The 55533-nt window shown below is 63.5% G+C and carries 57 protein-coding genes, 1 tRNA gene and 1 pseudogene (2 of these 59 cut by a window edge); 37 read left to right on the top strand and 22 right to left on the bottom strand.

Features of this window, described 5'->3' with window-relative positions:
- The 3 genes from HBF25_RS17300 to HBF25_RS17290 all read left to right on the top strand — a co-directional run.
- Positions 1 to 2211, top strand: partial view of an NADP-dependent malic enzyme gene (locus tag HBF25_RS17300; RefSeq protein ID WP_166950599.1) — the 3' portion only. Its footprint begins 81 nt before the window's first position; 2211 of the gene's 2292 nt are visible here — the last part of the coding sequence; its start codon lies beyond the left edge, outside the window; it ends in the stop codon at positions 2209 to 2211.
- A 234-nt stretch (positions 2212 to 2445) separates the two neighbouring features.
- Entirely contained in the window at positions 2446 to 5139 is a 2694-nt protein-coding gene (gene aceE, locus HBF25_RS17295) for a pyruvate dehydrogenase (acetyl-transferring), homodimeric type (RefSeq protein WP_166950597.1), read from the top strand.
- Positions 5140 to 5362: 223 nt separating this feature from the next.
- Complete coding sequence (locus HBF25_RS17290) at positions 5363 to 5710, top strand: DUF4377 domain-containing protein (RefSeq protein WP_166950595.1); 348 nt, start codon at positions 5363 to 5365, stop codon at positions 5708 to 5710.
- 70 nt (positions 5711 to 5780) lie between these two features.
- Here the strand turns inward: HBF25_RS17290 and HBF25_RS17285 are convergent, their stop codons facing one another.
- Both HBF25_RS17285 and HBF25_RS17280 read right to left on the bottom strand, forming a co-directional pair.
- Positions 5781 to 6110, bottom strand: coding sequence for a hypothetical protein (locus HBF25_RS17285; protein ID WP_166950593.1), 330 nt, complete (start codon positions 6108 to 6110; stop codon positions 5781 to 5783).
- Between the two features lie 99 nt (positions 6111 to 6209).
- Entirely contained in the window at positions 6210 to 6893 is a 684-nt protein-coding gene (locus HBF25_RS17280; RefSeq protein ID WP_166950591.1) for a glutathione S-transferase, read from the bottom strand.
- Between the two features lie 109 nt (positions 6894 to 7002).
- On the opposite strand from HBF25_RS17280, the gene HBF25_RS17275 reads away from it, so the two are divergent.
- Positions 7003 to 7311 carry a DUF3247 family protein gene (locus tag HBF25_RS17275; RefSeq protein ID WP_166950589.1) on the top strand — a complete coding sequence of 103 codons (309 nt, stop codon included), beginning with the start codon at positions 7003 to 7005 and terminating at the stop codon, positions 7309 to 7311.
- Between the two features lie 161 nt (positions 7312 to 7472).
- Here the strand turns inward: HBF25_RS17275 and HBF25_RS17270 are convergent, their stop codons facing one another.
- Entirely contained in the window at positions 7473 to 8771 is a 1299-nt protein-coding gene (locus tag HBF25_RS17270; RefSeq protein WP_166950587.1) for a thioredoxin family protein, read from the bottom strand.
- An 80-nt stretch (positions 8772 to 8851) separates the two neighbouring features.
- A complete protein-coding gene (locus HBF25_RS17265; protein WP_166950585.1) occupies positions 8852 to 10111 on the bottom strand; it encodes an MFS transporter in 1260 nt (419 codons plus the stop codon).
- 99 nt (positions 10112 to 10210) lie between these two features.
- Between HBF25_RS17265 and HBF25_RS17260 the strand changes: the two genes are divergently transcribed.
- Positions 10211 to 10921: a YdgH/BhsA/McbA family protein gene (locus HBF25_RS17260; protein ID WP_166950583.1), complete on the top strand. Its 711-nt coding sequence runs from the start codon at positions 10211 to 10213 to the stop codon at positions 10919 to 10921.
- Positions 10922 to 11608: 687 nt separating this feature from the next.
- On the opposite strand, the gene HBF25_RS17255 is transcribed toward HBF25_RS17260, so the two are convergent.
- Entirely contained in the window at positions 11609 to 12430 is an 822-nt protein-coding gene (locus HBF25_RS17255) for a ferritin-like domain-containing protein (protein WP_166950581.1), read from the bottom strand.
- Positions 12431 to 12535: 105 nt separating this feature from the next.
- The gene (locus HBF25_RS17250) at positions 12536 to 12949 is read right to left on the bottom strand and encodes a universal stress protein (protein WP_166950579.1); all 414 of its coding nucleotides are present in this window, start codon (positions 12947 to 12949) and stop codon (positions 12536 to 12538) included.
- Between the two features lie 207 nt (positions 12950 to 13156).
- On the opposite strand from HBF25_RS17250, the gene HBF25_RS17245 reads away from it, so the two are divergent.
- The 5 genes from HBF25_RS17245 to HBF25_RS17225 all read left to right on the top strand — a co-directional run bounded on the left by HBF25_RS17245 (position 13157) and on the right by HBF25_RS17225 (position 16130).
- Positions 13157 to 13609, top strand: coding sequence for a hypothetical protein (locus HBF25_RS17245; RefSeq protein WP_166950577.1), 453 nt, complete (start codon positions 13157 to 13159; stop codon positions 13607 to 13609).
- Between the two features lie 126 nt (positions 13610 to 13735).
- A complete protein-coding gene (locus HBF25_RS17240; protein WP_166950575.1) occupies positions 13736 to 14263 on the top strand; it encodes a peroxiredoxin in 528 nt (175 codons plus the stop codon).
- 2 nt (positions 14264 to 14265) lie between these two features.
- Positions 14266 to 14811 (top strand): hypothetical protein, encoded by a 546-nt coding sequence (locus HBF25_RS17235; protein WP_166950573.1) that lies wholly within the window; start codon positions 14266 to 14268, stop codon positions 14809 to 14811.
- Positions 14812 to 14872: 61 nt separating this feature from the next.
- Entirely contained in the window at positions 14873 to 15628 is a 756-nt protein-coding gene (locus HBF25_RS17230) for a DUF2884 family protein (protein WP_166950571.1), read from the top strand.
- Positions 15629 to 15695: 67 nt separating this feature from the next.
- Positions 15696 to 16130, top strand: coding sequence for a DUF2383 domain-containing protein (locus HBF25_RS17225; protein WP_166950569.1), 435 nt, complete (start codon positions 15696 to 15698; stop codon positions 16128 to 16130).
- 6 nt (positions 16131 to 16136) lie between these two features.
- Here the strand turns inward: HBF25_RS17225 and HBF25_RS17220 are convergent, their stop codons facing one another.
- Together HBF25_RS17220 and HBF25_RS17215 are read right to left on the bottom strand one after the other, a co-directional pair.
- A complete protein-coding gene (locus HBF25_RS17220; RefSeq protein ID WP_166950567.1) occupies positions 16137 to 16358 on the bottom strand; it encodes a hypothetical protein in 222 nt (73 codons plus the stop codon).
- 108 nt (positions 16359 to 16466) lie between these two features.
- Positions 16467 to 19991, bottom strand: a complete 3525-nt coding sequence (locus HBF25_RS17215) for a transporter substrate-binding domain-containing protein (RefSeq protein WP_166950565.1) — start codon at positions 19989 to 19991, stop codon at positions 16467 to 16469.
- A 110-nt stretch (positions 19992 to 20101) separates the two neighbouring features.
- On the opposite strand from HBF25_RS17215, the gene HBF25_RS17210 reads away from it, so the two are divergent.
- Together HBF25_RS17210 and HBF25_RS17205 are read left to right on the top strand one after the other, a co-directional pair.
- The gene (locus HBF25_RS17210) at positions 20102 to 20737 is read left to right on the top strand and encodes a response regulator (RefSeq protein ID WP_166950563.1); all 636 of its coding nucleotides are present in this window, start codon (positions 20102 to 20104) and stop codon (positions 20735 to 20737) included.
- 119 nt (positions 20738 to 20856) lie between these two features.
- Complete coding sequence (locus HBF25_RS17205) at positions 20857 to 21717, top strand: DUF2884 family protein (RefSeq protein ID WP_166950562.1); 861 nt, start codon at positions 20857 to 20859, stop codon at positions 21715 to 21717.
- Positions 21718 to 21720: 3 nt separating this feature from the next.
- Here the strand turns inward: HBF25_RS17205 and HBF25_RS17200 are convergent, their stop codons facing one another.
- Positions 21721 to 22107 carry a VOC family protein gene (locus HBF25_RS17200; RefSeq protein WP_166950560.1) on the bottom strand — a complete coding sequence of 129 codons (387 nt, stop codon included), beginning with the start codon at positions 22105 to 22107 and terminating at the stop codon, positions 21721 to 21723.
- 53 nt (positions 22108 to 22160) lie between these two features.
- On the bottom strand, positions 22161 to 23714 hold the full coding sequence (locus HBF25_RS17195; RefSeq protein ID WP_166950559.1) for a glycoside hydrolase family 30 protein: 1554 nt from the start codon (positions 23712 to 23714) through the stop codon (positions 22161 to 22163).
- A 198-nt stretch (positions 23715 to 23912) separates the two neighbouring features.
- On the opposite strand from HBF25_RS17195, the gene HBF25_RS17190 reads away from it, so the two are divergent.
- From HBF25_RS17190 to HBF25_RS17180, 3 genes are read left to right on the top strand one after another with little or no spacing between them, the layout of a single operon-like run.
- Complete coding sequence (locus tag HBF25_RS17190) at positions 23913 to 24362, top strand: MarR family winged helix-turn-helix transcriptional regulator (protein WP_166950557.1); 450 nt, start codon at positions 23913 to 23915, stop codon at positions 24360 to 24362.
- Positions 24359 to 25786, top strand: a complete 1428-nt coding sequence (locus tag HBF25_RS17185; RefSeq protein WP_166950556.1) for an MFS transporter — start codon at positions 24359 to 24361, stop codon at positions 25784 to 25786. The genes HBF25_RS17190 and HBF25_RS17185 overlap by 4 nt, the downstream gene beginning before the upstream one ends.
- Positions 25776 to 26327, top strand: a complete 552-nt coding sequence (locus HBF25_RS17180) for a cysteine hydrolase family protein (RefSeq protein ID WP_166950554.1) — start codon at positions 25776 to 25778, stop codon at positions 26325 to 26327. The genes HBF25_RS17185 and HBF25_RS17180 overlap by 11 nt, the downstream gene beginning before the upstream one ends.
- A gap of 42 nt (positions 26328 to 26369) precedes the next feature.
- Here HBF25_RS17180 and HBF25_RS17175 read toward each other — a convergent pair whose 3' ends face one another.
- Positions 26370 to 27266, bottom strand: coding sequence for a LysR substrate-binding domain-containing protein (locus tag HBF25_RS17175; RefSeq protein WP_166950553.1), 897 nt, complete (start codon positions 27264 to 27266; stop codon positions 26370 to 26372).
- Between HBF25_RS17175 and HBF25_RS22590 the strand changes: the two genes are divergently transcribed.
- The 7 genes from HBF25_RS22590 (at position 27265) to HBF25_RS17140 (ending at position 32440) form a co-directional block, all read left to right on the top strand.
- Complete coding sequence (locus tag HBF25_RS22590) at positions 27265 to 27681, top strand: carboxymuconolactone decarboxylase family protein (protein WP_243853292.1); 417 nt, start codon at positions 27265 to 27267, stop codon at positions 27679 to 27681. The two genes, HBF25_RS17175 and HBF25_RS22590, sit on opposite strands and share 2 nt — an antisense overlap.
- Before the next feature lie 2 nt (positions 27682 to 27683).
- Positions 27684 to 28262, top strand: coding sequence for a DUF4865 family protein (locus HBF25_RS17165; RefSeq protein ID WP_166950551.1), 579 nt, complete (start codon positions 27684 to 27686; stop codon positions 28260 to 28262).
- 15 nt (positions 28263 to 28277) lie between these two features.
- Complete coding sequence (locus HBF25_RS17160) at positions 28278 to 28661, top strand: tautomerase family protein (RefSeq protein ID WP_166950550.1); 384 nt, start codon at positions 28278 to 28280, stop codon at positions 28659 to 28661.
- 513 nt (positions 28662 to 29174) lie between these two features.
- On the top strand, positions 29175 to 29771 hold the full coding sequence (locus tag HBF25_RS17155; protein WP_166950548.1) for an anthranilate synthase component II: 597 nt from the start codon (positions 29175 to 29177) through the stop codon (positions 29769 to 29771).
- Between the two features lie 21 nt (positions 29772 to 29792).
- The gene (gene trpD / locus HBF25_RS17150) at positions 29793 to 30824 is read left to right on the top strand and encodes an anthranilate phosphoribosyltransferase (RefSeq protein ID WP_166950547.1); all 1032 of its coding nucleotides are present in this window, start codon (positions 29793 to 29795) and stop codon (positions 30822 to 30824) included.
- Between the two features lie 50 nt (positions 30825 to 30874).
- Positions 30875 to 31723, top strand: a complete 849-nt coding sequence (gene trpC / locus HBF25_RS17145; RefSeq protein ID WP_166950546.1) for an indole-3-glycerol phosphate synthase TrpC — start codon at positions 30875 to 30877, stop codon at positions 31721 to 31723.
- A gap of 9 nt (positions 31724 to 31732) precedes the next feature.
- Entirely contained in the window at positions 31733 to 32440 is a 708-nt protein-coding gene (locus tag HBF25_RS17140) for a haloacid dehalogenase-like hydrolase (protein ID WP_166950544.1), read from the top strand.
- 12 nt (positions 32441 to 32452) lie between these two features.
- On the opposite strand, the gene HBF25_RS17135 is transcribed toward HBF25_RS17140, so the two are convergent.
- Positions 32453 to 33199, bottom strand: a complete 747-nt coding sequence (locus HBF25_RS17135) for a sulfite exporter TauE/SafE family protein (protein ID WP_166950543.1) — start codon at positions 33197 to 33199, stop codon at positions 32453 to 32455.
- 142 nt (positions 33200 to 33341) lie between these two features.
- On the opposite strand from HBF25_RS17135, the gene HBF25_RS17130 reads away from it, so the two are divergent.
- A complete protein-coding gene (locus HBF25_RS17130) occupies positions 33342 to 34292 on the top strand; it encodes a bifunctional helix-turn-helix transcriptional regulator/GNAT family N-acetyltransferase (RefSeq protein ID WP_166950541.1) in 951 nt (316 codons plus the stop codon).
- Positions 34293 to 34298: 6 nt separating this feature from the next.
- Here HBF25_RS17130 and crp read toward each other — a convergent pair whose 3' ends face one another.
- Positions 34299 to 34994, bottom strand: coding sequence for a cAMP-activated global transcriptional regulator CRP (gene crp, locus HBF25_RS17125; protein ID WP_166950540.1), 696 nt, complete (start codon positions 34992 to 34994; stop codon positions 34299 to 34301).
- 353 nt (positions 34995 to 35347) lie between these two features.
- Here crp and speD point away from each other — a divergent pair, with 353 nt between their 5' ends.
- Positions 35348 to 36133, top strand: a complete 786-nt coding sequence (gene speD, locus HBF25_RS17120; protein WP_036109987.1) for an adenosylmethionine decarboxylase — start codon at positions 35348 to 35350, stop codon at positions 36131 to 36133.
- Between the two features lie 66 nt (positions 36134 to 36199).
- On the opposite strand, the gene HBF25_RS17115 is transcribed toward speD, so the two are convergent.
- Complete coding sequence (locus tag HBF25_RS17115) at positions 36200 to 37108, bottom strand: halovibrin HvnA (RefSeq protein WP_166950538.1); 909 nt, start codon at positions 37106 to 37108, stop codon at positions 36200 to 36202.
- A 160-nt stretch (positions 37109 to 37268) separates the two neighbouring features.
- Complete coding sequence (gene coq7 / locus HBF25_RS17110; RefSeq protein WP_166950537.1) at positions 37269 to 37910, bottom strand: 2-polyprenyl-3-methyl-6-methoxy-1,4-benzoquinone monooxygenase; 642 nt, start codon at positions 37908 to 37910, stop codon at positions 37269 to 37271.
- Positions 37911 to 38179: 269 nt separating this feature from the next.
- On the opposite strand from coq7, the gene rplM reads away from it, so the two are divergent.
- From rplM to HBF25_RS17090, 5 genes and pseudogenes are all read left to right on the top strand, one after another.
- The gene (gene rplM, locus HBF25_RS17105) at positions 38180 to 38608 is read left to right on the top strand and encodes a 50S ribosomal protein L13 (RefSeq protein ID WP_144916172.1); all 429 of its coding nucleotides are present in this window, start codon (positions 38180 to 38182) and stop codon (positions 38606 to 38608) included.
- A 9-nt stretch (positions 38609 to 38617) separates the two neighbouring features.
- Positions 38618 to 39010 (top strand): 30S ribosomal protein S9, encoded by a 393-nt coding sequence (gene rpsI / locus HBF25_RS17100; protein WP_166950536.1) that lies wholly within the window; start codon positions 38618 to 38620, stop codon positions 39008 to 39010.
- Between the two features lie 54 nt (positions 39011 to 39064).
- A tRNA-Gln gene (locus HBF25_RS17095) sits at positions 39065 to 39138 on the top strand.
- Positions 39139 to 39228: 90 nt separating this feature from the next.
- Positions 39229 to 39492, top strand: coding sequence for a DUF6538 domain-containing protein (locus HBF25_RS22695; RefSeq protein ID WP_425483504.1), 264 nt, complete (start codon positions 39229 to 39231; stop codon positions 39490 to 39492).
- Between the two features lie 28 nt (positions 39493 to 39520).
- A pseudogene (locus tag HBF25_RS17090) lies at positions 39521 to 40172 on the top strand (IS3 family transposase); the annotation flags it as partial.
- Between the two features lie 84 nt (positions 40173 to 40256).
- On the opposite strand, the gene HBF25_RS17085 reads toward HBF25_RS17090, so the two are convergent.
- The 3 genes from HBF25_RS17085 to HBF25_RS17075 all read right to left on the bottom strand — a co-directional run bounded on the left by HBF25_RS17085 (position 40257) and on the right by HBF25_RS17075 (position 42188).
- Entirely contained in the window at positions 40257 to 40904 is a 648-nt protein-coding gene (locus HBF25_RS17085; RefSeq protein WP_166950534.1) for a hypothetical protein, read from the bottom strand.
- Between the two features lie 509 nt (positions 40905 to 41413).
- On the bottom strand, positions 41414 to 41812 hold the full coding sequence (locus tag HBF25_RS17080; RefSeq protein ID WP_166950532.1) for a lysozyme inhibitor LprI family protein: 399 nt from the start codon (positions 41810 to 41812) through the stop codon (positions 41414 to 41416).
- Positions 41813 to 41921: 109 nt separating this feature from the next.
- Positions 41922 to 42188 carry a hypothetical protein gene (locus HBF25_RS17075; RefSeq protein WP_166950530.1) on the bottom strand — a complete coding sequence of 89 codons (267 nt, stop codon included), beginning with the start codon at positions 42186 to 42188 and terminating at the stop codon, positions 41922 to 41924.
- Between the two features lie 83 nt (positions 42189 to 42271).
- On the opposite strand from HBF25_RS17075, the gene HBF25_RS17070 reads away from it, so the two are divergent.
- The gene (locus HBF25_RS17070; RefSeq protein WP_166950528.1) at positions 42272 to 42712 is read left to right on the top strand and encodes a hypothetical protein; all 441 of its coding nucleotides are present in this window, start codon (positions 42272 to 42274) and stop codon (positions 42710 to 42712) included.
- 20 nt (positions 42713 to 42732) lie between these two features.
- On the opposite strand, the gene HBF25_RS17065 is transcribed toward HBF25_RS17070, so the two are convergent.
- On the bottom strand, positions 42733 to 43608 hold the full coding sequence (locus HBF25_RS17065; RefSeq protein ID WP_166950526.1) for an MASE1 domain-containing protein: 876 nt from the start codon (positions 43606 to 43608) through the stop codon (positions 42733 to 42735).
- A 630-nt stretch (positions 43609 to 44238) separates the two neighbouring features.
- Between HBF25_RS17065 and HBF25_RS17060 the strand changes: the two genes are divergently transcribed.
- Positions 44239 to 44742, top strand: coding sequence for a hypothetical protein (locus tag HBF25_RS17060; protein ID WP_166950524.1), 504 nt, complete (start codon positions 44239 to 44241; stop codon positions 44740 to 44742).
- Between the two features lie 130 nt (positions 44743 to 44872).
- Here HBF25_RS17060 and HBF25_RS17055 read toward each other — a convergent pair whose 3' ends face one another.
- Positions 44873 to 46255 (bottom strand): serine hydrolase domain-containing protein, encoded by a 1383-nt coding sequence (locus HBF25_RS17055; protein ID WP_166950522.1) that lies wholly within the window; start codon positions 46253 to 46255, stop codon positions 44873 to 44875.
- Between HBF25_RS17055 and HBF25_RS17050 the strand changes: the two genes are divergently transcribed.
- From HBF25_RS17050 to HBF25_RS17025, 6 genes are all read left to right on the top strand, one after another.
- Positions 46254 to 46667, top strand: coding sequence for a hypothetical protein (locus HBF25_RS17050; RefSeq protein WP_166950520.1), 414 nt, complete (start codon positions 46254 to 46256; stop codon positions 46665 to 46667). The two genes, HBF25_RS17055 and HBF25_RS17050, sit on opposite strands and share 2 nt — an antisense overlap.
- A gap of 57 nt (positions 46668 to 46724) precedes the next feature.
- The gene (locus HBF25_RS17045) at positions 46725 to 47222 is read left to right on the top strand and encodes an RNA polymerase sigma factor (RefSeq protein ID WP_166950518.1); all 498 of its coding nucleotides are present in this window, start codon (positions 46725 to 46727) and stop codon (positions 47220 to 47222) included.
- Positions 47223 to 47307: 85 nt separating this feature from the next.
- Positions 47308 to 48276, top strand: a complete 969-nt coding sequence (locus HBF25_RS17040; RefSeq protein ID WP_166950516.1) for a FecR family protein — start codon at positions 47308 to 47310, stop codon at positions 48274 to 48276.
- Between the two features lie 127 nt (positions 48277 to 48403).
- A complete protein-coding gene (locus tag HBF25_RS17035) occupies positions 48404 to 51307 on the top strand; it encodes a TonB-dependent receptor (RefSeq protein ID WP_166950514.1) in 2904 nt (967 codons plus the stop codon).
- A gap of 127 nt (positions 51308 to 51434) precedes the next feature.
- Positions 51435 to 52244, top strand: coding sequence for a helix-turn-helix transcriptional regulator (locus HBF25_RS17030; protein WP_166950512.1), 810 nt, complete (start codon positions 51435 to 51437; stop codon positions 52242 to 52244).
- Positions 52245 to 52304: 60 nt separating this feature from the next.
- Positions 52305 to 52859 (top strand): YbhB/YbcL family Raf kinase inhibitor-like protein, encoded by a 555-nt coding sequence (locus HBF25_RS17025; RefSeq protein ID WP_166950510.1) that lies wholly within the window; start codon positions 52305 to 52307, stop codon positions 52857 to 52859.
- Between the two features lie 82 nt (positions 52860 to 52941).
- Here the strand turns inward: HBF25_RS17025 and HBF25_RS17020 are convergent, their stop codons facing one another.
- A complete protein-coding gene (locus HBF25_RS17020) occupies positions 52942 to 53325 on the bottom strand; it encodes a hypothetical protein (protein ID WP_166950508.1) in 384 nt (127 codons plus the stop codon).
- Positions 53322 to 55533 carry the 3' portion of an nSTAND1 domain-containing NTPase gene (locus HBF25_RS17015; RefSeq protein WP_166950506.1) on the bottom strand. It continues 1067 nt past the right edge of the window, so 2212 of the gene's 3279 nt are visible here — the last part of the coding sequence; its start codon lies beyond the right edge, outside the window; it ends in the stop codon at positions 53322 to 53324. The genes HBF25_RS17020 and HBF25_RS17015 overlap by 4 nt, the downstream gene beginning before the upstream one ends.

The raw sequence follows: 55533 nt of genomic DNA, 5'->3' as shown, positions 1-55533 counted from the left end.
ACCACGTCGCTGCTGACCCAGCGCGATCTGTCGCTTGCGTATTCGCCGGGCGTTGCCGCCGCGTGCGATGCGATCGTCGCCGATCCGCAGACCGCCGCCGAACTCACCGCGCGTTCCAATCTCGTCGCCGTGATTTCCAACGGCACCGCCGTGCTCGGCCTGGGCAACATCGGTGCGCTCGCCAGCAAGCCGGTGATGGAAGGCAAGGGCGTGCTGTTCCAGAAGTTCGCCGGCATCGATGTGTTCGACATCGAGATCAACGAAACCGATCCGGACAAGCTGGTGGAGATCATCGCCAGCCTCGAACCCACCTTCGGCGGCATCAACCTCGAAGACATCAAGGCACCGGAGTGCTTCGTCGTGGAGCGCAAGCTGCGCGAGCGGATGAAGATCCCCGTCTTCCACGACGACCAGCACGGCACGGCGATCATCGTCGGTGCGGCCGTCATCAATGCGCTGCTGGTCACCGGCAAGAAGATCGAAGACGTCAAGCTCGCCACCACCGGCATGGGCGCGGCAGGCATTTCCTGCGTGGACATGCTCGTGACCCTGGGCATGAAGAAGGAAAACATCCTCGCCTTCGACCGCGACGGTGTGCTGCATTCCGGTCGCACCGATCTCGATCCCGACAAGCAACGTTACGCACGCGATACCGACAAGCGCACGCTGGCCGAGATCGTCGAAGGCGCCGATATCTTCCTGGGCCTGTCCGCCGGCGGCATCCTGAAGCCTGAGATGGTGGCCACCATGGCCGACCGTCCGATCATCTTCGCGCTGGCCAATCCCAACCCGGAAATCCTGCCGGAAGACGCCAAGGCCGTGCGCCCGGACTGCATCATGGCGACGGGCCGCTCGGATTACCCGAACCAGGTCAACAACGCCCTGTGCTTCCCGTACCTGTTCCGCGGTGCGCTGGATGTCGGCGCGTCGGTGATCAACGAGGCCATGAAGGTGGCCTGCGTGAAGGCCATCGCCGAGCTGGCCCGCCGCGAAGCGTCCGACGTGAGCGCGCGTGCCTACGGTGGCAAGCCGCCGAGCTTCGGTCCGGAGTACCTCATTCCGCAGCCGTTCGACCCGCGCCTGGTGATCCAGTTGCCGCCGGCCATTGCCCGCGCGGCGATGGATTCGGGCGTGGCTGCCCGTCCCATCGAGGATTTCCCGGCTTACGTCGAAGAGCTCACGGGCTTCGTGTTCCGCACGGGCCTGCTCATGAAGCCGGTGTTCGACCGCGCCAAGGCCGACCCCAAGCGGGTGGTTTACGCCGAGGGCGAGGAAGACACCGTGCTGCGCGCCGTGCAGACCGTGGTGGACGAAGGCCTGGCCCGGCCGATCCTGGTGGGCCGCCCGGATGTCATCGAGAAGCGCATCACCCGCGCCGGCCTGCGCCTGAAGGCCGGTGTCGATTTCGAGCTGTGCAACATCCACTCCGACCCTCGTTTCGAAGACTACTGGCGCCTGTACCACTCCATCATGGAGCGCCGTGGCGTCACGCCGGCCTCGGCCAAGGCCGTGGTGCGCTCGCGTCCGTCGGTGATCGCCGCCCTCATGGTCCAGCGCGGCGAAGCCGACGCGATGATCTGCGGCCTGGTGGGCACCTACCACAGCAAGCTGGAATACATCCGCGACATCATCGGCCTGGACGACGGCGTGGCCGAGGCTTCCGCCATGGCGGCGGTGTCCACGGAAAAGGGCACGTTCTTCTTCCTCGACACCTATGTGCAGGACGACCCCACGGCCGAGCAGATCGCCGAGGCCACGCTGCAGGCCTCCATCCGCCTGAAGCTGTTCGGCGTGCAGCCGAAGATCGCTCTGCTGTCGAACTCGAATTTCGGCGGCCGTGAGACGCCCAGCTCGCGGAAGATGCGCGAGGCGCTGAAGCTCATCCGCCAGAAGGTGCCCAAGCTGGAAGTGGAGGGCGAGATGCAGGCCGACGTGGCCCTCACCCCGGAACTGCGCGAGCGGATCTTCCCGAACTCGCGCCTGGAGGGCGAGGCCAACGTCTTCGTGTTCCCGAACCTGGACGCGGCCAACACGGCCTACAACATGATCCGCGTGCTCTGCGACGGCGTGGTCATCGGTCCGATCCTCATGGGCGTGGCCAAGCCGGCCCACATCCTCACCCCGCAGGCCACGGTCCGCCGGGTGGTGAACATGACCTCGGTTGCCTGTGTCGAGGCCCAGATCCGCGCGGGTTCCAAGCCAAGGTCCTGAAGCCAGGGCTCTTTCTGTAGGAGCGCGCCTTGCGCGCGACCGGGCATGAGGTAACCATCCACGGTTGCCGCACCCCCGGTCGCGCGCAAGGCGCGCTCCTACAGTTAAATCGATACAAATGGGCCGTACGGCCGCGTATGCCGAAAGCTTGGAGTATCATCAGCAGGTTTCCCGCCACCCCAAGCGGGCTCCTCCAGTCACCATGAGCGCGCGTCATGCGCGAGCGGAGCATCCATGGACCAGATCGACGATATCCTCAACCAGGACCTCGACCCCACCGAGACCCGTGAATGGGTCGAGTCGCTCAACGCCGTCATCAATCACGATGGCACCGAGCGCGCTCACTACCTGCTTGAGCGCATGGTCGACTCCACCCGTCGTGCCGGCGGCTACCTGCCGTTTGCCCCGACCACGGAGTACGTCAACACCATCCCGCCGCACATGGAAGCGCGCAGCCCGGGTGATGCGGCCATCGAATGGCGCATCCGCTCGCTGATCCGCTGGAATGCCCTGGCCACCGTCGTGCGCGCCAACCGCAAGCCCGGCGACCTCGGCGGCCACATTTCCAGCTTCGCCTCGTCGGCCACCCTGTACGACGTGGGCTTCAACCATTTCTGGCGCGCTCCCAGCGCCGAGCACCCGGGCGACCTGGTGTTCCACCAGGGCCATTCGGCGCCGGGCGTCTACGCCCGCTCGTTCCTGGAAGGCCGCATCGGCGAAGACCAGCTCGACCTCTTCCGCATGGAAGTGGAAGGCAAGGGCCGTGGCCTGTCCTCGTACCCGCATCCCTGGCTCATGCCGGACTACTGGCAGGTGCCCACCGTCTCGATGGGCCTCGGCCCCATCCAGGCGATCTACCAGGCCCAGTTCTGGAAGTACCTCGAACACCGCGGCCTGATGCCGAAGACCGATCGCAAGATCTGGTGCTTCATGGGCGACGGCGAGTCGGACGAGCCGGAATCGCTGGGTGCGATCTCCCTGGCCGGCCGCGAAGGCCTCGACAACCTCATCTTCGTCATCAATTGCAACCTGCAGCGCCTCGACGGCCCGGTGCGTGGCAACGGCAAGATCATCCAGGAACTGGAAGGCGTGTTCCGTGGCGCCGGCTGGAATGCCATCAAGGTCGCCTGGGGCAGCTACTGGGATCCGCTCCTGGCCCGCGACACCACGGGCAAACTGCGCCAGCTCATGATGGAAACCGTGGACGGCGAATACCAGGCGTGCAAGGCCTTCGGCGGCGCGTACACGCGCGAGAAGTTCTTCGGCAAGTACCCGGAAACCGCCGCGCTGGTCGCCAACATGTCCGACGACGACATCTGGCGCCTCAACCGCGGTGGCCACGATCCGCACAAGGTCTACGCGGCCTACCACGCGGCCGTGAACACCAAGGGCATGCCCACCGTGATCCTCGCCAAGACGGTGAAGGGCTACGGCATGGGCGCCGCCGGTGAATCGCAGAACCCGGCGCACAACCAGAAGAAGATGGACACCGACGCGATCCGCGCCTTCCGCGACCGCTTCAACATCCCGGTGCCCGACGACAAGCTCGACGAAGTGCCGTACTACCACCCGGGCAAGGACTCCGAGGAAGTGCAGTACATGCTCGAGCGCCGTCGCGCGCTCGGCGGTTCGCTGCCGCAGCGTCGTCGCAAGTCCGACACGTCGTTCCAGGCCCCCTCGCTCGAAGCCTTCGAGCAGATCACCAAGGGCACGGGCGATCGCGAAATCTCCACCACCATGGCCCTGGTCCGTGGCATGAACCTCATGCTGCGCGACAAGGAGCTCGGCCCCCGCATCGTGCCCATCGTGGCCGACGAGGCCCGCACCTTCGGCATGGAAGGCATGTTCCGTCAGATCGGCATCTACGCGCCGTTTGGCCAGAAGTACCGCCCGCAGGACGCCGACCAGCTGCTTTACTACCGTGAAGACCAGAAGGGCCAGGTGCTGCAGGAAGGCATCAGCGAAGCCGGCGGCATGAGCGCCTGGCTGGCGGCTGCCACCAGCTACAGCATCAGCAACACCCCGATGCTGCCGTTCTTCATCTACTACTCGATGTTCGGCTTCCAGCGCATCGGCGACCTCTGCTGGGCTGCCGGCGACATGCGCGCGCGCGGCTTCCTCATCGGCGGCACCTCGGGTCGCACCACGCTCAACGGTGAAGGCCTGCAGCACGAAGACGGTCACTCGCACCTGCTCTCCGGCGCGATCCCGAACGTGGTGTCGTACGACCCCACCTTCTCCTACGAGCTGGCCGTCATCCTGCAGGATGGCACCCGCCGCATGATGCAGGAGCAGGAAGACGTCTACTACTACATCACGGTCATGAACGAGAACTATGCCCACCCCGACCTGCCGAAGGGCAGCGAGGAAGGCATCGTCAAGGGCATGTACCTGTTCAAGGACGCCGGCAAGCCGAAGAAGAACGAGCCGCGCGTGCAGCTGATGGGTGCGGGCACGATCCTGCGCGAAGTCATCGCCGCTGCCGAGCTGCTTGAGAAGGATTTCGGCGTCTCCGCCGACATCTGGTCGGTGCCGAGCTTCTCCGAAGTACGTCGCGAAGGCTTCGATGCCGAGCGCTGGAACCGTCTGCATCCGGAATCGCCGCAGCGCGTGCCGTACATCACCGGCCTGCTCGCCGATCGCCAGGGCCCGGCCATCGCCGCCACCGACTACGTGCGCGAGCTGGCCGACCAGGTGCGTGCGTTCATGCCGGACGGCATGCGCTACACCGTGCTGGGCACCGACGGCTACGGCCGCAGCGACACCCGCGCCAACCTGCGCTCGCACTTCGAGGTCGATCGTTACTGGATCGCCCACGCTGCCCTGGCTGCCCTCGCGAAGGACGGCAAGGTCAACGCGAAGGACGTCAGCCGCGCGATCAAGGAATACAAGCTCGACATGGACAAGCCCAACCCGATGACGGTCTGATCCGTCGGAAGGTGAGGAACGAAAAGGCCGGGGGAAACCCCGGCCTTCTTCGTTCCGCCTTTTGTAGGAGCGCGCCTTGCGCGCGACCGGTTGTCGCGAAAATCTTGAACTCATCGCCTTGAATGGTCGCGCGCAAGGCGCGCTCCTACAAAAGAAGCCGGCGTTGGCGGGCGCGTCACCTGGGTTGTGTTATGAATCGGCGCAACACTCCAGGAATTCCGTCATGCGCCTTGCCTTCGTCACTGCCGCTGCTCTCTCACTGGCCGCCTGTGCCACCACCTCCGGCGAGCACGGCTCACGCTCGCGCCTGATCTACGTGGCGGCCCAGAAAGCCCCGTGTTCCACGGGTGTGATGAAGACCGAATGCCTTCAGTACCGCGAACAGCCGAACGAACCCTGGCAGCTCAACTACGCTCCCATCGACAACTTCCAGTGGCAGGCGGGTCATGAGTATCTGCTCAAGATCACCGAAGTCGTCGTGAAGAATCCGCCCGCCGACGCCTCGGCCATTCGCTGGCGCGTCGACAAGATTGTCGAACAGCACGCCGTGGATAAGCCGCCTGTCCCTTAAGCATTCGGACTAAACACAAAAAAGGCCGGGAAACCTCCCGGCCTTTTCCATTGCACGCTATGGTCGACGATCAATCGTCGTCGCGCAGCACATGGCGAATCAGCAGAAAGCTGCCAATGGCCGCGGCGGCAATGCCGAGCGTCAGCCCCGGGTTGCGGCGAACCTGCTTACGCAGCCTGCGGTACTGATACGTGGCTTCATCGGCAAAATCCTCGGCCATATAACGCAGGCGCTGCGCATTGCCGTTGTTGCGACGGGCGAACTTGCTGGTCACCCGACGGGTGCGGTCGAGCAGGTCGTGGCCCGTGTCAGCCGCTTCGTCGGCGTAGTGGCGGACACGGCCCGAAACGCCGTTGACGGCACTCTCGACCTGACGGGCGAACTCGCGGTTTCTGCTCATGGGGCGCTCCCTATTGCAAGACGTTACGGACGAGCATCGACTTTGCGATGCCGCCCGTGAGGGCGGTGTAAACAGGCAAGTGCGCGATTGAACAGGGATTCAGCGAGGGCGGCTGGGTGCCAGGTCGTAGTCACCGCCGCGTTCCAGTGCCGCCTGGTAGGCGGGACGGTCGTGAATCCTGTCGAGAAAGGCCATGAGATTTGGCCGGGACGCGCCCAGGGCACCACGGCTCGCCGCCGCTTCCAGCGGGAAGCTCATCTGGATATCGGCCGCCGAGAAAGCGTCTCCGGCGAACCAGCCTGTCTTGCCGATTTCGTTTTCGAGGTAATCCAGGTGAAGGGTGAGCTGCGGATCGACGAAGGCCTTTTGCGCGCCGCGCGCCAGCATGCGTGCGACGGGCTTCGCGAAGAACGGTACGGGTGCCGATTCCATGCGGATGAAGATCAGCTTCAGCAGCAGGGGCGGCATCGCGGAACCTTCCGCGTAATGCAGGAAATAGGTGTAGCGCAGGGCATCCGGCGTGCCTTCGGCGGGCTTCAGGCGGCCCTGGCCATAACGCGATACCAGGTATTCCACGACGGCGCCGGATTCGGCCACCGTCACGTCGCCATCGACCACGATGGGCGATTTGCCCAGCGGATGGATGGCCCGCATTTCCTTCGGTGCCAGCATGGTTTTCGGATCGCGCTGGTAGCGCACGATCTCGTAGGGCAGGCCAAGTTCCTCCAGCAGCCAGAGCACGCGCTGCGAGCGCGAATTGTTGAGGTGGTGAACGACGATCATGGCAGCGGCCCGGCGTGTAGGAGATGGCAGGGTATCAGTGCGCTTCGTCTACATGCCATCGACGGCAGGGGAGTAGGGTCGTGGTTAGCGTCATAACGAGGGTATCGCCATGAGCCGAGAGGCCGACACCGTTCATACCGACCAGGGTTCCATCCAGCGGCTCGAAGCGCTGATCAGGGATATTCGCGACAACGCAAAGGTGAGGCTGCATCTGAAGGACGGCAGTGCCATCGAGGGCATCGTTGCCGTGGTGCCGACCGTGCAGAACTTCGTGGACGCGGAGGGGGTAGAGGGCGTCAATGGCTCCGTGAAGCTCATCGATAACGGGCGGCCTGCGTGGAGCGCCATGGTACGGCTGGATACGATTGCCCGCGTAGAGCACCTGGATTCGGTCGCTTATGGGACATCGCAGAGCTGACCGGTGCCGGCTTCGTATCGACTGCCACCGAAACGCCGGTCAACCTTTTCCACCTGCCACCGCTTCCCTGTAGGAGCGTGCCTTGCGCGCGACCGGTAAAACGAAACGATGCGTGTTTTCGCGATAACCGGTCGCGCGCAAGGCGCGCTCCTACATGAAGGTTATGAGTTCAGGCTGTCTTGCAGTTTCTTTGTCTGTTCGGGGAAGGCCTTGCCCTGTGCGGCGACGGTCTGCGCCACGAGCTTCCTGGCTTCTGCGCCACGATTCAGCGACTTCAATGCCTTTACCCGCACCGACGCCACCGTGATCGCATTGGCACCATAGGCCTTCTTCGCCGCAGCATCGAGATAAGGCAGACCCTCGGCCGCCTTGCCGTTATCCACGAGGCGACGTCCATAACGGTAGTTGTAGACGTAGTCGTCTGGATACGCAGCAATCAGCTGTTTTTCCAGCGTATCCAGCTCATCGGTGGCCTTCGCGCGAACAAGGTAGACGCGCAGGTTGTCGGCCAGATTACGATCGCTCTTCAGGTCGCCATGCAGCTTCTCACGGCTCAGGGCGATACCCTTGCGCAGCACGGCCTGCTCGGCATCGTGATCGCCCAGTGCTTCGTCGAGATCGGCAGCGGTGAGCACGGCGCTGCGCTGGTCGGCGCAGGCCGGCGAAGCGGTGAAGACCTGTGAGGCGAGGTACTGCTCGTAAGGCGCCTTCTGCGGCGACAGCGTGGTGCGACGTGCATCGGCCTGCTGCGATTCGGTGGCGCCGATCAGATCGTCCAGCACATAAGGGCGTTCACAACCGATGTCGGCAGCCAGCACCTTCGTGGCGGCACCGGCGATCGCCGCGTTGTCCTTGTGGTCCTTGGCCTGGAGCAGCAACAGGCGCTGCTTCGCCAGCGCGACGCGCTTATCCTTGTCGGACACGTTGCGCACCATCGGCGGCAACGTATCGAACCAGGCCATGCCTTCGGTGCCCTGGTAGCGCTGCTGGTAGGTATCGAGCACGTCGGCCACCGAGGCCAGCGAGCCCTTGGCGGCCTCGGCCTTCTGCTTCGACAGGCGCGCATCGCCGGAGAGCAGGTTGGCCACCTCGGGATAGAACTTCTCGCGCGGGCGCTCGGCCAGGATGCGGCCCAGTTCCTCGCCGTCGGGACCGATGGCGACATACGTGGGCAGGAAATGCACGTTGTGCTGTTTCATCCAGGCCTGGTCGGCTGGCTTGTCGGCATCGGCTTCATAGAACACGACCTTGCTGTTGAGGTCGGTCCACTCCTTGCCGTTCAGCACGTGGCTGGCCATGTAGTAACAGGAGTAACACCACACGGCCTGGAAATCGATCAGCACCGGCTTGTTCTCGCGCTTGGCCTGGGCCAGGGCGGCATCGATGCTGGGCGGGCCCTCGTGCGCGGCGAAAGCCGGCAGGGCGAGGGCGACGAGGCTGGCGACGAGCAGTCGCTTCATGGTGGACTCCCCCTTTGGTGGTATGGAAGTCCACTCCTATAACAATTCCGGCATCCATTGCCAAATAATGATTTGTTATATTATACCGTGCCGCTGGCGCCCTCCACGGGCTCGGGGTCGGACATCAGCCCCTGGCGTTTCCTCAGCGAAGGGAACCACCACATCCACAGGCCCACCACCACCAGCGTGCCGATGCCCCCGATCAAAGTGGCGTTCACCGCGCCCAGGGCGGCGGCGAGGATGCCCGACTCGAACTCGCCGAGCTGGTTCGAGGTATTGATGAAGATGGCATTGACCGCGCTCACCCGGCCCCGCATGTCGTCGGGCGTCTCCAGCTGGACCAGCGAACCCCGGATCACGACGCTCACCGTATCGAAGGCGCCCAGGGCGAACAGGGCGACCAGGGACAGCGGCAGGGAGGTTGATATCGCGAACACCAGCGTCGCTACGCCGAAGCCGGCCACGGCCGCGAACATGGTCATGCCCACGTTCCGGCGCAGGCTGTGGTGGGCGAGCCACGCGGACATCAGCAGGGCGCCCACGGCCGGTGCCGATCGCAGCAGGCCGAGTCCCCAGGGGCCGGTGTGCAGGATGTCCCGGGCGAAGATCGGCAGCAGCGCCGTGGCCCCGCCCAGCAGCACCGCGAACAGATCGAGCGAGATCACACCGAACACGGCCGGCCGGTGGCGGATGAAGTGCACACCGGCGAACAGGGTCTTCAGGGTAGCGGGCTCGCGTCGTGGCGGCTGGTGGTCGTAGGTGAGCCGGCTCATGAGCACCAGGGCGGTGAGGTAGAGCAGGGCGGAGACCGTATAGACCACGCCCGCTCCGGCGACATAGAGCAGGCCGCCCAGCGCGGGGCCGACGATCATCGCCGCCTGGCCTGCCGCCGAGCTGGACGCCATGGCGCGGGGAAGGATCGCCGCGGGTACCAGGGCCGGCAGCATCGACTGCATGGCGGGGAATTCGATGGCCTTGGCCACGCCCACCACGAACACCAGGGCGAGGATGCCGGCTTCGTCCAGGTGCTTCGTGAAGCTCAGCGTGGCCAGCACCGCGATGGCAACCCACTCCACCATCTGGCAGAGGGTGACGATGCGGCGACGGTCGAACTGGTCGGCGAGGTGTCCGGCGGGCAGGGCGAGAACAACGGAGGGGACGAATTGCACCAGGCCGATCAGGCCGAGGTCGAGGGCGCGTCCGGTGATGGCGTAGATCTGCCAGCCGACGGCGACGGACATCATCTGGAAGCCGAAGCTGGAGGCGTTCTTGGCGAACCAGTACTGCAGGAAGGCGCGATGATGGAGCAGCGATGCCGCTCCAGGGTCTGAGGGAGGCATGATCGATCCTTGGGGGACGCGGCGATTCTACGCCTGCCTTGCCAGGTGCGCCGCCCCGGGGCGAAGCTTAGGGACACGTTTCCCAGGGATTGCCTCCTCATGCGCCGTATCGCTCCGCTCTTCGCCGTTCTCGCCCTCGCAGCCTGTTCGTCCTCGCAGGATCAGCCGGCCGTCCAGCAGGCTCCGGCCGTGAACACCCAGGCCGACGAGGCGGCGAAGAAGCTGGAGACCTACCAGCAGCTGCTGAAGCTGCATAACGATGGTCCGGCCGTGCAGCTGGGGCATGAAATCGTCGACCGCTACCCGGATACCCCGGCAGCCACCGAGGTGAAGAAGACCCTTGATGCGCTGGAGAAAAACTACAAGGAAACCACCGAGAAGAACCGGTTGGCGGCGTTGTGGCTTTATCAGGTGTCGCCAATGCAGGGTGGCACGCAGAGCACGGCCACGATCCAGTCGTCACGGCCGTCCGGCGAGGAAACCGTGCGGCTCATCCTGCGCAGGCATACCGACTGGGGCCAGAGCGTGTTCCTGTATGCCGTAGCGGGCAAGGGCTTCGTCTGCAAGGGTGATTGCTCGCTGAAGGCCAGCTTCGACGGCAAGGAGAAAACCATCAAGGCCTTCCGTCCGCCCACCGGCGAGCCAGCGCTGCTCTTTCGAAACGACGCGCAGTTCCTGAAAGACCTGGCGAAGACGAAGCGGCTGACCATCGACGTGGTGACCATCAGCCGTGGCGAGACCACGCTCACCTTCGAAACGGGCGGCTTCGATGATGCGAAGTGGCAGGCGTTGCCGAAGAAGAAAAAATGACGCGCTGAAAGCCGGTGTGGCGCCCCGTGTTGCTGGTGAACCGGGGCGCTGGGTTCCTGTTTTCACAGGAACGACGAGCCAAGGGTTGCCGTCACCCCGCCTAACCGTCGTTCCAGCGAAAGCTGGAACCCAGAGCGGTGTAGCCGGTTGTCGCGATGAGGTCTCCTACGCCAGAGCCGATGCAGCACTCTCGTCATGCTGGCAAACCGGGGCGCTGGGTTCCTGTTTTCACAGGAACGACGAGCCAAGGGTTGCTGTCACCCCGCCTAACCGTCGTTTCAGCGAAAGCTGGAACCCAGAGCGGTGTAGCCGGTTGTCGCGATGATGTCTCCTACGCCAGAGCCGATGCAGCACCCTCGTCATGCTGGCAAACCGGCGCGCTGGGTTCCTGTTTTCACAGGAACGACGAGCCAAGGGTTGCCGTCACCCCACCTAACCGTCGTTCCAGCGAAAGCTGGAACCCAGCGCGGTGCAGTCGGTTGTCGCGATGAAGCCCCTACGCCAGAGCCGATGCAGCACCCTCGTCATGCTGGCAAACCGGGGCGCTGGGTTCCTGTTTTCACAGGTACGACGGGCGGCCTTCCCCACGCCACTCACGTCATTCCTGCGCACGCAGGAATCCAGTGCAGTGCACAGGGTTTTCGCGAATACGACCCCTACACAAAAGCCCGCAGACAACCCTAACCGTCAGTGCAGGAACAACCGCTCGGTAATCTTCGTTAGCGGCTTTTCAAGGAAGTGATTGAGCTTTGCCGGCAGATCCAGCGGACGCAGCAACATCTTCACCGTCATCTCGGCGGGAATGTGTTTCTTCAACATGCCCTCGGCCCGCGAGGTGACACGACGGAACTCGACGTCGTCCTGGGCCTTCTCCGGATAGCGCGTGTTGAACACGTGGCGCAGCGCGATGTCGCTGTCCTCGTTCTTGATCTCGCTCAGGCGCTTGACCAGCGTCCGCAACGTGCTGAAACGGCCGATGCGATCGCGCTCGCGATACACGCGAAACGCCTGGTAGAAGTGCTTGTAATGACGTACTTCGTCGCTCTTGATGAGGTTGGTCAGCTCGCGCAGCACCGGCTCGTCGGTGACATCGTTGAGCGCGCGATAAAGACTGGCGGTGCCGGTTTCCACGACGCAACGCGCCGCCAGTTCAAGGCCGCGATTGGGTTCGAGTTCCTCCGCCGTGCAGACCGAGCCGTAATGCGCGAAGAAGCTCTTGAAGCCCGTGTCCCAGTCGAACTCCGGCCACACGTGTTTCACATAGGCAGCCAGGGCGCGGCCATGCTGCAGCTCCTCGTGCTCCCAGTGGTCGCGCAGCCAGCCCTGCAGTTCATCATCGCCCGCGAAGTGATCGACCAGGTTGTGCGTATAAAGATCAGAACCGCTCTCCACGAACGAAGAGCTGCAAAGCAGGAAGAACAGGTCTTCGTTATCCCTGACCTTGGCGACCTCGATACGAGACAGATCGAGCTTTTCAAGCGTCCATGGCAGGCTGGCGGCGTAACTCACTGCAGGTGTTCCTCGGCACGAAGGTGATACCGCCCCCTTGGGCGTCTGACCGAATTGTGACAAATGCCGGGCGGATATGGCTACGGACCGCCCGGCAGGGGGGCGTCAACGGACCACGGTGACCGGGACGTGGGCCTTGGCCAGGACGTCGACCGAGGTCGAGCCCAGCAGCCAGCGGGCCAGGGCGCCGCGCTCGGTATGGCCGATCACGATGTGGTCGGCGCCGTGCTGGGAGACGTACTTCAGCAGGGCGTCGCCGGGGCTGCCGGGCACCAGCTTCACGCTCACGGCCGCCTGGGAGGCGGGCGCCAGCTGGCGCACCTCCTCGCGCAGCCCCTTTTCCCGCTCGGTAAGCGAGTCGGCGATCATGGCCGCGGCCATGTCGGTGCCGTTCTCGGTCTGCCAGACCGAGACCACCGAGACGGTGGCCTTCGAGCAGTCGGCCAGTTCCAGCGCGAACAGGTACGCCCGTCGGGCGGTCTCCGAGCCGTCATAGCCGACGAGGATGTGCTTGGGCATGGGGATTCTCCCTGTGGTTGAGATGACCCATGGTAGGCCTGACGTTTGTTAGCGGGGAGTCGTTTCACGGGACCTCAACGATGCCGGGCCTTTCCTGAACGAGCCTGGCGCCGCTTTGGGTTTCTTCACATTGGTGAGTGGAGAATCCTGCGACCGGACAATGTTGTCCGCAGGTTCCTGCCACCTTCCTGCATGGAGATAACGAACATGATCAAGCGTATTACTGGTATGGCTGTCCTGGCTCTGGCAACGGCAGGAGCGTTCGCAGCGCAGCCGGCCCACGCGGCCGAAGCTGCCACCAAGTGCCACATGACCTTCAACACCACCGGCTGGGCCGTCATCTACAAGAAGGCCGATGGCCGCGGTACCGTTCGCTGTGACAACGGCCAGACCGCCAACGTGATCATCCACGTGCGTGGCGGCGGCCTCACCGCCGGCAAGTACAGCATCGAGAACGGCAAGGGTGAGTTCACCAACGTCAAGGGCATCCACGAGATCTACGGCGACTATGCCAATGCGGGCGCCAACGCAGGCGTCGTGAAGAGCGCCGACGCCGCCGCCATGACCAAGGGCGAGGTGTCCCTCGCCATCTCGGGTACGGGCCGTGGCTTCAACCTCGGCGTGGACCTCAGCAAGTTCGAGATCGAACAGGTCAAGTAATCGGCCGTTCCTTGCGCGATCAAGGAAAAGGGCGCCCTCCGGCGCCCTTTTCCGTTTCCGGATGAGGCATCCGCGCGCCTGCCGCGAGTACACTGCTGCGATTCCCTTTCCCCGGAGGTCGTACCCATGCGTCGTTTCCTCATCCTCATCGCCCTGTGCCTCGTGACCGCAACCGCCTGGGCGGCCGGCCCCAACGTAGGCGACCAGGCTCCCGACTTCCACCTTCAGGACCAGAAGGGCGACTGGCACACCCTCGAAACGCACAAGGGCCAGTGGCTGGTGCTGTACTTCTACCCGAAGGATTTCACCGCCGGCTGCACCACCGAGGTCTGCACCTACCGCGACGACACGGCCAAGCTGCACAAGGCAGGCGCCGTCGTGCTCGGTGTGAGCCTGGACGACGTCAAGTCGCACAAGGAGTTTGCCGAGAAGTACCACGTGCCGTTCCCGCTGCTGTCCGATGCCGACAGCGCCGTCGCCACGAAGTACGACGTGCTCACCTCCACGCCCACCGGCCAGAAGTACGCCCGCCGCGAGACCTTCCTGGTGGATCCGAACGGCAAGATCGCCAAGGTCTACAAGGACGTCGATCCGGAGAAGAACTCCGCCCAGGTGCTGGCTGACCTGGCCGAGCTGAAGAAGCAGGGCGCCTGAGCGTGCCTGCACGCAAGCTCTCCGCACCGGGCGGCGGTCATCCGTTCGCCGTCTGGCGCATCGTGGTCTGGCTGGTGATGCTGCTTTCCGCCGTGGGTTTCGTGCTCAATGGCTATGCCGTGTACGTCTTCGGCCAGTCCATCGGCGCCCTGAGCCCGGAAGCCATCGCTGCCGGTGCCGCCGATCCGCGTATCGCACTGGCCTGGTCGCTGGGCTATGCCCTGGCCGCCTTCGGCGTCATGGCACTGGCACTGGCTACGTTGCGCTGGCGCGAGTGGGGCCGGACGTGGCTACGCCCGGTAGCCCTGCTGTTGATGGCCTGGGCCGCGTATACGGGATGGGTCGCCTTCGGTCAGTGGCAGCAGCTGGGCGCGGTGCTGGGGCAGCCCGGCCTTCCGCCTGAACTGCTGGCCATGGGGGCAAGGCATCGCATGATGCTGCTCGTGGGCCTGTCGCTGAAGGTGGTATCCGTGCCGGTACTGGGCTGGCTGTCCTGGAAGCTCGGCACGGTCCGGGTGCGGGAACAGTTCGGGCAGTACGCGCTTTAGCCGGTTCAGCGTCGATTCCCGTCGTGCCCGCTATCGAATGGGCTTTCCTCCCGGACCGCCCATGAGCCCACGATCCGTCACCTTCCTGCTCGCCGCCTGCCTTGCCGGCGGCGCCTCGGCCCAGGAGCTGGACCACGCGTGTCGCGTGGCCAGCTCCTACGATCTCACCATCCGCCCCGACGCCCTGTTGTTCGAGCGGCCGCAGGTGGCTCCCCGGAGCGTGCGCATGCACGACGGCAGCCTCAGCACGGATGGCCGCGCGGTATCGTTACGTCCTGACGAACAGGACAGGGTGGCGCTGTTCGAAAGTCGTCTGCGCGAGCTGGTGCCCAAGGCCAAGGCCATTGCCAGCGACGGCGTGGATCTGGCCGCGCGGGCCGTCCGCGACGAGGCGGCCACCGCTGCGCCGGATGCGGTATCCAGCGGTGAACTGGATCGCGCGCTCAACGCCCGTGTTGCCGACATCAAACGTCGCATCGCCGCCAGCCAGAGCACCCGCGACTGGCAGGAGGACGCCATGCGCACCTACGCGCAGGAAATCGTCTCGGACATCGCGCCCATCCTCACCCAGGACGTGGGCGGCCAGGCGATGCAGCTGGCCATGAATGGCGACCTGCAAGGCGCGGCGGCCCTGCGTGACCGGGTGGCGAGCGTGAGCACGAACGGGCAGGCACGCGTGCTGGCCAGGCTGAAGACGGCGCTGGAGCCGCGCGTCAAAGCCCTTTGTCCCACCGTACGGCAGTTGCAGGACCTGCAATCCGGCCTGCATGACGCCGATGGCCGGCCGCTTGTACTCCTGGAAAATGACGGGGAATGAGCGCTGGCTGAGCGAAGGCCGGTGACGTTTAGGGGGGGCTAAGTCCCGGGACGCTAACGTGGCCTCCATGGAACGCAGTGCCGTACGTCTCGTGAATGGGTTGATCCGGCGGGTCATCGCGGATCGCGATCTGTACCTGCATGCCGCCGCTGGCGTGCGCGAACCGGGCCTGAAGGCCATCCTGGAAGAATCGGCGGATTCCCTGACGGGGATCGCGGCAGAGCTGCAGCGCGAGGTCAATGCCGGTGGCGGTCGTGCTGCCACGGCGGCGGGCCCGTTTACCGGCATGCGCCGGACGATGATGGATGCTTCCGTAAAGTTGTCGCACAACCCGGATGTCACTTATATCCGCACGCTCGAACACATGGAGCGGAGGTTGCTCGATGCCTTCCTCAAGCTGGAGGCGTCATCGAAGGACAGGGCCACCGTGGGCCGGCATATTGCCCGCCTGCGCCTGCTGCATCTGGACATGATTCATATGGGCGGCGCGACGGGCCGCTGAGGCGGCTCAGGCCGCGTTGCGCATGCGGCGCAGTTCGCGGTGCAGATACACATCGGCAGATACGCGCACCGGGTGTGCCGCGATAAGGGTTTCGCGGTCGGCGAAGAAGTTGGCAAAAGCGATGGCGTCGGCGGCATCCGTGCGCGCGGCAATCTGCACGCCCTCGCGGAAGATGCCCCACGAGCCGTCCATGTCTGCAATGTGATATTCGATGGTGTGTCTCGGCATATCCCGCCCTTCCCGGTCGTCTGCTGATGTCGGACCATCATCGATGGGGCGGGTGTCCCAAAGATATCGGACTAGTCTGAAAAAGCGCGACTATTTTGTGAAGGCGGTCTATGCATCGTCTGCTTTCGCCGTGGCGCGACGAAGGCGTTCTGTCCAGGCCGAAACGGAAGCCAGAAACGCCGGGACGCGAGCCATGGCCTGGTCTGGCGTGGTGCTCTTCAATGCATGCTCAATGGTCTCGCCCATGACGGCCTCGGGGGATGTGCCGAATATCCGCATGCCGCCGAGAATCCTGTGGATCGTTTCCGCCATGCTGGCCGGATCATCCAGGTGCCGAGCCTTTTCCAGGTCTTCCTGCGTGGCGTGCGCGAACCGGTCCACCAGTGACGAGAGCACGTCGAGACTACCGAACGTTTCCAGCAGGTGGCTGGTGTCCCAGGGTGAAGGCTCTTCAGGCCGGCATCGGTCGAGTGCGCGACGGAGCGTGTCGATGCGTACCGGTTTGGAGAGGAAATCATCCATGCCAATGGCCGAACAGTGCTCGCGTTCCCCGATCATTGCATTTGCCGTCATCGCAACAATGTGCAGATCACTGCCGTTGTCGCGCAGTGTCCGGGCAAGCGTGTAGCCATCGAGGCCAGGCATGTGCAAGTCGGTGAGAAGCACGTCGAATCGTTCGCTCGTCGCCAGCGCAAGCGCCTGTCGTCCGTCGGGAACGACGCGATGGCGGTGCCCCAGTCTTTCCAGCTGCGTGCAGATAAGTTCACGATTCGTCGGATGGTCTTCCGCGACGAGGACGTTCAGTACGTACTGCGTCCCGGAGACTGCGGGCTGCGGTGTAGCGACGGGAAGCGCCAGAGCGCAGCAGGCGAGTTCCAGCATCACGGTTACACACGTTCCCCGCCCGGGTTGGCTTTCCAAAGTGACGCTGCCGTCAAGCAGTTCGACCAGGCGACGGCTGATGGTCAGCCCCAGGCCACTCCCCCCGAATCGGCGCGTCGTGGACGACTCGGCCTGCTGAAAGGGTGTGAACAGATGCGTAAGGTCGTCGGCGGCTATGCCGATGCCTGTGTCTGTCACAGCGATGCGCAGGCGCTGTCGTTCAGGGCCGTCGGCGATCACATCGATGGTGACATCGACCTGTCCATCCGGTGTGAACTTGACGGCGTTGCTGACCAGGTTCAGAAGCACCTGGCGCAGGCGCATGCCATCCACGCTATGCGCAGGTGCCAGGCGTTCGTCGATATGGCAGTTCAGCAGCAGTGACTTGCGTTCGGCCTGCCAGGCAAACAAATCCATGATGCCTGCCACGAGGGCGCGAAGATCCACGGGTGTCGGCTCCACCACCAGGCAGCCCGCTTCGATGCGTGAGAAGTCGAGCACGTCGTCGACGATCTGCATGAGGGCATCTGCCGAATGCTCGGCGGTGCCGAGAAGCCGGCGCTGTTCAGCCGTAAGCGGTGTATCGGCCAGCATTTCGAGCATGCCGATGACGCCATGCATCGGTGTGCGGATTTCATGGCTCATGGTGGCCAGGAAATGACTCTTCGCCAGGGTGGCCCGCTCGGCAGCTTCCTTGGCGGCAGCCAGTTGTGCCGATTGCAGGTGTTGTTCGGAGACGTCGATCCAGTAGCCGGTGAATTCCACGAGCGAGCCAAGACGCCGGGGGACCGCATGGGCGGCGATCCAGCGGATGGGTCGGCTGTCGCGTATGCGCATTTCCGTGTGAACGGCGGACAGGGTCATGGCGGCACTGGCAATGAGCGCCTCCAGCGGCCCCTGGTCGCGTGGATCGATCCGCGCGAATGCACTGCGCTCGTCATGCAGGAAGGTATCGGTCCCTACCCCGAAGATGGGCTCGGGATTGCCGCCGACATAGGTGAATTCGATCCGGCCGTCATCGTGATAGAGATAGCGATACACCACGGCGGGGATATTCCGCGTCACGTCAGCCAGTTGCTCTTCCGTGCGCAAGCGTCGACGGGTTTCCCGGCGAAGCCGGAAGTAGGCGAGTGTCATGGCGAGAAACAGGCTCATGGCCAGCACGCCGGGCAGCCATGCCTTGCGTGCGATCTCGCGCCATGAACCGCCCCAGGTGTATTCCGAGCGCAGCCATGTATTGCGGATGGCTTCGGCGCGGCGGTCCGGCATGCGCGACAGCACGCGATCGATCAGCGGAAGCAGGGGTGCATAGCGACGCTGTATGGCTATCGAGAGGTCATCCCGTGCACCGGTCGACGCTGTCATTTTAAGGCGCCCCGGATAATCGCGGCGCAGCAGGTACTCGGTGCTGGCGATATCTCCGACGAAGGCGTCCACCCTGCCTGAGTGCACGGCTTGCAGCCCCTCATGCGTGGAACCCACGGGGATGGTCTCGCTTGCGGCGATCTGCGCCGCCGCCTGGGCCACGGCGGGACGCACGAGGTTGGCGGCGATGCGCCGCCCTGCCAGATCATCGCCGGAGACAACGGTCGGCGCGTCCTCCCGCGTGACGATCATGACGGGGAACGTGGCATAGGGAGTCGAGAAGTCGAACTGCCGTCCAAGATCGCTGTTGCGCGGCGAGGCGGCCGGCAGCAGGTCGATCTCACCGGACATCGCGCGACGCGTGGTTTCGTCCCAGTTCGCAGCAGGCACCGTTTCGGTACGTATACCGAGCGCATGCGTGATGTCGCGCAGGTAGTCGATGGCCATGCCTTCGACGCGCCCGTCCCGATCAAGCAGCGTAATCGGTGCCGCGGTGGGGTCGATGCCGATGCGCAGGGGAGGTAGCGTGGCCAGCCATGCCCGCTCATCGGCACTCAGGGGTATGTCGAGATCTTCGGAAAAATGTCCTGGCCCGTCGTGGGTCCATGTACGGCGCAGGCGTGCGTGATCGGCGGGCTTCAGGCGATTGAGTGCATGGTCCAGTGCCGTCAGCAGCGGTGCGCGTCCGCGTTCCGTGGCGACGGCGAAAGACAGTGTCGTAATGGGCAACGGGGCCGTGGGCCCCAGCCGGAGCTGGTGGCGAAGACCGGTACGGCCCATGGCGACGTCCAGTACGCGAGGATCACCAAGCACCGCGTCCACGCCGCCCTGCGCGAGCTGATGCAGGGCATCCGCTATGGTGGCCTCCCGCACCACGACGACATCCGGAACGTAGCGCTTCAGCACCTGGTCTTCGGCATATCCGGCCTGTGTGGCGACACGACGGCCGCGAAGATCACCGAAGTGGACGATCGCACTTTCCTCCCGGCGCACGGCCAGCATGGAAGACGATTCGTAGTAAGGCGCACCGATCAGGAGTTTGCCGTTCCTGTCCGGTGTCGGCGCCACGTCCATGAGAACATCCACCTCTCCATCCTGCGCGGCTGCCAGGGCTGAGGGCCAGTCCGGAAAGATCTGGAAGCGAACAGCGGTACCGAGATCCTCCGCAAGCTCACGCAGGTAGTCAGCAGCGAGGCCCTCCACGTGTCCGTCCCGGACGACTTCGAAGGGGGCGTAGCCCTCGGCATAGGTAGCTGCGACGATGACCGGATGTGCCTTTATCCAGGCGGCTGACGCCGCAGGCAGCGTGTCGGTGGATGGAGGCAGCGCAGCGCTGGCGAGCGTGGGAAAACTCAGTAGTACGACAAACAACTTCAGATACTTCATGGCGTTCCTTCGACCACGAACAGGGCAATTACGGTAATCTCCGTGGCAATGAGACGATTAGCACATCGACCCGGGAGCAGCTACACATTAACCGGCAGCGAGTGAGACCCATGGTTTTACGCACGATCATCGCCGATGACCACCCTGTCGTTCTTATGGGCGCGCGTGCCGCGCTCGAAGCCAACGGTGACATCGAAGTGGTGGGTGAAGCCTCCGACGGCGATCAGTTACTGGCACTGCTCGCCATGAATCCGTGCGACGTCGTCATCAGCGATTTCTCCATGCCGGGTGGACGGCACGGTGACGGCCTTCTGCTCATCGACCATATCCGCCGCCGTCATCCCCGGCTGCCCATCGTGATGCTGACCATGGTGAACAACGCCGCGGTGTTGCAGGCCATGCGACTGCGCGGTGCGCTGGGGCTTTGCGACAAGCGTGCGCCATTGCGCGAAGTGGCTGTCGCGGCCAGGCACGCCTTTTTCGGTCGGCCTTATTACAGCGATTCGATCCGCCGGCAGTTCGACGAGAGCATCCTGCCGGCCGAAGGCCTGCACGGCCGGCTTTCGCTTCGTGAGCTGGAAGTGGTGCGGCTTTACGCCGGTGGCCTGTCGATCACCGCCATCGGTGAACGCCTCAACCGCAGTATCAAGACCGTCAGCCGGCAGAAGCGCGACGCCATGCGCAAGCTGGGTCTGGATCACGACGGCCAGATCGCCGAATACGCCCGCGAACACGGCATCACCTGACCCCTGCCGGAAGTCGGGGGAGTGACCAATCGCCCATGCCGGCCTTCTCCGGTCGGAGTAAACCTTTCCCTGACCGGAAGCATCCAAGCCGGCACAGTTGCACTCCCGGGGAGGGGACCATGCGCCATTCCATCATTGCTACCACGCTTGCCCTGGCCCTGGCGGCCATGCCGGTCGCCACGCCAGCAAGGGACTTCAGTTTCAGCACCGACACCTGCAAGCACGACTATTCCACGCCTTACGACCTGGACGTCACGGCGGCCGGCCTGTCTTTCCACCGCAAGGACGGCACGCCGTCGCGGGTCTTCCTGCACGACGGGGCACTGAAGGTGGACGGTCGCGACGTCGCCGTGTCCACCAGCGATGCAGAAGCCCTGCGGCGCTACGAGGCCGGTGTGCGCCGGCTGGTGCCGCTGGTGGCGTCCGTGGCCCGCGACGCCATCGATATGGGCTATTCGGCCATGAACACGGTGACGATGACCTTTGCCGAGCCGGACCAGCGCCAGCGCATGCTGGAGAAGCTGCGCCGCAAGCAGGCCGAGTCACTGCGCTCGATCGACGAGGGCATCGGTGCCGGGCACTGGTCCTCGGATCGCATGGTCGAGACCGCTGTTGGCTCGGTATCCGATTCGGTGGGCGAACTGGTCGGCTCGGTCACCTCCAGCGCCGTGACCGCGGCGCTGTCGGGAGACTCCAGCAAGGTCGCCGCCTTGCAGGCAAGGAGCGAATCGCTGAACAAGTCCCTCGATGCCCAGATGGACAAGCGCTCCAAGGCCCTGGACGCACGCGCCAACGCGATCTGCCCCCAGGTCAACGACCTTGCCGATATCCAGCAGGGCTGGCATATCCGCCTGGCCGATGGCAGGCCGCTGGCGCTGATGACCATCAAGCCCAAGGACAGCGGCAAGGATTCCGACAAGGACGACGAAAAAGGCGAAGAGAAAGCCAACGACTCCGGCAAGAAGGTCGTCAGCTTCTGAGCCTTACGTCGGCTGGATCAGGTCCCAGGCGTTGCCGTAGAGGTCTTCGAACACCGCCACGGTGCCATACGGCTCGTGGCGTGGCTCTTCGCGAAAGCGCACGCCGTGCGCCAGCATGCGGGCATGGTCGGCGGCGAAATCGTCGGTGTTGAGGAACAGGAACACGCGACCGCCACCCTGGCGGCCCACATGCGCACGTTGCTCGTCGTTCACGGCACGGGCGAGCAGCAGGCGCGTGCCTTGCGATGCACGCGGTGCCACCGTCACCCAGCGCTTGCCTTCGCCCTGCGGCATGTCGTCGACCAGCGAGAAACCCAGGGCCTGGGTAAAGAAGGCGATGGCCTCGTCGTAGTCGTTGACGAGAAACGCGATGGCGCCGAGGCTTTGCATGCTGCGTGATCCTTGAAGGGGAAGGGCAAGGCCGCCCATTAAACCATGCGGCGCTAGTGGACGCGCTTCATCCACCACAGGAAGCGGCGCAGCCACGCCGTATGCGGGTCGGGATTCCAGACGAAGGTCGCCACGCTCTGCGCTGGCATGTCGTATTCGAAGCGGATCTGTCCTTCGGCGACGGAGACCTTGTGTGGTTGAGCGTGACCGTTGACGACCACCAGCACGACCGAGCCATCGGACGCATTCTGGAAGGCGACGTTGTGGATGCCCTTTCCGGTATCCGTGGAACCGATGCGCACAGCATCAGGCAATACGAAGCGACTGAAATGCGCCAGCGCATAGTATTCGTCGTTACGGCTTATCTCGCCCGTACGCGAATCGATCAGCACCACGCCCTTGCAGGCATCGCAGCCACCGAAGTGCGGACCGTGGTTTTCGTCCAGCGCGAGGTTCCAGTAGATCACCCCGCGTGCCCACTGCCGGATGCCTGCGATCAGCAGGTCGCGCGAAAACCAGAGCAGTTCACCGTTCGCGGCGGAGGCCCAGTCACCGCCCGAGCATTCGGTGAGATAGGCATCCTTGTCGGGATGCGCCTTGTGCACGCGTCCCTGTGCATAGGGACTGCCCTGGTAGCAATGCCACGCCACGCCGTCGACATAACGGGCCGCCACGGGATCGCCCAGCACTTCGAGTGGCTGCTCCGGTGCATTCCAGTTGTGATCCCAGTCGAGGATCTGCGTGCGAGGCACTCGCTTTGCGAGCTTCGGGCCAAGGTACTGACCGATGACGCGTGCGCGTGTTGCCGCTGGCATAAGCATGCCGGGATAGGTGAGTGGCTGGAACGCGGGTTCGTTCTGGAGCGTCAGTGCAAAGATGGGAATGCCATGGCTGCGGAACGCATCGAGGTACTTCACCAGGTAGTTCGCGTATGCACCCTCGTATTTTTCTTCCAGCTCGCCGCCCAGCAGGTTCTGGTTGGTCTTCATCCATGCCGGCGCACTCCATGACGAGGCCACGATGGCGATGTCCGGATTGATGGACAGCACCTCGCGTACCGTCGGTATCACCCCGTCCATGTTGGGCGTTACGTTGAAGTGCGACAGATCAGGATCGTCGTCGCCGAAGGGGATGTCGTCGAAGGTGTAGAGATTCAGGGAGAAGTCCGACGCACCGATGGTCAGGCGCATCATGTTGAAATTAAGGCCGGGCGGCGGTCCGTACAGTTCGCGCAGCAGCGCATGGCGCCTGGCGGCATCCAGCTTGTTCTGCAATAGCCACGCAGACGAATCGGTCATGGCGGCGCCAAAGCCCACCATGGTCTGGTAGGTCTTGTGGGCATCGATGACGATGTCCGCCGTGTCGCTACCGCGAGCACGTGTGGGAATGTCGGGCTGCTGCGCCAGCTTCAGGCGTCGATCGGCCGTGCTCAGCCAAAGCTCAACGGCAGGCACCGATGCCGGCGTCGGGCCGGACACCACGCTTGCCGTCACCTGCTGCCTGGCGCGGAGTTCATAGGGAACGGAAAGGGCGAGGCCGGTGATCAGGGCGATCAGCCCGGCGAAGATGACGATGACCCGGTGGGAACCCGGTTGGCGCTCATCCATGGGGCACGTCCGGCCTGTCGTCCGTGTTGCGGTTCGGTTGGATCACAAAACTCCCGGCCATGCCTTCACGGTGCGACTGTATTTTGAAAAGCGCCGGGACGCGAGCCTGTTTCGGCCGATGGAGGTTCGCAGGATGTTTCGAAGGCAAACTTGCAAGTTTACCTTGCAAGTTTGCCTGTCGAAGCGTAGCGTGATCGCATGACCTCGCCCACCAGCCCCGATATCGAAGCCATCGCCACCGACCTGCTCACCGCCTGCGGACAGCTGGTACGCCGCCTGCGCGCCGAGTCCAACCGGCTGGAGCTCACCTGGTCGCAGTCCGTCATCCTGGCGCGCCTGGATGCCATGGGGCCGACCTCCACGGCAGACCTTGCCCGGGCCGAGGCGGTCAAGCCGCAGTCGATGGGCGCCTCGCTGGCCGTCCTGGAAGGCGAAGGGCTGGTGGAGCGTTCCCCGCATCCCAGCGATGGCCGCCAGTTCCTGTTCTCGCTGACGGACGCCGGGCGCGGCGTGCGTGAGCGTACCCGGCGGATCAAGCTCGCCTGGTTGTCCGAAGCCCTCGGCAGCCTGGACGAGGCAGAGCGAGACGAACTGGCCCGCGCCGCGAGTGTGATTGCCCGCCTCGCCGATACGCCGGCCGAGGGATGAACCGCTCACGCGCCGTGGCGGGCCCGGGCAAGCCCTTCGGTCCGCGCTTCGTGCTTCCGCTGGCCCTGGGCTCGTCGCTCAACCCGATCAATTCGACGACGATCGCCACGGCCCTCGTCCCCATCTCGCAGGACTTCCACGCCTCGGTCGCGCAGACCGGCTGGCTGATCGCGGGCCTGTACCTCACCAGTGCCGTGGCCCAGCCGACCATGGGCCGGCTTGCCGATCTGCTGGGAGCGCGCCGCGTCTATATCGTGTCGCTGCTGCTGGTGGCGCTGGCCGGTGTCGCCGGACGCTGGGCGCCGTCGCTGGGCTGGCTGGTGGTCGTGCGCGTGATGCTGGGCATCGGCACGTCGGGCGCTTATCCGTCGGCCATGCGCCTGTTCCGCGAACGGGCGGAGCAAAGCGGTAGCGCGCCGCCGCGTATCGCCATGGGCGTGCTGTCATTCACCGGCATCGCAACCTCGGCCGTGGGGCCCGTGCTTGGCGGGGTGCTCACCGGCGCGTTCGGCTGGCATGCCATCTTTACCGTCAACATTCCACTGGCCTTGTTCACGCTGGTGATGGTGCTGGCGTGGGTGCCCGTGGACCCGCCGCGTCACCTGCCTCGCGGTGCACTCGTGCGGGAACTGGATCTGATCGGCATCGGCCTGTTCGCCGGCATGTTGCTGGCGCTGATGACCTTCCTGATGGATCTGGAGCACCCGCGCTGGGCGATGCTGCCCGTCGCTGCCGCGCTGTGCGTCCTGCTTGTCGTGCACTCGCTGCGTCGCCCTGAACCATTCCTCGACCTGCGCATGCTGGCAAAGCATCTGCCGCTCACGGTGACCTACCTGCGTGCGATGGCGGTCTTCACCACGGTGTACTGCGTGTTCTATGGCTTTGCCCAATGGCTGGAAAGCGCGGCGGGTTACTCTGCCGCCACGGCGGGCCTGGCGACCCTGCCGCTGTCGATCGTGGGCGGCGTGGCGTCCATCCTTGGCGCGAGGACGCGCGGCCTTCGCGGGCCCTTCCTGCTGGCCTTTGCTGCATCGATCCTCGGCTGCATCTGCCTGCTTTGCCTCACGTCGGCGTCGCCTTTGTGGCTGATTGCCGCGGCCGTGGCGTTCTTCGGTGTTCCGCAGGGTCTCGCTTCCACGTCCACGCAGGCCGCCGTGTATCTCCAGGCGCCGGCCGACCAGCTCGGCATGGCCTCCGGCCTGCAACGCACGGCGTCGTACATCGGCGCGATCCTCGCGACCAGCGTGCTGGGCGTTGCCTATGGCCACCACGCTACCGATGGCGGCATGCACATCCTCGCCTACGTGATCGGTGGCATCAGCCTCGTGCTGCTCGTCGCCACCGTGTTCGATCGCACCTTGCCGCGTGCCGTCCCTTCGTCGTCATCCCCCAACCACTCCCGAGATGCCTCCCATGCCGCTTAGCCAACTCGACGCCAACGCCGCCCTGATCGTCATCGATCTGCAGAAGGGCATCGTCGGCCTTCCCACCGTCACTCCCTCGGCGCAGGTCGTGGAGCGATCCGCTGCACTGGCGAAGGCCTTTCGTGCGAGCGGGCGTCCCGTGGTGCTGGTGAATGTCGTTGCCTCCGCGCCGGGTCGCAGCGATGCCGGCCATCGCGCATTCCCGGAAGATCCGAGCTTCATCGAACTGGTGCCGGAACTTGAACAAGCGCCCACCGACCACCTCGTCAGCAAGCAGCGCTGGGGCGCCTTCCAGGACACCGACCTCGATGCCTGGCTGCGCGGCCAAGGTGTGGAGCAGGTGGTGATCGTGGGCATCGCGACGAGCGTCGGCGTGGAATCCACGGCGCGCTATGCCAACGAACTGGGCTATCACGTGGTGCTGGTGCCCGATGCGATGACCGACCTCAACGCCGATGCACACGAAAACAGCGTGACACGCATTTTCCCGCGTATTGCCGAAACCACCGACACGCAGACCCTGCTCGCAACGCTGGCCTAAGGATGTTCTGTCGGCGGCCACCCTGGTGTGCTCGCCGATAGGTTAGGCGGCCTGGACGGGCACCGGTTCCGCGAGTCGTTCGAGGATCAGTGCCGACAGGCGTTCCACGGCGGGCGTCGTGGCAGTGGCCGCGTGAAATACACCAAGGCCTAGCGTGGGCAGCGCAGGCAGGCCGCCTTCGCCCGGCTCCAGCGCGCGCACGCTCGCCGGCAGGCCCAGCGGTGTGCGGACACTCACGCCAAGGCCGGCCTTCACCGCTGCCCAGAGTCCCGCGAGGCTGGCGCTGGTGAAGGCGATGCGCCAGGGGATGCCTGCACGGTCGAGTGCCTCGATGGCCGCCGTGCGCATCAGGCAGGGCGATTCGAGCACGATGAGGGGCAGGGGATCGGCCATATCGAAGGCGAAGGCTGGCAGGCCCGCGCCGGGACCGATCCAGCGCATCGGTACGGCATCAATGCGGCCCACAGGAAGGCGGCGGGCTTCCGTCGTCCACGCCAGCGCCAGATCCAGTTCACCGCCGCCCACACCATCCATCAGTGCCGAATTGCGGGCGATGCGTACTTCGATGCGCAGCTTCGGATGCGCACGAATGAAGTGACCGAGCACGTCGGGCAGCAGCCATTCGCCGAAGTCTTCCTGCAAGCCCAGCCTGACACGACCTTCCAGCGGCTGGCCCTGGATGGCCGAAGCGGCTTCGTCGTTGAGGTCGAGCAGGCGTCGCGCATAGCCGAGCAGGGTCTCGCCCGACTCGGTAAGCGCCATGCCGCGCCCGTTGCGACGGAGCACCGGTACGCCGGCCTGTTCTTCCAGCTTCTTCAGCTGGGCACTCACCGCCGAAGTGGAGCGCCCGAGCCGGTCGGCCGCCCTGGCGAAGCTGCCGAGGTCTACGCCGACGACGAAGCTGCGCAGCACATCAAGATCGAAGTTCACCCGTCGCATGGCCATCGTACCGATTTATCGAATGGTTGATTCTGAATTTTCCGATTTTCGGGATGAACTGTCCTCGCTACCTTGGACACCGTCAAGCCCCCTCATCCGGAAGAAATCTTATGGCAACCTCCTACGGTCAGGTCTACCAAGACATCGCTCCCCGGTTTGCCGAATTACCGATGAGGTGCTCTTTGGCGACGTCTGGAAACGCCAGGAACTCGCTTCGCGGGACCGCAGCCTGGTGACCGTGGCCGTACTGGTAGCCATGAACCGCGTCGAGCAATTGCCGTTTCATCTGCGCCTTGCCCGCCAGAACGGTGTGTCATCGGATGAGCTGGCCGAGCTGGTGACTCACCTGGCGTTCTATGCAGGCTGGCCCGTCGCGGCTTCCGCGCTAAACCTGCTTCGCGGCGTCGGAAAGTGACCATGTACGCCATGCAGTACGGTTTCCTGCTACCTGCCGATTACGACATGTCGATCATCCATCGACGCATCGCCGAACGCGGTCATCGCACGGATGGCCTGGCCGGCCTGCGCTTCAAGGCGTACCTGGCCGCGGAACGGCAGTCTGCGTCGTTGCCTTCGCGCGATAACCTGTATGCACCGTTCTACCTGTGGGACGACAACGAGGGCATGAATGCCTTCCTGTGCGGTAGCGGGTTCAACAGCGTCATCGATGCCTTCGGGCGGCCTTCTGTTGCGACATGGTCAGTATGGAATTCCGTCGTCAATGATGACCTGACGAGTGCCGTATGTGCCTCGTCGCAGCGGGAGAATATCCCACTGTATGCGGCGCTGGACGCATGGCGGCAGCGCGAAGCGCAGCACAATGCCGACGCGATGGCTGACGGAGCGGTTGCTGCGCTCAGTGCGTTCGAGCCGACTACATGGAGCCTCGTTCGCTTCCGCCTATGGCCACAAGCGCGCCCCGACCTTGCCCGCGACGAGGTGCAGCTTTACACGGTCGGTCACGTCTCGACCGGTCTATCCCTCGATCCTCATTGAACCTGGAGAATTCCCATGCCCCTCGTACGCATCGCCTTGCGCCGTGGCAAGCCGTCCTCGTATCTCGCCGCCCTGCGCAACGGCATCTATACCGCCATGCGCGAAGTGTTCGACGTGCCGGAGAACGATCGCTTCATTCTCGTTAGCCAGCACGATGCCGATGAATTCGATTACGACCCGGGTTACCTGGGCATCTCGCGCAGCGACGACCTGGTGATCGTGCAGATCTTCTGCAATGACTCGCGCACGGTAGACAAGAAGAAAGCGCTCTTCAGGCGCATCGTGGAGCATCTCGAAGCGTCGCCGGGCATCCGGCCGGAAGATGTCTTCATCAACATCAGTGAAACGAGCAAGATCAACTGGTCGTTTGGCAACGGGATTGCGCAGTACGCACTCTGATTCCAGCAGTGCCCTGTAGGAGCGCGCCTTGCGCGCGACCGGGTTTCGCCATAACCGGTCGCGCGCAAGGCGCGCTCCTACAGGCAAGCCCATTGGACGCGGGCCAGATCGGCTGATACTCTCAGGACCGAACTCATCGGCACACGCCGATGGCCCTGCAAAGACTAGCCCGATGACCTTCTGCACTTCGCCTTCCATCGCCAAGTGGTGGCGCTTCCCCTAGGAAGCGGCACGTCGTTGCGGTTCGTCCGCCACCTTGCCGCCGTATCGGTGGACAAGGTCATTCTTAAGAAAACTCCCCCGATAAGGCGGCTCCCATCCGAGGAGACAGCCCTTGTCCCATCCCCCCGATCCCATGGTTTCCGGCCCCGTATGCTGCGGCTCTGGCCGTGGCCTGCGCTCGTGCCTCATCATTCGCCCTGCCGACGGCCCGTATGGCCGTCTGTCCGCAGGACTGCGCAAGCGCCGTATCCGGCACGAAATGTCAATGAAAATCAGCCTATTGGGTGCCTTGTGCTCTTGATGATCGACAACTACGACAGCTTCACCTTCAACCTCGTCCAGTACCTGGGCGAGCTGGGACAGGAGGTGAAGGTGGTGCGCAACGATGCGCTCACGGTGGCGGACATCCGGGCGCTGGCGCCGTCGAGGATCATGATCTCGCCAGGGCCGGGTACGCCGGACGACTCCGGGGTGTCCATCGACATCCTGCGCGAAATGGCCGGTGAGGTGCCGATCTTCGGTGTGTGCCTGGGGCATCAGGCCATCGGCCAGGTGTTCGGCGGCAAGGTGATCCGCGCGCGGGAGATCATGCACGGCAAGACCTCACCGGTGAAACACAAGGGCCTGGGCGTCTTCGCCGGCCTGCCGAATCCGTTCGAGGCCACCCGATACCATTCGCTGGTGGTCGAGAAGGGCTCCGTGCCCGACTGTCTTGAAGTGACCGCCTGGACCGAACGCGAGGACGGTTCCATCGACGAGATCATGGGCTTGCGTCATCGCACGCTGAACATCGAGGGTGTGCAGTTCCATCCCGAGTCGATCCTGACGCAGCACGGCCACGACCTGCTGCGCAACTTCCTCGGCATGCCGCTGCCGCTTGCCGCGTAATTCCCACGGATGCCACGTTCCATGACGATTACCGCCTCAGAGGCCCTCCAGCGAACCATCGAACATCGCGAAATCTTCCATGACGAGATGATCGAACTGATGCACCAGATCATGCGCGGCGATGTCAGTCCGCTCATGACGGCGGCCATTCTCACCGGCCTTCGCGTGAAGAAGGAAACCGTCGGCGAAATCACCGGCGCGGCGCGCGTGATGCGTGAGCTTTCGGCAAAGGTGGAGGCCGGCCCCCATCCGCATTTCATCGACATCGTCGGCACCGGCGGCGATGGCGCTTCCACGTTCAATATTTCGACGGCGTCCATGTTCGTCGCGGCCGCTGCCGGCGCCCGCGTGGCGAAGCATGGCGGCCGCAGCGTGTCGTCGAAGTCGGGCAGCGCCGATGTGCTCGAAGCCCTTGGCGCACGCATCGACCTGTTGCCGGCGCAGGTGGCCGTGTGCATGGACGAGACCGATATCGGCTTCATGTTTGCGCCCAATCACCATCCGGCGATGAAGGTGGTGTCGCCCGTGCGTCGCGAAATGGGCGTGCGCACCATCTTCAACATCCTGGGCCCGCTCACCAACCCGGCTGGCGCGCAGAACATCCTGATGGGCGTGTTCCATCCCGATCTGGTGGGCATCCAGGTGAGGGTGTTGCAGGCGCTCGGTGCGAAGCATGCACTGGTGGTGTGGGGGCGCGACGGCATGGATGAGATTTCCCTCGGCGCCGCTACCCTCGTCGGAGAGTTGCGGGACGGCAAGGTCAGCGAGTATGAAATCGAACCCGAGGATTTCGGGCTCTCGATGGCCTCCAGTCGCAACCTGCGCGTGGACGATTCGACCGAGTCCCGGGCGATGCTCCTGGACGCCATTTCCGGCGTGCCGGGGGTGCCACATGACATCGTCTGCCTCAACGCAGGTGCGGCCCTTTACACGGCCGATGTGGTCCCGACCATCCAGGCCGGCATCGATCTGGCGCGCGAGACCATCGCAAGCGGTGCGGCTCGTGCAAAAATGAACTCGTTCGTGGCCGCTACCCAGCGGCTCGGCGCCTGATATCGCCGGCACGTCCCCGCGTGCCGGCCTTACCACTAGGAAGCGCATCGATGCCCGACATCCTCCACCGCATTCTCGACCGCAAGCTGGAAGAGATCGCCGAACGCAGCCGCACGCGGACGCTCGACGACCTTGCCGCCCGCGTGGCCGACCTCCCGGATACCCGCGGTTTTGTTGCCGCCATCGACGCCAAGTTGCACGACCACCAGCCGGCGGTCATTGCAGAGATCAAGAAGGCCAGCCCCAGCAAGGGCCTGATCCGCCCCGACTTCGACCCGGCGGCCATTGCCCGCAGCTACGAAGCCGGTGGTGCGGCCTGCCTGTCCGTGCTCACGGATGCCGACTTCTTCCAGGGCCATGAAGACTTCGTGGCCCAGGCCCGTGCGGCATGCAACCTGCCCATTCTGCGCAAGGACTTCATCGTCGACGAATACCAGGTGTACGAGGCCCGCGTGATCGGTGCCGACTGCATCCTGCTGATCGTGGCGGCTTTCGCCCAGAAAGAAGCCGATGGCGACCGCATCTACGACGAGGTGCGCCTCACCGAGCTGTCGATGCTGGCGGCCGAGCTGGATCTCGACGTCCTCGTCGAAGTCCACAACGAAGAGGAGCTGGAGATTGCCCTCGGCATGCCCGCGCCGCTGATCGGCGTGAACAACCGCAACCTGCGCACCTTCGAGACCTCGCTGGGCACGTCGCTGCGCCTGAAAGACCGCGTGGGCGAGGAAACTGCCATCGTGGCCGAGTCCGGCATCCACACGCCGGAAGACGTCCGCGTGCTGCGCGAGAAGGGCATCCACACCTTCCTGGTCGGTGAGGCCTTCATGCGCGCCGCCGATCCGGGCGATGAACTGAAGAAGCTCTTCTACGGGTCGCCCTCGCACTCCCACCGGCACTGACGAGACACGATGACACAGGGGATTCAGACGGCGGAGGTGCAAGCCTCCGCCGCCGACGCGCGGCGCGTCGTTCTGTTCGACTTCGATGGCGTCATCGTGCGCCACCAGACCCTCGAACTCTTCTATCGCGACTGCCTGAAGGGATTCGGGCGCTGGCGCATCCTGCTGGCCCTGCCGGTGGTGCCCTTCGTGCCGTTCCTGATCCCCACCGTGGCGGGCAACCGTTTCCTCGGCCGGCTGTTCCTGCGCGTGATCACCTTCGGCCGTACCGAAGCCAGTTACCGCAGGCGCGTCACGGCCTATGCGCGCGCCTACGCCCGTCGGCCCGGCGTGTTCATCCGCGATGCCGTGGCGAGCCTGCGCCGGCATGTGGATGCCGGCGACCGTGTGGTCATCGTCACCGGCAACGACCGTACGATGGTCGAGGCCATCCTCCATGAGGTGAACCTCGGCGGTTGCGAGCTCGTGGCCTCACAGACCCGTGGTGGCCTGTTCGGCGTGCACTTCGTGCGACATAACGTGGAGGCGGTGAAGGTCGCCTCGCTCAAGCGCGAAGGCATTCCGCGTCCCTGGGCCATCGCCTATGCCGATTCGCTGTCCGACCTGCCGATGCTCAAGGCGGCAGACGAGGCGAAGCTGGTCAATGCCAACGCAAAGACAGTGAAAAAGGCCAGCAAGGCCCTGGGCAGCAAGCTCGAAGTGCTCGACTGGTTCTGAACCGCGATCGGGCTAACCGAGGAAATGCTGGCCCAGCTGGTACAGGCTGATGCCCACGATGAGACAGCCCACGGCCGTCATCACATAACGCGGCGGCAGGTGTTTCACCAGCCACGCGGCGACAGGGGCGGCGATCACGCCGCCTGTGAGCAGTCCGAGCACCACGGGCCAGTGCTGGATGCCCATATGGGCGATGAGGGTGGTGGAGATCGCGATGGTCACCACGAACTCCGCGGCATTCACGGTACCGATGGTCTGCCGCACGGCGCCGCCGCGCGCCAGCAGGGTGGAGGTGGCGATCGGACCCCAGCCGCCTCCGCCGATGGCGTCAAGCAGCCCGGCGAAGAAGCCCAGGATCCCTTTGTGCCTCACGCGATGCTGGGACACCATCCGGCCGGCGGCGCGCACCAGCACGACGGTGCCGAGGATCAGCAGGTAGGCATAGACGAAGGGCTTGATGGCTTCGCCGGGCACGCTGGCCAGGAACCAGGCACCGATGACACCACCGACCACTCCTGGGATGGCAAGGCGGCGGAACGCCTTCCAGTCGACGTTGCCGAAGAACGCATGCGCTCCGCCCGATACGCCCGTGGTGAAGACCTCTGCGGTATGCACGGTAGCGCTGGCCACGGCCGGGGGCAGGCCCATGGCGAGCAGCACCGAATTCGACACCAGCCCATAGGCCATGCCGAGCGCGCCGTCCACGAGCTGCGCAAGCAGGCCGACGCCAACGAAGATGAGGAACTGACTCCAGTCCATCGGGTTTCCTGTAGGGCATCCATTGCCACCATAGCCCACACATGGGGCGTGCCGGCGTCATGATCACGGCAGAATCGCTTGCGTGCGGCATCGCGCCGCCTTAGTCTGCGCCATCATCCTGAAAGTACGTAAGGACTTACGCATGTATCTGTCGTCCCTGCGCGAACTGGCCTTGGGCAGTCGCCTCAAGGCGCTGAGCGATCACTTCTACCAGGTGGTGGACGACGTCTACCGGACCTGCGGTGCGGGCATCGAGGCGCGCTGGTTTCCCGTGCTGCGCTACCTGCGCGACGTCGGCCCCACGACCGTCACCGATGTATCGCTGGCCATCGGCCAGACCCATTCGGCAGTGAGCCAGCTGGCCGATCGCCTGGTCGAAGCGGGGATGGTTCAACGCCAGCGCGATCCACAGGACGGCCGGCGCAGTGTTCTCGTGCTTACGGAGGCGGGCGACCGTGCACTGGGGGAGCTGGGGCCCGTGTGGCTCGCCATCCGCCGCGGCATGGCCGACTCCCTGGGCCCGCGCGGCGCAACCCTGCTCGAAGCGATCGACGGTTGCGAGCAATCGCTGACCGAGCGGCCGTTGCTCGGTGCCATTCTCGACCAGCATGCGGCCCTGGCGACGGCACAGGTCAACGTGGTGCCGTTCGATCCGGCGCTGGCCGATCACTTCCGGCGGCTCAACCAGCAATGGCTGGAGCGCTACTTCCGCGTGGAAGAGGTGGATCGCGCGGTGCTGTCCCGCCCGCAGGAGTTGATCGTCGCCCCGGGTGGCATGGTGTTCTTTGCGCTCTACGCCGGCGAGGTGGTGGGCACCTGTGCCCTGCTTCACGAGGGCGAGGGTGTCTACGAACTGACCAAGATGGCCGTGGACGAGAACTACCGGGGTCTGGGTGCCGGGCGGAAGCTGCTTGATGCCGCCATTGCCGAATACCGGCATCGCGGTGGCAGGCAGTTGTTCCTGGAATCCAACAGTCGTCTCACCCGGGCGCTGGGCATGTACGAGCGGGCCGGCTTCGTGCTTCAGCCGGTGACGCGGCCCGGCTCACACTACGAGCGGGCCGACGTCTACATGGTGTTCAAGGAGGCCTGAGCGGCCTCAGCGGGTGCCGCGGATCACGATGGTCTTGCCGGAAACGTCGATCATCCGTTCTTCTTCCAGCTGCTTCAGCACGCGGCCGACCATCTCACGCGAGCAGCCCACGATGCGGCTGACTTCCTGGCGCGAGATGCGGATCTGGGTGCCATCCGGATGGGTCATGGCATCCGGCTCCTGACACAGGTCGAGCAGGGTGCGCGACACGCGGTTGGTGACATCCATGAAGGCCATGCGGCTGACCTGGCGCGAGGTACGCAGCAGGCGCTGCGTGAGCTGCGAGCCGATGGCGAACAGTAGCTTGGGGCACTCGGCGGCCAGCGGGCCTTCCAGCAGCTGGAACAGGCGCTCGTAGCTGATCTCGGCCATCTCGCAGGCAGTGCGGGTGCGCACCAGGGATTCGCGCTGGGCCTGTTCGACGAAGAGGCCCATCTCGCCGATGAACTGGCCCCGGTTGATATAGGCCAGGATCAGCTCGCGGCCTTCCTCGTCCTCGGTGCAGACGGCCAGCGAGCCGTCGACCACGTAATAAAGCGTGTTGGCGGGATCGCCGGGCCGGATGATGGCTGTCTTGCCTGGATAACGGCGCCGGTGGCATGCGTCCAGGAACCGGCTCATGGATGCCGGATCGGGGGCGAAGCTCGTAGGAGCCTGCGACCGTTCGAACGCCTGTTGCAACAGATATTTAAGTTGTGCCACAGCAGATTCCGTTGAGCCTCAATGGCATGGCGTCCCCAAGTCCGGGCCGATCGGCCGACGGAAAACCGTCGGGCGTCGCCGACTCGCCATGTCCCCGGGGCGATTATGGCAGACAACGCCCATACGGAATCCACCATTTGGGGCGATGCGGGAAGGCCGTCATCGTGGCGTGTTCAAATCTTCGCCATCTTGCCCCATAATTTCACCCCCCTGGCGTCGGACCCCCTGTCTCACGCCGTTCACAAGGGGCGGGCAGACTGCCCGTTCGTACGTCATTTCATCTTCACTTGCGGGGACCCTAGCTGCTAACCCGCGCCTGCTGCTGGCCGTTTCACCGGCCTCGGAGAGTCGCTGTGGTCAAACCGCTTCCCCGCCTTCGCCTGCAGGGGTTCAACAACCTCACCAAGGCGCTGAGCTTCAACATCTACGACATCTGCTACGCCGTCTCGGAACAGCAGCGTCAGAACTACATCGAATACATCGATGAGCAGTACGACGCCGACCGCCTGACCCAGATCCTCACGGACGTGGCCGAGATCATCGGCGCCAACATCCTGAACATCGCCCGCCAGGACTACGATCCGCAGGGCGCCTCGGTCACCATCCTCATCTCCGAGGAGCCGGTGGTCGAGAAGCTCGGCCGCGACACCATCTCCGGTGCCGTCGTCGCGCACATGGACAAGAGCCACATCACCGTCCACACCTACCCGGAAACGCATCCGCACAACGGCATCGCGACCTTCCGCGCGGACATCGACGTGGCCACCTGCGGCGTGATCTCGCCGCTGAAGGCGCTCAACTACCTGATCGACAGCTTCGAGTCGGACATCGTCATCGCCGACTACCGCGTCCGCGGCTTCACGCGCGACGTGAAGGGCAAGAAGCACTTCATCGACCACAAGATCAACTCGGTGCAGGACTACCTGGCCAAGCACATCCGCCAGAAGTACGAGATGTTCGACGTGAACGTCTACCAGGAAAACATCTTCCACACGAAGATGCACATCAAGGACTTCGACCTCGACACCTACCTGTTCGAGGCCCAGGCCGACGACCTCTCCTTCAAGGAGCGCCAGCGCATCGAATCGCTGCTGCGCCGCGAAATCGAAGAGCTCTTCCACGGCCGCAACCTGATGTAACAACGGTCGCCACTGGCGTGAGCCGGTGTTGACGAAGAAACACCCCCGCATGTCGGGGGTGTTTTTTTAATGCACTCCCTGATCGGATGGCAAGTACTCGAATTTCTCTCCACGCCCTCTCACGGGCAATGTCATACGGATGATGGGCACAACGATGCCGGACTGCTGGTAGAAATCACGCTGGTCAAATTGCGCACCGCTCAGGCCGCCGGCCATACCTGCCAGATAGAAGAACGCCTCGATGGGGCGTCGTGAAGCCTGTCCTGGGGACCATGCCTTGAATTCGATTTCGTTATAGGAATCTCTGTTCAGCATGGACATCAATTGAGGTATCTGCATGAAAATGTCAGCGGAATTGGGGGTCCCGCTGCTGACGTCGAACCCGCACTGATGATTGTCTTTTTGGGTTTGCCATAACGCATACCATTGCGCGGCGGTGCTGATGCCCTGGCTCTGGCAGGGGGCGCTTTTCACCGGGTTATGGGGATGCGGCCCGCACCCTCCTGGACGCAGGTCGGTGGCTCCGTCGTAAGGGAACGTACACATCACATAAATCTTGTCAGTGCCCGCAGGCAAGTATTCGTTCGGAAAGAAGATGATGCCTTTCGGGTACGCCCAGATATTCGAGAAAGGAGCATCACCCCTTAGCCAGGATGCAGATATGGCTCCGCGCGTCTGGTCCTTTGGGCTGGGATCCCAAGTATGAAAGCTTCCGTTACTGATCGCGGTGCCGCGAAGAATGATGCCGCTGCACATAAAGGCCGGCGTCCCTCCGTGCCCTCCGCAGGAAATCCGCTCGTCGTAGCGTTTCTGAAGGTGGCGCGCAGTGGTCGGCCCATCGTCGGCACGAGGCGTTGCCAGGATCGTTGCGCTGGAAGATGGTGCGATCGTCTTCGGTGGCGGGGAGCATGCCGCGAGCAGGCATGTCAAAAGGAGGGCGCCGAAGGCCACTGGGCTTTTTGATCGGACATCCATGTGAAAAATGCTCCGTGTCGGGCAAGTCGCCGCTGCCTTTGACTATAAGAGCCGTGTGGTGATTTGAATCGGTAGCGTCAGCAACGTCCTGTGTACGGGAATTGAATTTAATTCAATGGGTTGGATGGTGTTCGCCAGATGTGCGCATCGTTTTACTCATTCAGAATCGATAGGCCACCGTCTTCATCACCATCGAAGCCGCATGCATGATCTTCGGAATGGGGAAGGGCAGGTCGATACCTCCACGCGCCTGCGCCGCATCGGCATGGCGGATCTCGTCGGCCTGCATCTGTCGAAGGATGGCGCGGGAACGATCATCCTGTGCGGGCAGGCGTTCCAGATGCTCGGCGAGATGGGCCTCCACTTGGTGCTCGGTCTCCACCACGAAACCCAGGCTGATGGGGTCGCCCACCGCTGCGGCAGCCACGCCGATGGCGTAGCTGCCTGCGTACCACAGCGGATTGAACAGGCTGGGGCGGCTGTCCAGCTCCTTCAGCCGCTCGGCACACCAAGCCAGGTGATCGGTCTCCTCCTGGGCCGCATGCAGCAGGTGCGCCCGCGTCTCCGGTGTGCGCGCCAGAGCAGCCTGCCCGTAATAAAGCGCCTGCGCACAGACCTCACCCACATGGTTGATACGCATCAGTCCGGCCGCATGACGGCGCTCCGCATCGTCCATCGGGGCATCCGGTACAGCATCGCCGGGCGAACGACGACCGGCCTCGGGCGAACCTCCCACGGCCTCCATGGCCCGTTCCAGGCCCGCCAGGAGGCGGTCGAAGGGGGTGAGCGTACGGACGGACATGAAAGGCTCCTGACGAAAGGGACAACACACGTTACAATGCGCGCCTCCCGAAACGGGACAAGGTCACTGCGGCTGCTTGTCGCGCCCGACCTTCCGTCGCCCCGGGGACGCTTGTGAAACGGACCGGTCATCATGTTATGATTGTCGGCCCGCAGCTCACCGGTTAGGTGGGCTTGCACGGTGAGGGAAGTTTCAGCTATTCTCTCCCGTCTTTGCTTTCACCGATTCCGTGTTCCGCCCCTCAAGGCGGCAAACCAGGTATTTTCGAAATGAAAACGTTCAGCGCCAAGCCGGAGAGCGTCAAGCGCGATTGGTTCGTGATCGACGCCACGAACAAGACCCTGGGTCGTCTTTCGACCGAGGTCGCGCGTCGCCTTCGCGGCAAGCACAAGCCGGAGTTCACCCCGCACGTCGATACCGGCGATTACATCGTCGTGATCAACGCCGGCAAGGTCGCCGTCACCGGTGCGAAGCTGGACGACAAGATGTACCACCGCTTCACCGGCTACGTCGGTAACCTGAAGACCACCAGCCTCAAGGATCTTCTGGCCACTTACCCGGAGCGCGTGATCGAGATCGCCGTCAAGGGCATGCTGCCGAAGAACCCGCTGGGCCGTGCGATGTATCGCAAGCTCAAGGTGTACGGCGGTGCCGAGCACCCGCACACCGCGCAGCAGCCGCAGGCGCTGGAAATCTAAGGAACCGACATGGCTACCCAGCAGAATTACGGTACCGGCCGCCGCAAGACCTCCGCCGCCCGCGTGTTCCTCCGCAAGGGCACCGGTGGCATCGTGGTGAACGGCAAGCCGCTCGACATCTTCTTCGGCCGCGAAACCTCGCGCATGATCGTCCGCCAGCCGCTTGAGCTGACCGACAATGTCGAAAAGTTTGATATCATGGTCACCGTCGCCGGTGGCGGCATCACGGGCCAGGCCGGCGCTATTCGCCTCGGCATCGCCCGCGCCCTCGTCGAATACGACGAAGCGCTCAAGTCGCCGCTGCGCAAGGCCGGTTTCATGACCCGCGACGCTCGCGAAGTCGAGCGTAAGAAGGTCGGTCTCCACAAGGCCCGCCGCGCTACGCAGTTCTCGAAGCGCTAATCACGCTTCAAAGTTCGGTGCTTCAAGGTCAGAGCGCATCGAATCCCGGTTTATTGGGAGATCGTCTAACGGTAGGACAACGGACTCTGACTCCGTTTATCTAGGTTCGAATCCTAGTCTCCCAGCCAAACGCATCAAGGCCCTGATTATTCAGGGCCTTTTTGTTTTTGGGCTTTTGGTGGTGTGGGTCAACGCCTGGGTCACTCGCTGAGAGACCAATGCGATTTGCAAACTATTTGACCTACTGCCCTTCCGGCTTCGCCTTTCGCCTCATCGTGCCGGCAGACCTCCAGCCCGTCGTCGGCCGTCGAGTCATCAAGAAGGCGCTCCGCACCCATGACCGTGTGATGGCCCAAGCCATCGCCCTAGGCTTGGCGGCGCAGTATGCTTTGACCTTCAGGCAACTTCGCGGCCAACAGGAGGGCCGGGATGGCAGGGAAGGCACCGCCTTCAGTGGCGGAACTGGTGCAGGGATTCCTTGATGGCGAACACGAGGTCTATCACCTCGATAGCGTACCCGAGGCTAAACGGCTCAAGGACCTGGAGGCGGAGAACGGCCGCCTGAAGAAGTTGCTGGCCGAGCAGCTTCTGGAGAACGAGGTCATCAAGGACGCTCTGCGAAAAAATGGTGAGCGCACCGGACCGGCGCGAGCTGGTGCGCTATTTGGTTAGCCGGGAACTGAGCGAACGTCGATCGCTGGCGATTGCCGGCATGAGCGCTGGCGCGTACCGCTACGAACCACGACCCGACCGTAACGTGGAGCTCCGTGAGATGATCTGCGCGCTGGCGAATCGCCATAAGTGCTATGGCGTGGGCATGATCTATCTAAAGCTTCGCCAGGCTGGGTATATGGTGAATTACAAGCGAGTCGAGCGCTTGTATCAGGAAGCCAGCCTCCAGGTGAGGCGTCGTAAGCGAAAGAAGGTTCCGTTGGCCGAAAGGCAATCACTGTTTTGTCCGACAGCCGCCAACTAGGTGTGGTCCATCGATTTTGTGTTTGATCGCACCGCCGAAGGCCGCGTTATCAAATGCCTAACGATCGTCGACGACGCGACGCACGAGGCCGTTGCCATCGAAATCGAGCGGGCCATCTCGGGCATAGGAGTGACGCGGGTCATGGACCGCCTAGCCGCCACTCGCGGACTACCGAGGGTGATTCGAAAAGGTGCTAACGATTTGGGGATGGGCTCAAAAGCGCTTGAGCAGCAGGGCGGAGCGTTCATTGAACTGGGGCATGTCTGACTCCTAGTGCACGATGCTGCGGTGGATGTGCAGTGCCTCACGAATGGCTTTCGGTGAGAACGCGTCGATGGTCAGCAGCGGCAGGGTGGCGGGGTAGTCGAGGACGGATTTGGTGACTATGACCTCCGACTCCCCGTTTTCAACAGATGTGGCCTCGACGTGCTGCAGATGCCAGACGTGTTTTTGCGCATCCCATGCAAAGGCATAGGTGGTCCCCCCGCGCGGCAGTTCGTTGAAATAGGTGACCGACGTGGGACTGACCGTCAGGTTGTGGGACAAAGCCATGGGGTCGGCCTGTTTGGCCGACTCGTTGTACCGACAATCGATCACCTCGCCATTTTTGGCCGAGACAGCATACGTCGCACCCGTAGCACTCATCAGCCATAGCTCGCAGGTATTTTGGGTTTTCGGGTCGGGCTGGGCATGACGAACGACGAGGGCGCCGCCAGCACTGCCCGCTCCGAAGGGCTTTGCCGGCTGGAAGGCAAGGACCGTGTCGCCGGCCTCCATCAGGGATTGGATGCTGGCCGGAACGTTGGAAGGGGGCGCGGCGTGGGCCGGGAAGGCAAGGCCAGCGACTAGGGCGCAAGACGTGGCCAGGGACAAAAGGACAGTCCGGCGAAGGGGCCGGGATACGACGAAGAGGGGCATGGAAACTCCTGTAAGTGGCCGGTGGTGACCGAGTGCCGAGCGTATCTGACCACATCTGAGGTTTGCTGAACCGGCAGGTAGGCACAATTTGCCCGATAGCGAAGAGCCCACGTTGGCGTCGGTCCGATTGCAAAGGCCATGAACGCCTTGTCGATGTCGCGCAGGCGCGAACGAGAACTTATGCAAGGGTCTGATGACACAGTAGGAGAAACGGATGCTTGACGAAAACACTGCAAGGGATTTTTACAACGAGGCTGCCTCCCTCTGCCGGGAAACACCCGGTATCCTTTTTCCGGCCTGGTTTCCGATTCTGGGACTTGCCCTCCGCCTTTAGTCGTTCATCACGCTGCTCTCGAGCCGACGCCCCCTCATCTTCAGTACTGGTCCGGTCTTGAGTCCTGATTTACTGTGAGCCCCGCTTAGCACCAGGTGATCAATACGGCTCATACCTACGCTTAGGGGTTGCACGGCCAGGAGGCCGTAGCTCCTTGCAGTTGTACGGCATCGGATTACCTGGTGCGATCTTCCAGCGCGATCGCCCTTTCGACAGTCTGATTCAACAAGCACTGATTGGAATCCAGCATATTGGCCGTGCCTACGTGAGGATCAGGCGCGCATGCGTTATCACGATGGATGATCCAGCTTCGTTCCTCATCCCGCAGCGCCGTACGTTGCTCCTGCGAGAGGCTGGCACGAAGTTTTTGATAGGCCGCGTTGAGACGTTTGTCCTGATAATCGTGCTCCGCGCCGATGCAGTTGTTCAGTGTCAGCGTCACGCCGCGGGCGCCCTTGACGCAGGCGTAGTAGGTAGAGCGCAATGGCTTATCTACTGGCCCAGCGGATTCCTGCCCGAATGCCGAGATAGCAACGGTCATACCGAAACCGATTCCGATGATCCAGCGAAGCATGTGACTCCCTTCTCAAGCGTGACAGGACGAGTTCTTGGTTGCCGACCAGATCCAGGCTCCTGTGACATAGCTGACCATATACTGGTCAGTTGGCGACTCAGGTGTCAGATCATTCCAGCATCTGATCCAGGGCGATAGTCAGGCGTTTCATTGCTTGCGCATAGTTGGAAGGAGAGCTCGCTTTGGACGGCCCCAACTGATCCAGAAGGGCATGTGCAGCAGCATAAACGGCATCCATGCCATAAATGGTGGCGAGCGTGATAATCAGCCGCGAGCGGTGACGCGTACCATCAAAATCCTGTATCGCCAGTGCCTGGCCGAGGGCGGCGGCCTCTTGCCTCACTTTCGTTATTGATGGTTCGTCGGTGGACATCATCGCGATCGTCCATCGGCAGAGGCGCATAGTGGAGCTACTCGGCTACGCTTGTGCCACACATACCACCACAACAAGGAGTCGTTATGCGTCCTGTCCATCGCCGTATCCTCGCCGCTGTTCTGATGCCTATGTTCGCCGCCGGTGCCCTTGCGGCGACGCCGCCGGTAACTGGGTTAGGTCAATCGTGGCCAAATGGTGCGGATTACAGTGCCAGCCCTCGTTTTCACGCGTATGTGTTCGATAAGCAAGGCGTGCGCTACGTCCAGATCAATGATGGAAACGGTACGGTGCGGGGGGCCGTGGCTTACATCGCCGGCCAAGTCCTGGAGCTTCCGATTGGCGTCGATGCGAATCGCTGGACGATCATCACCACACCTAATGTGCCGTCGACGGGTGAAGCCATTTATCAGGACGACGGAATGACCGTGCGGGCTTCGGCACAGCCCGACGGAACGATGCGAATGATGGTGGCGCCTGGCGATTGCCAAGCACATCCCGAAAATTGCACGAATCGCGGGCCGTAAAGCGACGAACCGCGTTGCCTTCAGAATCGCTTGGCAGGAACCGCGGCCGGTGCGGGCCGCGGGACCCTGGCCCCTATCACTAGTAATCCGGACAACACCATTGCGAGGATGACCTGTGCACGAAGCATGACCGGATCCACAAAGGCCGTGCCGGTCATCGCCAGAGCCACACTGGCCCCAAATCCACCGATCGCAGCCCCGTGCCAGTGATGTCGCCATGCCAGGGCAATGGCTGGCCAACACAGGCCGAATCTAGCGACTTGGCGCACGGTGTCATCGGTGGTCGTCACAGCCAGTCCCACGAGGGCAGCTAACACCGGCATCCACAGCAGCACATCACGAAGCAGAGGGCTATGCCAGAACGCAGCCCAGGTTATTCGAGGAAGTTGCCGTGCGCGTTCAGTCAGCGCGAGGATGATCGGCGTGAGGGTTAGGCCGCCCAGATAGTGGCCCAAGGTATAGGCCCAGAACATCTTTATCAGCGATAGATGTGGCCACGCATCTGGCGTGCGGAGCATGGTGGTCAGTAGCGACGTGCAGATAGCGATTGAGGCGATGAGGGCACACAGCAGAGTGGCACTCAATAGAAGCGGCATGCGGAGTCGGCCGCCGTGATCGTAAAGTGAGTAGCGCAGCCGCAAGGGTTTCATGCAGCCCATGAAAAGCACGACCAAGGGAACCGAAGTCGATACCGCCCATGGGATGCCGAGATCGCTGGCACATAACCACGCATTTTCAATGGTGGGCAGGGCCTCCCCGATAGCCAATGCCGGCCAGTAACGAAGGGGAAGCAGGAACAAACAAGCCAGACGCAGACCCGTGGTGGGCGACCAATGCGGATAGGTAAAATGGCGAACTACTTCATACGCGGCTGCATAGGCTGCGGCGATTGCCACGTGCTGTCCCCAGATTGCCCAATGCGTATGACTCGTAATGCTTGACTTCTCCGTGCTTCCCTTCACTCCCATCCCCTAGGTCGTGGTGTTGTCGGTGGTACTTGGTCCTTCACCCCATCTCAAAAGCATGCCACGAATCCAGCCCGAAGTTGGCATGTAATGGGTTTCGTGGCGGGATCCTGCCGAATACGCGTGTTCGGTGCCTTCATCAGGCTGCAACACAGGCATCGACGTCACAACCAGATGATTCGGCGTTCTATCCTTGGGTGTGCGGAGTAAGACGATGGTGCCACTCGGTCGCTTCGTCATGGATCTTCGTACTGGCGAGATCGCATAGCTGCCGGTTCCGTGGCGAATAGTGGTTCCAGGTAAGCCGGGCCATGAAGCCCACTAAAACGAATTTTAATTAGCTCGACCATTATTAAAAAGCACTTTAATAATTCATATTCGGTAAGCGCGAATGTGGAGGCGGGTGATCCAGTTGGATCTGCTTCGACCCTGAAATTCCCGAGCGGCAGTAAGGCCATGGTGCGAAGGCCAGCCCTCAGTGTAGATTGGGCCAGCGATATCTCGGGGTGTGTACAGCCACTATCTGGAGTACCGATGAAGCTTTGCAGGCAAGGAGTAGCCATGCTCGTCCTGGCATGGTCAGGTGTTACAGGCTCGGCTTTTGCTTTCCCGTCGACAACGAACAATCCGGGATACGCGTTGATCCAGTCCCGCCAGACGTTTGAACTGGCGCCGGGGTCGGAGCATTACGTGAAATGGGCTGCCTGGATCAAGTTGCGTAACGAGGCCATGACGAAGGCGGGTGACAAATCACTGGCTTCGGTTGGAGTGGGGCAGATCACGATCACCGTGGAGGCACCGGCCCGGCCGGAGAATGATCAGGTCGGGGTGCTCACCGTGGGCTCGCCGGTTCCCAATGGGCCTCCCCTTGCGTTGTCGGCCAAGGGGGAGGATGGGGAGAAGATACGGATCGTTAATCGCACACCAGACATACGGCAAACGTGGCTATACGAGTCGCATCAGGTTGCCGGGGGTAACGATGGCTGGGATAGCATTTCCTATGGGGCGAGCCATTGCGTCACGGCTCACGAAGCAGGGAAGCTCTGCTCGAACAATCTGAATTAGGCGATCTCGACGTTTCGATGGCAACGAGTGCGTTCCGCGCTCGTTGCCCGGTGTGCTCAGTGTCTAGCGGAGGTTACCTCCTCAAGGCTGAAAACACTGTTCCTTTGCCTGCTTCGGCGATGAGCACCGTTTATTTTGAAGAGTCGCCCAGCGCTTTGAGCCGGTTAGTTGCATGTTCGTTGGATGGATTCAGCGCAAGAGATTTCCGGTAGCTGGTGATGGCCTTGTCCTTGTTACCGGCGTTTTCATACGCCTCGCCCAGGCTGTCGAACGCATTCGCGCTCTTGGGCCATTGCTGCGTGTTGTAGACAAACATGGCGATGGCTTGTGCGTTCCGCTTGGCCGACAGCAGCGAATAACCCCACTGGTTGATCATGGCCTCGGTGAGGTTCATCCCAGGGTAGTTTCGGCGTACTCCCGTCACGACGTTGCCGACGTGCCGGTAGTCGTCCTTTTCCAGTGCATCGTGCAAGGCCGTCAGTACGGCGGGTGTGCCGAAGATCTGCTTGAACGCGGCATCGGCCAGTGCCCTCAGCTGGTTCTGAGCCTGTCCTGATCGATTGGCAAACAGGACGATGCCGTATCCCTTGTCCGGATACATCTCGATATAGCTGGAGAAGCCGAAGGATCCACCCGACGTACGCAGATGTCGGGAGCCGTCGATGGTGCGGTCGAGTATCCAGTTGTAGCCGATGGCAAAGCTGTTGGCGTCGCCCCACGTCGCTTTCTGCGACAGCGCGATGGCCGGGTCTTTCGCGGCTAGCTGACCTGCAAGGAACTTCGCCATGTCGGCGGTGCTGTAACGCAGGCCGCCGGCCGGCATGATGATTTCGCTACGCAGCGGAGGCATCACCGCATGCTTCTCGTCGTAACCGGTTGCCATCGCCGATGCCTGTTCATCCGTTCCGCGGCGCATGCCCAGCGGCTTTTCCACGTACTGCGAGAGAAGATTGGCGTAGCTGTCCCCGTAGGCTCGCTCCAGGACGATGCCGAGCAGTTCCGCGGCGACGTTGGAGTGACGTGGTTCGGTACCGGGTTTGCGGTCGATCCGGGCCTGTTTCAGGTCGGCCAGGAATTTTTCCGACGTATAACCGTTCCATGAGTCATGAATCCTGCCGGGTATCTTTTCCTGCGGCAAGCCGGCCAGTTCCTTGCTGATGTCGGGCAGGTTATCGGGAAGTGCCGACGTTGTATTGGCCAGTTGGAGAACGGTGACGGGTGTATCGCCATAAGCCAGCTGTGGATAGCCGGGTGGCAGGTATTTCCGGATATCCGCGTTGGGATCGATTTTCCCTTCCAGCACGGCATGCGCGAGGATCAGCGAGGTGAATACCTTCGTGATGGATGCGATTTCGTAGGCGGTCTGTTCCGTGGCTGCCTGCTGTGATCCACGCACCTTGCTGCCGAAGTTATAGAACCAGGTCTTGCCATCCTTGACCACGGCCAGCGAGAGTCCGTCGGAAAGGTCCGCATCCACGAACTTCCTGCCCAGCGTCTGGAACACGGTGTCCATGGTCGCCGTACTGGCAACGGGACCCGGTGGCGGCGGCGATGCATTCGCCGGAAGCATTCCCATCGCCATAATGGCGGCGCATGTCATGACGGCCAGATGCTTCATGATCGTTCTCCCTGATGTCCGATCAACACTGAAAGCGGCCGGCATGCCGCGAATTACCAGCATGTCGGGGAAGGCGTATCCGGGACGACTGCCGGAAGTAACAAGGGAACCGTTCCCGGATATCGCCCTGATCGGTCCGGGCGGCTGGTTCCACCGTGGTCCGCTGGACTGGCTGGATGCGCGAGAATTTCGGATTGGCCTACGAGCCATACATGCAGCGGACGAAGGCGCTCATGCCGGGCATTCTGTAGGTGCTTGCCCGGAAATGAGCGGGCAGTTCGCCGGGACACGTCAAACCATTTCTTGATGAGACTGATTCGCATTATCATGCGTCCTGGTCTGTCCGTCGTCCTGCCCCGGTTTCATGTCCAACGCCTCCACCCTGACCCATCTTCTCCATCACGAGCGCCCGGCATTGCTGCGGCTCGTGCAGCGCATCCTGGGTGCCGATGGCGGTGCCGAGGACGTGATCCAGTCGATCTGGTTCAAGGCGCGGGGCGTGGACGACACCCCGTTGATCGAGAATCCCCGGGCCTATCTGTATCGCCTGGCGACCAATCTCGCCACGGATTACGGCCGGGAGCGTACGCGCCGGGCGCGCCTGCTTGCGGAGAATTACCTGTGGGGACCGGACGAGGTGATCTCCACGGAGGAACAGGTCATGGCGCAGGACGAGCTGCGTCGGGTGCTCGACGCAGCAGGACATCTCCCCGAGCCCACCCGGACGATCTTCCGGCTGCATCGTCTGCACGGCCTGACCCAGGCCGAGGTGGCCCGCCGCCAGGGGATTTCGGTGACCACCGTGGAAAATCACATGCGGGTAGCGTTGCAGCGGCTTGCCTGGGCACGGCAGGGGCGCTGATACGAATCCCTTGGGGGAAACGCCGTTGTCGCACGTCTATGATCCATAGGCCGCGATGCGGTCGCGTCCTGTCCACTGCCAGCCCATGAGCCCGCCGATCTCCTTTCCGGAAACGCCGCCCGCCGAATCGCCCGACGTCGTTGCCGACGAGGCGAGGACATGGCTTGTCTGGCTGGCCTCGGACCGCGTGGACGACGCAGGCATGGCTGCCTTCGAAACGTGGCTGGCCCGGCCCGGGCACCGACGCGTCTTCGAACAGGAGCGTGTGCTGTGGCGTAGCTTCGGTCCGCCGCGTGCAGAGATGTCGGCAAAGCCACACGTGCGGAAACCTCGCCGGAGGATCATCGCCTTTGCCGCTGCTGCGGCGCTGGCGGCATGGTTTATCGCGCCGGAAACGTGGTTGCGCTTGCGCGCCGATTACCGCAGCAGTCACGGTATCGCATCGGTGACGTTGCCCGATGGCAGCCGGGCAGTGCTCGATGCCGGCAGTGCCATTGCCGTGCATTACGACCGTGACGCAAGGCGCATTGTGTTGCTGAGCGGTCGTGCCTGGTTCGAGGTTGCACCCGATGCGTTGCGTCGCTTCAGCGTCGATGCCGCTGGTGGCGTGGTGGAAGACATCTCCACCGCCTTTGTCGTGTCACGGGATGCCGGTCATGTTGAAGCGGTGGTAGGGCAGGGACGCGTGCGTGTCTCAGCCCACAAGGGCGATGACTGGATCTCCCTGGAAACGGGGCAGGGCGTGAGCTACGGGCCATCGTCGCCATTGCAGCGGCTTGGGGACGTACCTGCCGATCGTGTCGGCGCATGGCGCCAGGGCGAACTGTTTCTCGATGGCACCAGCGTGGCTTACGCCATCGACCGTATCGGTCGCTACCGACAGGGGCCGATCTTCATCCATGGCGATATCTCGAAGCTGGCACGGGTGAACGCGGCCTTCCGCATCGATCATCCGGAACAGGCACTGGATGTGCTCGCCGCCACGGCGGGCCTCACCGTGACGCGTCTGCCGCTGGGCATCGCCGTCGTCAGCGTGACATCGCGCACGCACTGACCGGACATGGGCTTGGGGGAATCCGTTTCCCGTTCGTCTAAGGCTTTGAAGGTGCCCGCCGCCGCCAGTGCTTTCGACGTGCCCGCGTGCATCGCGGGTGGTGACGTTCCTTCGACAGGGTTTTTCCATGTTCACTCCGCTTCGCCCGGACCGCTTGCCGCGTCCGTCGTTCCTTTGTCTCGCGTTGGCTGCCGTGATTGCGGGTGCTGGCTACCCGGTCAGCGTGTACGCCGCGCCGGCGGCGGCTGCAACCTCGCAGCATTTCGATATCCCCGCACAACCGCTGGCCGATGCGCTGCGCAGCTGGATGCGCCAGTCGGGCCAGCAGGTGGCCTATCATGCCACGCTTGCCGAAGGTGTCACGTCCAGCGCCGTTCGCGGCGAACTTGATGCGACGACGGCACTTGCGCGCATGCTGAGGGGCAGCGGCCTTGTTGTCCGCCAGGTCGGCGAGGGCGCCGTCACGCTGGAAAAAGCGGCCAAGGGCGAGGACGGCGTCGTCGTGACCGATATGCTCAGCGTATCCGGTGGCGCGAAGGGCGGCGATGGCGGAAATACTGCACGCACACTGGCACCGTATCGCAACGCGGGATCCAGCGCCTACATCGACCGCACCACGATCGAACGCTTCCGCGGCACGTCGACGGCCGACATCGTCAAGGGTGTTGCCGGTGTCACGGCGGGCGATCCGCGCGTAGGCAATGCGCTGGACGTGAACATCCGTGGCATCCAGGGCCAGAGCCGTGTCCCGGTCATCATCGATGGCGGCCAGTCCACCATGGACACCTACCGGGGTTACGCAGGCCAGTCGCAGCGCACCTACCTCGATCCGGACCTCATTTCCAACATCACCATCACGAAGGGGCCCAGTCTCCAGGCCAATGCCTCGGGTGGCATCGGCGGTGTAGTCGAGATGGAAACGCTGAATGTTGCCGATGTATTGAGGGACGGCCACGATACGGGTTTTCGCCTGCGTACGGGCATTGCTAACAACAGCGCCAACAACCTGCCGGCCTACAGCGCCATGCCGCGCACCGATCGCAATGCCACCGGCAATCAGTTCGCCAATCTTGCCGTTGCCGGGCGCTGGAACAGCGTCGACCTGCTCGCAGCCTATGCGTGGCGCGACACGGGAAACTACTTCTCCGGCAAGCATGGGTACGACGACTTTCCGCAGAAGCCGCGCACGCTGGCCACGTTGAATCCACCGAAAACGGAAGTCTTCAATACCTCCTCCCGTTCGGAATCGACGCTGCTCAAGGGCACCTGGCGCATCGACGACGAGCAGACCCTTGAAGCAGGCTATCGCCACTACAAGGGATCGGCCGGCGAAATCATGGCCTCGCAGATCATCCGGGTGAATCGCGACCGCGTTCCGCAATGGGACCCGGGCCATATCGACATGGACAGCTATAACCTGCGTTATCGCTTCAAGCCGGAGAGCCCCCTCGTCGATCTTCGTGCCAACCTCTGGTACACCGATGCCGACAGCCTGATGTACAACGGACTCACGGGCATCACGCCGTGGTACTTCGATCGTCGTACCGAATGGTATGACGGCCCGTCGTTCAATACCGATCCGGGCTACAAGTCGGCCTATCGCAACGCCCAGCACCAGCGTCGCTTTGGACTTGACGTGACCAATACATCGCGGCTGGAATCCGCCGCTGGGGTGTTCACCATGGACTACGGTGTGGCCTATACCGACGAGGACGTGGGGCCCGGTGAAAATTCCCCGGTCATGCATGACGACCTCGTCAACAACCGCTTCCTGCGTAACGCCTACCGCAAGGAGTACAGCGCGGTGGCCTCGGTGAAATGGGAGCCGGATGATCACTGGGAAGTGCTGGTGGGTGGCCGCTGGAGCCAGATGGACGTGCATGACCGCAACAGCCTCGCCACGCCGGATCAGTACGGCGTGATTGGCAAGTACCGCTACACCGAGCTGCTCAGTGGTGATCCGTCCAGGCCCCTGCGTGGCAAGCGCATTGCATTATTGAACTGGTATCCGGATGCCAATGGCAACTTCACGGAGGAATCACTGCGTGCCTCTCCCTACAAGCAGGGCACCGTGGGCGATATTGCGGGTTGGAACTTCTACAGCGCCGGCAAGGCCCAGGACTTGAGCGTGCCGGTCAGCTGGACCTGGTCGCAGAAGATCCATCGTCGCGACACCGCGCTTACACCGACGGCAAGCGTGACGTATCACTTCGATGGCGACTCGATGGTGTATGCCCGGTACGCCGAAGGCGTTAAGCTGCCGAGCCTGTTCGAGACCACGTTAGGGCTTTTCACGGCGGCCAAGCCCACGGGTGAGCTGAAACCCGAACGGGCGCATACCTGGGAGGCAGGCGCCGGAACGGTCAAACGTGACGTGTTCACCGGCAACGATCGCCTTGCGCTCAAGATGGCCTATTTCAACACCCGTATCGATGACCTGATCACCCGCGACTACCGCACGCTGTCGGCCGGCCTGATCCGCAACGTGGATCGCTTCAAGGTGTCGGGTCTTGAATTCCAGTCAAACTACGACAGTGGCAAGGTCTTCGCCGATCTTTCCGCACACTATTACTTCAAGGCAAAGACCTGCGCGCCGGATATCGCCGCCGAGCGTCGGTCCTATGGCGCGAAATGGGGCATCGACGAGCTGCTGGGCACCCCCAACTGCGTGGACGGTGGTTTCGAAGGCTCGTACAGCAACACGCAGAACCCTCCGCGCTACAACGTGAACCTGACACTGGGATCACGGCTGCTCGACCAGCGGCTTACCTTTGGCACACGTGTCGTGCATAACGCAGGGCCCATCAGCAAGCTGGACAAGGAGTGGAACGTCGGTCTTTCGGCCATCCAGCAGCTGTATCGCTCGGCGACCATCGTCGATCTCTTCGCCAGCTATGCGTTCAACGACCAGGTTGCCGTGGACCTGAACCTCGACAACGCTACGGACCGCTACTACCTGGACCCGCTGGCCCTGGGTGTCATGCCCGCCCCCGGTCGTACGGCCCGGCTTGCCGTTACCTGGCGATACTGAGAAGGAGGGGGGCCGGCATCTGGCGGGCAGACTACGTCCGCCTGCGCTGCCGGGCCATTCGACCCGCTGCGTGACGCACCGGCCCGGCCTCGGCTAGCATCGCCGGCTATACCGAGGCCGTATCCGTATGGAACTTCATTCCGGCGCCCGCGTCATCGCGGTGCAGCGCTACCGCATCCGCACGCTGGCCATTCACCAGCATTTTTTCGTGGCCGTCATACTCGGGCGCAAGGGCCTGTATACGGACGCGGAAAGCATCGAGGCCCTGCCTTCGGAAGGGCTCCTGGTGGCGCGAGGCACGCAGTGGGACGTGGTCAACGACCCCGCCGGGCAGCATTGTTATGAAACCATCGCGCTTACGCCGGGTGACGATATCCTGCGGGAGTTCGACAAACTGCCGGTCGCGGCGGGTACCGTACCGGTCACGTCGGCCCACCGCCTGCGTGTGGACGATGAACTGATGGATGCCATGCGCCGCACGCTGCCAATCTCGGAGGCCCGCCCCCTTTCCGACGCGCTGCTCAAGCACCGAATCATGGAAGTGCTGATCCTGCTGGCCGAGCGTGGCTGGCGCTTCGTGCCCGGCGAGGCGCTCGACTGGCCTGATCGCGTGCGGCGGTTGGTGGCCCAGCGCCCGCATGGCGAGTGGAACGTAGCGGCGCTGGCGGCGTCCTTTCATGTCAGCGAATCGACATTGCGTCGGCGCCTGGAATCCAGCGATGTCACCCTGGCTGCCCTCGTGCGCGAGGTGCGTCTCGAAAGTGCCCTGGGCATGTTGCAGACCACGGCCCTGCCGGTCAGCGAAGTGGCGCGGCGTTGCGGCTGGGATTCGCATAGCCGGTTCTCGGCGGCCTTCCATCAGCGCTGGGGCGTGGCACCTTCGGTGGTGCGCTCACGCCTGAAAGAAACCGCACAGCCGTTGACGGAAAACGGCTAATCCAAGCGCGCGTCGCTCGCGATCATGTGCCCACGATTCCACTGATCGAGGGGCACTCCCATGTCATTTATCCGTACGTTCGGCGCGCTGGCCTGCTTCGTCATTGCACCCGTCACTTCCGCCGCCGAGTTCGCGCTGTCCAGCACATCGCTCACGGATGGCGGCACGCTCCAGGTCGCACAGGTCTTCAACGGTTTCGGTTGTGAAGGCGGCAATCGCTCGCCTGCGCTGTCATGGAAGGGCGAGCCGGCCGGCACGCGCAGCTTTGCCGTCACCGTCTACGATCCGGATGCACCCACCGGTTCCGGCTGGTGGCACTGGATGGCGATCGATCTTCCCGCCGGCACGCATGCGCTCGCCGAAGGTGTGGGCGATGCCAGCGGCAACGCGTTGCCCAAAGGCACGGTACAGGGACGCACGGACTACGGCACCCCCGGCTTCGGCGGCGCCTGCCCGCCGGTGGGCGACAAGCCGCACCGCTACATCGTCACCGTCTACGCACTGAAAGTGCCGCGCCTGGATGTGCCTAAAGACGCCTCGGCCGCCATGATCGGCTACATGATCCACGGCAACGCACTAGGCAGCGCCTCGATCCAGGCCACCTACGGTCGCTGACCCACCCTGTAGGAGCGGACCTCGTCCGCGACCGCAAAACCGTGTCGGCACCCACCAGGGCTGCCGACACGCTCAACCTGGATCAGAAACCGCCCGGGGGCGGATCATTCGTCATCTGCGGATCACACTGGGCCAGGCCCTTCTCGCTGTCATTCACGGTGACCAGGACACTGAGCAGGCACTGATGCGTATTCGAGTGGGTCACCTCGATGTAGCTTCCGCACTCGCCGACCGTGGGTTCGCTGAGCTGGGTGTTCGGCGTGGCATACAGGTTTGCGACCGTATAACCTTTCTGGCTGCACTCTTTCACCAGCTGGTAGCGTACCGTCGTGTTGCACTCGGTCACGTTCACGATCTCGGGATCGAACTTGTAGTGGTACTTCTCGTCGCGCGTCTTGCGAAAGCCCTGCGTCGCATGGACCGAACCGGTCTCCACGACGGTGAGCGTCACTTCGATGTGGCTCATTGAATCTTCCCCTGGTTTGAGTGATTGACGAACATCTCGAACGCCGGCGAGCGGTATCCAGACTGCCGCAGACGTTCCAGATATGGAGCGGCCTCATCCTGGTGGCCAAGAAGTGTCGCGACCCTCACATAAGGGTCGAGAACGCGTGGGTCCGTGCTCTTCTCGGCACGTGGACGCAATTCGGTAAGTGCACGGTCCAGATGGGTCGATGCGGTGCCGGCATCGCCCTGTTGGCGGGCAATCTCGCCCGCGGTCATGTCGGCCAGCGCGCGCAGGACGCGGTTGGAAGCGGCCGTGGCCGGCACGTCGCCGAACAGGCCCAGGGCTTCGTTCACGGCAGCGGCAGCGGGCACCAGTTCGCCCATGCGCAGGTGGGCCATGCTTTCCCACGTGCGGTTCACGGCCAGCAGCGTGCGCCAGTCGCTCACTTTCGCATCCACGGCCAGCAGCTTCTGCAGCATGTCGCCTGCATCGGCGTACCGGCGCAGCGCAAGCGCCGTGTCGCCGACACCGTATGCAAGCCAGCCCTGCTGCGAGCGGGTGAGTGCGAGATCGCGCTGCCATTTGCGGTTGTCGGGCACATCGCGCACCAGCTGCGCAAACGTGGTGGCTGCGGCGGTGTAATCGGATTCGGCCTGCACCACCATGCCGAGGTCAGCATGCGCGCGGGCCACATGCAGGTCGGCGAGTGCGCGGCGATAAAGCCACAGGTTGGTGGGGTCACCGGATTCGCGCGCGGCGAGCACGGCTTCGCGCTCCTGCATGTAATGGCTGAGCGTATCGCGCAGCTTGCCGCGCTGCTGTTCCACGCTGGCTTCCCAGCCCATGGTGTCGGCCAGCTCCAGCCAGGTCTTGCGATCGGTGGGCTGCATGCCGAGCACGCGCCGCTTCAGCGACGATGACAGCTCGAACTCACGGGTGGCATCTTCGGCGTGGTTGGTGCGTTGTGCGAGCGAGCCCAGGCAGTTGTGTGCGTAGGAAAGTTCGAGCCAGGCATCGGGCACGTCTGGCTCAAGCTTCGCGCGCAGCGTGGCCTGTTCCAGGTAGTTGTTCCATTCCTTCGCGGTCTCGTCGGTCTTGCCCCGTCCGAAAGCGATCTGGCCGCGCCAGTAGGCAAGCTTGCCGCGCTCCGCATAGGCCTCCGCCTGGTCGGGGTGACCGGCGACCAGATGCACGAGGCTCGTGTCGGCGTTCTGGAACGCTTCGATGGCACCGTCGCTGTCACCACGCGCAAAGCGGATCTCGCCGATCTCGCGCAATGCCTTGGCCTGGCGCAGCACCGCGTCGGGCGCATCGCTCTTCCAGTCGTGGCCGCCCATCACCTGCATGGCGCGATGGGTCACTTCGTCGAGCAGGTCGAGACGACCCAGGGCATCCAGGCGTTCATTCATGTCACCGAGCATGAAATCCAGCAGCGACTCGGCATCGGCACGACGTGCTTCCGCGTGGCGCTCGGCCTTGCGTGCGTTCACCGCCGCGAAGGTGGAGATCAGGGCCAGCACCGCGATGGCGGCGGCCATGCCCGCCAGGGTCATCATGGTGAAGCGGGCCTGACGCAGCGACAGGCCGATGAAGCGCGCCTGCGTGGCATCCAGTGGCGGATGCGCCTCGCGTGACAGCCGCTTTGCGTCGGCCAGCAGCTGGCCGCGCGGAATCAGATGCTCGCGGCGCTGGCCTTCGGTGGACCAGCGCGCGGCCATCTCGGCGATGCGTGCCCGTGCGCGCAGGTCGGCACGATGCGTCTGCACCCACTCGGCCACGCGGGGCCAGTGGCGCAGCAAGGCTTCGTGGGCGAGCGTGAAGCAGGGTTCGTCGTCTTCCAGCAGGCTGACCAGCAGGCGGGCGTCGATCAGCTGGCGTACGGCGTGCTGCTCGTCATCGTCGATGTCGATCCAGCGCACCGTGCGCGCGGTGACACCGTCACCATCGCCGGCCACGGCCACCAGCCGGTGCAACAGACGAGGGAAGGCGCGGATGGCGCGGGCATCCAGACTGTCGTGGATACGCTCGGCGCGCTGGGCCAGCGCGCCCTCCAGTCCACCCATGGCCTCGTAGGCGGCGAAGGTCAGCGTACCGTCTTCATCCTTGGCCTCGTACAGCGCCTGCAAGGTGTACTGGAGCAGGGGCAGGGCGGTGACATGGCGGCAGGCTGCTTCCAGCAGCACGTCGTCGAGCATGCGCTCGCCGTGCGGGTCGCGCCCGAAGTGC

The organism is Luteibacter anthropi (assembly GCF_011759365.1).
GTDB classification, from domain to species: domain Bacteria; phylum Pseudomonadota; class Gammaproteobacteria; order Xanthomonadales; family Rhodanobacteraceae; genus Luteibacter; species Luteibacter anthropi.
This window is presented reverse-complemented; position numbering and strand designations above follow the sequence as displayed.

Excerpts from the sequence above, each read along its gene's own strand:
- HBF25_RS17265 (WP_166950585.1), bottom strand. The coding sequence starts at position 10,111 with ATGCCTCCCTCAGACCCTGGAGCGGCATCGCTGCTCCATCATCGCGCC.
- HBF25_RS17290 (WP_166950595.1), top strand. The coding sequence starts at position 5,363 with ATGCGCCTTGCCTTCGTCACTGCCGCTGCTCTCTCACTGGCCGCCTGT.
- HBF25_RS17020 (WP_166950508.1), bottom strand. The coding sequence starts at position 53,325 with ATGAGCCACATCGAAGTGACGCTCACCGTCGTGGAGACCGGTTCGGTC.
- HBF25_RS17240 (WP_166950575.1), top strand. The coding sequence starts at position 13,736 with ATGCGTCGTTTCCTCATCCTCATCGCCCTGTGCCTCGTGACCGCAACC.
- HBF25_RS17215 (WP_166950565.1), bottom strand. The coding sequence starts at position 19,991 with ATGAAGTATCTGAAGTTGTTTGTCGTACTACTGAGTTTTCCCACGCTC.
- rplM (WP_144916172.1), top strand. The coding sequence starts at position 38,180 with ATGAAAACGTTCAGCGCCAAGCCGGAGAGCGTCAAGCGCGATTGGTTC.
- HBF25_RS17205 (WP_166950562.1), top strand. The coding sequence starts at position 20,857 with ATGCGCCATTCCATCATTGCTACCACGCTTGCCCTGGCCCTGGCGGCC.
- HBF25_RS17045 (WP_166950518.1), top strand. The coding sequence starts at position 46,725 with ATGTCCAACGCCTCCACCCTGACCCATCTTCTCCATCACGAGCGCCCG.
- HBF25_RS22590 (WP_243853292.1), top strand. The coding sequence starts at position 27,265 with ATGGCCATCGTACCGATTTATCGAATGGTTGATTCTGAATTTTCCGAT.
- HBF25_RS17285 (WP_166950593.1), bottom strand. The coding sequence starts at position 6,110 with ATGAGCAGAAACCGCGAGTTCGCCCGTCAGGTCGAGAGTGCCGTCAAC.
- HBF25_RS17130 (WP_166950541.1), top strand. The coding sequence starts at position 33,342 with ATGTATCTGTCGTCCCTGCGCGAACTGGCCTTGGGCAGTCGCCTCAAG.
- HBF25_RS17080 (WP_166950532.1), bottom strand. The coding sequence starts at position 41,812 with ATGCTTCGCTGGATCATCGGAATCGGTTTCGGTATGACCGTTGCTATC.
- HBF25_RS17050 (WP_166950520.1), top strand. The coding sequence starts at position 46,254 with ATGGTCGCCGTACTGGCAACGGGACCCGGTGGCGGCGGCGATGCATTC.
- HBF25_RS17060 (WP_166950524.1), top strand. The coding sequence starts at position 44,239 with ATGCTCGTCCTGGCATGGTCAGGTGTTACAGGCTCGGCTTTTGCTTTC.
- HBF25_RS17040 (WP_166950516.1), top strand. The coding sequence starts at position 47,308 with ATGAGCCCGCCGATCTCCTTTCCGGAAACGCCGCCCGCCGAATCGCCC.
- HBF25_RS17135 (WP_166950543.1), bottom strand. The coding sequence starts at position 33,199 with ATGGACTGGAGTCAGTTCCTCATCTTCGTTGGCGTCGGCCTGCTTGCG.
- HBF25_RS17260 (WP_166950583.1), top strand. The coding sequence starts at position 10,211 with ATGCGCCGTATCGCTCCGCTCTTCGCCGTTCTCGCCCTCGCAGCCTGT.
- HBF25_RS17210 (WP_166950563.1), top strand. The coding sequence starts at position 20,102 with ATGGTTTTACGCACGATCATCGCCGATGACCACCCTGTCGTTCTTATG.
- HBF25_RS17030 (WP_166950512.1), top strand. The coding sequence starts at position 51,435 with ATGGAACTTCATTCCGGCGCCCGCGTCATCGCGGTGCAGCGCTACCGC.
- HBF25_RS17190 (WP_166950557.1), top strand. The coding sequence starts at position 23,913 with ATGACCTCGCCCACCAGCCCCGATATCGAAGCCATCGCCACCGACCTG.
- HBF25_RS17275 (WP_166950589.1), top strand. The coding sequence starts at position 7,003 with ATGAGCCGAGAGGCCGACACCGTTCATACCGACCAGGGTTCCATCCAG.
- rpsI (WP_166950536.1), top strand. The coding sequence starts at position 38,618 with ATGGCTACCCAGCAGAATTACGGTACCGGCCGCCGCAAGACCTCCGCC.
- HBF25_RS17085 (WP_166950534.1), bottom strand. The coding sequence starts at position 40,904 with ATGCCCCTCTTCGTCGTATCCCGGCCCCTTCGCCGGACTGTCCTTTTG.
- HBF25_RS17280 (WP_166950591.1), bottom strand. The coding sequence starts at position 6,893 with ATGATCGTCGTTCACCACCTCAACAATTCGCGCTCGCAGCGCGTGCTC.
- HBF25_RS17180 (WP_166950554.1), top strand. The coding sequence starts at position 25,776 with ATGCCGCTTAGCCAACTCGACGCCAACGCCGCCCTGATCGTCATCGAT.
- HBF25_RS17055 (WP_166950522.1), bottom strand. The coding sequence starts at position 46,255 with ATGGACACCGTGTTCCAGACGCTGGGCAGGAAGTTCGTGGATGCGGAC.
- HBF25_RS17115 (WP_166950538.1), bottom strand. The coding sequence starts at position 37,108 with ATGGATGTCCGATCAAAAAGCCCAGTGGCCTTCGGCGCCCTCCTTTTG.
- HBF25_RS17270 (WP_166950587.1), bottom strand. The coding sequence starts at position 8,771 with ATGAAGCGACTGCTCGTCGCCAGCCTCGTCGCCCTCGCCCTGCCGGCT.
- HBF25_RS17230 (WP_166950571.1), top strand. The coding sequence starts at position 14,873 with ATGAGCCCACGATCCGTCACCTTCCTGCTCGCCGCCTGCCTTGCCGGC.
- HBF25_RS17250 (WP_166950579.1), bottom strand. The coding sequence starts at position 12,949 with ATGCCCAAGCACATCCTCGTCGGCTATGACGGCTCGGAGACCGCCCGA.
- HBF25_RS17175 (WP_166950553.1), bottom strand. The coding sequence starts at position 27,266 with ATGCGACGGGTGAACTTCGATCTTGATGTGCTGCGCAGCTTCGTCGTC.
- HBF25_RS22695 (WP_425483504.1), top strand. The coding sequence starts at position 39,229 with ATGCGATTTGCAAACTATTTGACCTACTGCCCTTCCGGCTTCGCCTTT.
- trpC (WP_166950546.1), top strand. The coding sequence starts at position 30,875 with ATGCCCGACATCCTCCACCGCATTCTCGACCGCAAGCTGGAAGAGATC.
- HBF25_RS17140 (WP_166950544.1), top strand. The coding sequence starts at position 31,733 with ATGACACAGGGGATTCAGACGGCGGAGGTGCAAGCCTCCGCCGCCGAC.
- HBF25_RS17220 (WP_166950567.1), bottom strand. The coding sequence starts at position 16,358 with ATGCCGAGACACACCATCGAATATCACATTGCAGACATGGACGGCTCG.
- HBF25_RS17035 (WP_166950514.1), top strand. The coding sequence starts at position 48,404 with ATGTTCACTCCGCTTCGCCCGGACCGCTTGCCGCGTCCGTCGTTCCTT.
- HBF25_RS17075 (WP_166950530.1), bottom strand. The coding sequence starts at position 42,188 with ATGATGTCCACCGACGAACCATCAATAACGAAAGTGAGGCAAGAGGCC.
- coq7 (WP_166950537.1), bottom strand. The coding sequence starts at position 37,910 with ATGTCCGTCCGTACGCTCACCCCCTTCGACCGCCTCCTGGCGGGCCTG.
- HBF25_RS17165 (WP_166950551.1), top strand. The coding sequence starts at position 27,684 with ATGTACGCCATGCAGTACGGTTTCCTGCTACCTGCCGATTACGACATG.
- HBF25_RS17025 (WP_166950510.1), top strand. The coding sequence starts at position 52,305 with ATGTCATTTATCCGTACGTTCGGCGCGCTGGCCTGCTTCGTCATTGCA.
- HBF25_RS17160 (WP_166950550.1), top strand. The coding sequence starts at position 28,278 with ATGCCCCTCGTACGCATCGCCTTGCGCCGTGGCAAGCCGTCCTCGTAT.
- HBF25_RS17200 (WP_166950560.1), bottom strand. The coding sequence starts at position 22,107 with ATGCAAAGCCTCGGCGCCATCGCGTTTCTCGTCAACGACTACGACGAG.
- HBF25_RS17225 (WP_166950569.1), top strand. The coding sequence starts at position 15,696 with ATGGAACGCAGTGCCGTACGTCTCGTGAATGGGTTGATCCGGCGGGTC.
- HBF25_RS17195 (WP_166950559.1), bottom strand. The coding sequence starts at position 23,714 with ATGGATGAGCGCCAACCGGGTTCCCACCGGGTCATCGTCATCTTCGCC.
- trpD (WP_166950547.1), top strand. The coding sequence starts at position 29,793 with ATGACGATTACCGCCTCAGAGGCCCTCCAGCGAACCATCGAACATCGC.
- HBF25_RS17245 (WP_166950577.1), top strand. The coding sequence starts at position 13,157 with ATGATCAAGCGTATTACTGGTATGGCTGTCCTGGCTCTGGCAACGGCA.
- aceE (WP_166950597.1), top strand. The coding sequence starts at position 2,446 with ATGGACCAGATCGACGATATCCTCAACCAGGACCTCGACCCCACCGAG.
- HBF25_RS17185 (WP_166950556.1), top strand. The coding sequence starts at position 24,359 with ATGAACCGCTCACGCGCCGTGGCGGGCCCGGGCAAGCCCTTCGGTCCG.
- HBF25_RS17070 (WP_166950528.1), top strand. The coding sequence starts at position 42,272 with ATGCGTCCTGTCCATCGCCGTATCCTCGCCGCTGTTCTGATGCCTATG.